Raw genomic sequence first — 56,241 nt, forward strand, 5'->3', positions numbered from 1 at the left:
TGCATCGCGGAGATCCAGCTCCGCAAAGCCCCCGTTGTGTAGCGGCCTAGCACGCCGCCCTCTCAAGGCGGTAGCGCCGGTTCGAATCCGGTCGGGGGTACGCAGTAGTTTAAATTGCAATGGTCTATGGTGTAATTGGCAACACTACGGTTTCTGGTACCGTCATTCTTGGTTCGAGTCCAGGTAGACCAGCTCGGACCTGCGGCGTTGTAAATTAAACGCGTGCAGGATCGCTAGGGCCCCCGTTGTGTAGCGGCCTAGCACGCCGCCCTCTCAAGGCGGTAGCGCCGGTTCGAATCCGGTCGGGGGTACAGGTTGAAGGCTCTTCGCTCAGGCGGAGGGCCTTCGCTGCGTCCCGGGTTCATTCGAGACCGTATCTCCGCGTCGACTCCTCCTCCTGGGCCAGCCGGTGCAGTGCCCGGAGCATCGGCTCGACGAGCACCGCGCCCAGCACCGCGACCTCGGCCTTCTCGGCCTCCGACCCATGCGACTCCATGAACGCCATGTCCAGCTCGGCCACCTGACGCATCAACCGCGCGTACGGCACGAGCATTTCGGGGCTCCAGTCGTAGCCGAGCCGGCGCAGCGCGGCCGCCGCCACCACCAGGGAGCGGAACGAGGGGGAGACGCTCGTCATGGCCTGGGCGTGGGACCACCCCAGCGTCCTGAGCAACTCCTCCATCGCGGCCCGTGCGCCCCGCATGAACTCGTCGTCCGCGTCCGGCTCCGGCACCTGCGGCAGCGCCCAGACCGCCGCGCCCAGGCGCATCGCGCGGGGCAGGGAGTCGTCGTCGACGTGTCCCAGCACCTCCCTGACCGTGGCCACCGGCACCTTGCCGACCTGGATCATCGCCCGCACCAGCCGCAGTCGGCGCAGATGGTCCTCGTCGTAGTCGGCCGTCGTGGCGTTGATCTGGCGGCCCGGCGGCAACAGCCCTTCGCGCAGGTAGTACTTGATCGTCGCGGCGGACACACCGCTGCGCTCGCTGAGTTGGGCCAGTCGCATCTCTTGTGCCCCCTCTCGGATACCGGCACTATCCAACCAGTCGCCATCGGATAGTGCAGCTCGCCAACGAGGGGGTCCCATGCTCGGGATGAAGGTCACCGCAGGCCGCACCACCGCGTCCACGCAGGGAGACGTGGTCGTCCTGCTGATCGGCATGCGCATCAACCACTTCTGGGCCGTGCACCACTGGGGGCCGGTCCTCCTGGCCATGCCGCGGATGCTGCGGGAGTTGCAGCGGGCGCCGGAGCGGGGACTGCTCTCGCACGTCCTGCTGACGGCCTCACCGCGGACGTACTACGTCGTCCAGTACTGGGAGTCGAAGGAGAAGCTGTACGCGTACGCGCACTCGCCTGAGATGTTCCACCACCGGGCGTGGGCGATGATCAACCGCAAGGAGAAGGCGGGGAAGGCGCGTCAGCACGTGGGCCTGTGGCACGAGGCGTACGTGGTGCCGGAGGGGTCGTACGAGTCGATCTACGCGGACATGCCGGCGTTCGGACTGGCGGCCGCGCACGGGCAGGTTCCGGTGGAGCGCAGGGGGCGGTCCGCGAAGGAGCGGTTCGCCCACAAGTCCGGGAGTGTGACTCCCTAGGGGCGCGGGGAACTGCTCGACCAGCCGCGACGGCGGGTCGGACGGCTGACGGCCGGTGGGGGTTGGGCGCGCAGTTCCCCGCGCCCCTGGGTGGGGCATCTTCCCGTCGGTACAAGACCTGCCGCGGCGTTGAGGCCGGTCTCGTTCCGAGGGAGTCCTCCTCAGCCCGTGCGGCGCAGTGCCTCGGAGAGGCGGGCGGCGGCGTCGATGACCGCCTGGGCGTGCATGCGGCCCGGGTGACGGGTCAGGCGCTCGATCGGGCCGGAGACCGAGACGGCGGCCACCACGCGGTTGGACGGGCCGCGTACCGGTGCGGAGACGGAGGCGACGCCCGGCTCGCGCTCGCCGATGGACTGGGCCCAGCCGCGCCGCCGTACGCCCGAGAGGGCGGTGGCCGTGAAGCGGGCGCCCTGGAGGCCGCGGTGCAGGCGCTCCGGCTCCTCCCAGGCCATCAGGATCTGTGCCGAGGAGCCCGCCTTCATGGTGAGCGTCGAGCCGACCGGCACCGTGTCTCTGAGGCCCGACAGGCGCTCGGCCGCGGCGACGCAGATGCGCATGTCGCCCTGGCGGCGGTAGAGCTGCGCGCTCTCGCCGGTGATGTCCCGCAGATGCGTGAGCACCGGGCCGGCCGTCGCGAGGAGGCGGTCCTCGCCGGCGGCCGCGGCCAGCTCGGCGAGGCGCGGGCCGAGAATGAAACGGCCCTGCATGTCGCGTGCCACCATGCGGTGGTGTTCCAGAGCCACGGCCAGCCGGTGGGCCGTGGGTCGTGCCAGTCCGGTGGCCGCGACCAGTCCTGCGAGGGTGGCGGGTCCGGACTCCAGAGCGCTCAGCACAAGGGCTGCCTTGTCCAGAACGCCGACGCCGCTACTGTTGTCCATGAAACGATACTCACGTCTCACTCTGTGAAACGCAAGTTCCTTTTTTCGTGAGACGCGCAACCCTTGTAGGCACAGCGGCCCGCAGACCAACGGGCCTGGCGGCGGGTGCCCGGGAACAGGGGCCATGGGCGTCGCCTCCACAAGAGCTTCTAGTTGGGTCGGCGCAGCTCTGGCCGACCGGAGGGAAAGCGATGGGTAGGACACTCGCGGAGAAGGTCTGGGACGACCACGTCGTCCGGCGCGCCGAGGGCGAGCCCGACCTCCTCTTCATCGATCTGCACCTGCTGCACGAGGTGACCAGCCCGCAGGCCTTCGACGGACTGCGCAAGAGCGGTCGCCAGGTGCGGCGTCTCGACCTGACCATCGCCACCGAGGACCACAACACCCCGACCCTCGACATCGACAAGCCCATCGCCGACCCGGTCTCCCGGGTCCAGCTGGAGACGCTGCGCAAGAACTGCGCCGACTTCGGCGTGCGGCTGCACCCGCTGGGCGACGTCGAGCAGGGTGTCGTGCACGTCGTCGGCCCGCAGCTGGGTCTGACCCAGCCCGGTATGACGGTCGTGTGCGGTGACTCCCACACCTCCACGCACGGCGCCTTCGGCGGCCTGGCCTTCGGCATCGGCACCTCCCAGGTGGAGCACGTGCTGGCCACCCAGACACTGCCGCTGGTCCGCCCGAAGACCATGGCCATCACGGTCGACGGCGAACTGCCCGACGGCGTCACCGCCAAGGACCTGATCCTCGCGATCATCGCCAGGATCGGCACCGGCGGCGGCCAGGGCTACGTCCTGGAGTACCGCGGCTCCGCCATCGAGAAGCTCTCGATGGAAGCCCGCATGACCATCTGCAACATGTCGATCGAGGCCGGCGCCCGCGCGGGCATGATCGCCCCCGACCAGACCACCTTCGACTACCTCGAGGGCCGCCCGCACGCACCCAAGGGCGAGGACTGGGACGCGGCCGTCGCGTACTGGAAGACCTTGAAGACGGACGAGGACGCCGAGTTCGACGCCGAGGTCGTCATCAAGGCCGACGAGCTGGCGCCGTTCGTCACCTGGGGCACCAACCCGGGCCAGGGAGCGCCGCTTTCGGCGAACGTCCCCGACCCTGCTTCGTACGAAGACGCTTCGGAGCGCCACGCCGCCGAAAAGGCCCTGGAATACATGGGGTTGGAGGCCGGCCAGCCGCTCACCTCCATCAAGGTCGACACCGTCTTCGTAGGTTCGTGCACCAACGGCCGTATCGAGGACCTGCGCGCCGCCGCCGAGCTCGTCAAGGGCCGCAAAGTCGCCGACGGCGTACGGATGCTGGTCGTCCCGGGCTCCGCGCGGGTCGGTCTGCAGGCCGTCTCCGAGGGCCTGGACGTCGTCTTCAAGGAGGCCGGCGCCGAATGGCGGCACGCGGGCTGCTCGATGTGCCTGGGCATGAACCCCGACCAGCTGGCCCCCGGTGAGCGCTCCGCGTCCACCTCCAACCGCAACTTCGAGGGCCGGCAGGGCAAGGGCGGTCGTACGCACCTGGTGTCGCCGCAGGTCGCCGCCGCGACCGCCGTGCTGGGCCATCTGGCCTCGCCCGCCGACCTGTCCGACGCCCCTGTCGCCGCTGGAGTCCGATAGCCATGGAAGCATTCACCACGCACACCGGCCGAGCCGTCCCGCTGCGCCGTTCCAACGTCGACACCGACCAGATCATCCCTGCTCACTGGCTCAAGAAGGTGACCCGGGACGGTTTCGAGGACGGGCTGTTCGAGGCCTGGCGCAAGGACGGGAAATTCATCCTCAACCAGCCCGAGCGCAAGGGCGCCACGGTCCTGGTCGCCGGCCCCGACTTCGGCACCGGCTCCTCCCGTGAGCACGCGGTGTGGGCGCTGCAGAACTACGGCTTCAAGGCCGTGATCTCCTCCCGCTTCGCCGACATCTTCCGCGGCAACTCGCTCAAGAACGGCCTGCTCACGGTGGTTCTCGAGCAGAAGATCGTGGACGCGCTGCAGGAGCTCACGGAGAAGGACCCCACGGCCGAGATCACGGTCGACCTCGAGGCCCGCGAGGTGCGCGCCGAGGGCATCACCGCCGCCTTCGAACTCGACGAGAACGCCCGTTGGCGGCTGCTGAACGGCCTGGACGACATCTCCATCACCCTCCAGAACGAGCCCGACATCGCCGCGTACGAGGCCAAGCGGCCCTCCTACAAGCCGCGCACGCTGCAGACGTGACGGCGCCCCTCCTTCGGAGCAACTGAACAGGTCGAGTTTCGGCCACCTCAACACCCCTGCCGTACCCCCGATCAGCCCGATCGGGGGTACGGCCGTGTCTGCCTCCGGACGGCCTCGTACCGCGCGACACGCCCGCTCAACTTCCCACGTTACGGCGGGTGTTGTCGGGGTACGCGTCCCTTGTAGCCGTGACTTCCGGATGTGCCTGGAAGGCCGTTTGAGGCGGCAGTTGCACCCCTAGCAGGCGACAACTCGCCCCAGATGGCACAATCTGTGCATGGAACACGACGGCCAACTCGAGCTCTATGCGGCAGTCGCGGACCAACTGAAGGAAGCGCACGCAAGAGTGCGCGCACTGCAAGTCCCGGAGGGCGTACGGATGGCGCTGACCCGGAAGCTGCTGGTCATTACGGCCGCGGCCAAGCACGACGTCGTCGAAGCGACAAGGCGTCTGGAGGGGTTCATGGCCGACCTCGACGCGGGGCGAATCCCGGAAGAGGAACGCTGAACAAGTCCAGAGCAGTCGAGTTCGTTGCGGCACAAGGGTGATAAGCCCGTTTCGTGTTTGATTTGCGGTATATATCTGCCTAACGTGCGAAAAAGCCTGAACAGTTTCGTTCGGGCGATGTCTCCGAAGGGGAAGACGTGAACAAGGCGCAGCTCGTAGAAGCGATTGCCGACAAGGTGGGTGGCCGCCAGCAGGCCGCCGACGCGGTCGACGCGGTCCTGGACGCCATCGTCCGCGCGACGGTCGCGGGCGACCGGGTCTCGGTCACCGGCTTCGGTTCGTTCGAGAAGGTCGACCGGCCGGCCCGTTACGCCCGCAACCCCCAGACCGGCGAGCGGGTTCGGGTCAAGAAGACGTCCGTTCCCCGCTTCCGCGCGGGCCAGGGCTTCAAGGACCTGGTGAGCGGCACGAAGAAGCTCCCGAAGAACGACGTCGCGGTCAAGAAGGCGCCCAAGGGCAGCCTGACCGGCGGCGCTTCGGCCACGGTCAAGAAGGCGGCCGCGAAGAAGGCCACCACCGCCAGGAGCGCCGCGGCCAAGAAGACCACGGCCACCGCCAAGAAGACGACGGCCAAGAAGACCACGGCCACGGCCAAGAAGACGACGGCGAAGAAGGCCCCCGCCAAGAAGGCGACCGGCACCGCCGCCAAGACCACGGCCGCGAACAAGAGCGCCGCCAAGAAGACGACGGCCAAGAGCGCCCCGGCGAAGAAGGCGACCGCCAAGAAGGCGCCCGCCAAGAAGTCCGCGGCTCGCACCACCACCGCCAAGAAGGCCACGGCCCGCAAGAGGTAAGGGCACAGGGGCACTCACGCGCCGGGCCGGACTCCGCATCGGAGTCCGGCCCGCGGCGTGTGCAAGGGGGTCTCAGAAGGTCTGGAGGGTCACCAGGGTGACCTTGTCCCCGGTCATCTCGATCCGCACGCGCTGTCCGGGACGCAGCAGCCTCAGACCGCCCGCGTCGAACGCCGGCGCGTCGAAGGGCACGGGGGTGCCGTCGTCGAGAAGCACCTGCCCACTGCGGCTTTCGGGGTCGTACGTGTACGCGGTCGCCTGCATGGCCGCAGCCTACTGCCCGGGAATCAGCAACCGCGCCGCGGCGGCGGCCGTCCGGGGGCCCACCCCGAGCGCGAGCGCGGCCCGCAGGTCCTCGCCGGTGTCCACGTCCTGTCGTACGGAATCGACCTCGGTGAGGGGGAGTTCCGCCGCTCCCGAGGCCCGGTGTCGTGCCCGTGAATCGGGGCCGAAGGCGGGACGCAATTCCGCGTCGCCCCGGGCCGCCAGCAGAGTGGTGCCGATTGCCGCGGCGTCCGCGAGGAAAGCGCGCGGGAATTGTGCGGCGGCGTCCAGAACCCGGGCCAATTCCAGGGGGCGTAGCGCCGGAAGATCGGCGTTCAGGGCCGCGAGGGCGCTTTCGGGACGCGTCGAGCGGACGACGGCCGCCGCGTGCGCGAGGGCCGCGTTCAGGCCCCCTCGGGGCTCGTCGGAGACGATGCGGGCGCCCAGGGCCGCGAGTTCCCGGCCGGCGAGGGCGTCGTCCGTGACGACCGCCACATCCCCGACCGCCGGGCAGGCCAGCGCGGCCGCCACGGTGTCCTGGGCAAAGGCGAGGGCCAGACCCGGGCGCACCCCGTCGTCGGCGGTGTCCGAGAGCCTGCTCTTGGCCCGCGCCAGGGGTTTGAGGGGGATGACCAACGTCCACTGCACCAGCGTTCCGTCCTTCTCTTCTCGCCGCCATTGTCACTCAGTCGTCACGCGCCCCATCTGGCGGTGTCGGTGGCGGGGCGTACGGTGTTCTCGACAGACAGACGGCCCGGGGCGACACTTGTGCGGCCCCCCAGGCCCTAGAGGAAGGTGTCCGCGTGTCCCGCCGCAGAATCGGCTTCTGGTACCGCCTGGCAGCGGTGATCGCCAAACCGCCGCTCATGGTTCTGCTCAAGCGGGACTGGCGTGGAATGGAGCACATTCCGGCTGACGGCGGATTTATCACCGCGGTCAACCACAATTCGCACATCGATCCCCTCGCGTACGCGCACTTCCAGTACAACACCGGCCGCGTTCCGCGATTCCTCGCGAAGAGCGGTCTTTTCAACAAGGGATTCGTCGGCGTCATGATGCGCGGCACGGGGCAGATTCCCGTCTACCGCGAGACCACCGACGCGCTCAGCGCCTTCCGGGCCGCCATCGAGGCCGTGGAACGCGGCGAATGCGTCGCGTTCTACCCCGAGGGCACCATCACCCGGGACCCCGCCCAGTGGCCCATGGTCGGCAAGACCGGCGCCGCGCGCGTGGCCCTGCAGACCAAGTGCCCGGTGGTCCCGGTCGCCCAGTGGGGCGCCAACGAACTGCTGCCGCCGTACGCCAAGAAGCTGCACGTCCTGCCGCGCAAGACCTCGCACGTCCTCGCGGGGCCGCCCGTGGACCTGTCGCCGTTCTACGGCAAGGAGATGACCCCGGACCTCCTGAAGGAGGCCACCGAGGTCATCATGGCCGCCGTCACCGCCCAGCTGGAGTTGATCCGCGGCGAGAAGGCGCCCGAGGCGGCGTACGACCCGCGCCGTGAGCGGATCGAGCAGCGCCGCCGGACCCGGGCGCAGAACGGTCACGAGGGGGAGAAGAGCAAGTGAGCACACCCGTCAAGGCGGCGGTTCTCAGCGCCGGTTCATGGGGTACGGCCTTCGGTGTCGTGCTCGCCGACGCGGGCTGCGAGGTCACCCTCTGGGCACGCCGTCCGGAGGTCGCCGATGCCATCAACTCCGGCCGGACGAACCCCGACTACTTCCCCGGGGTGGAGCTCCCGCAGGGGATCAGGGCGACCACGGATCCCGCCGAGGCCGCCGCCGGCGCCGACTTCACGATCCTGTCGATTCCCTCGCAGACCCTGCGCGCCAACCTCGCCGAGTGGACCCCGCTGCTCGCGCCCGACACCGTCCTCGTCTCCCTCATGAAGGGCGTCGAGCTCGGCTCCGCCATGCGGATGAGCGAGGTGATCGAGGACGTCGCGAAGGTCGGCGCCGACCGCATCGCCGTGGTCACCGGACCCAACCTCGCGCGGGAGATCGCCGCCCGGATGCCGGCCGCCGCCGTGGTCGCCTGCACCGACGAGGCGGTGGCCCGGCGCCTGCAGGCCGTCTGCCACACGCCGTACTTCCGCCCCTACACCAACACGGACGTGGTGGGCTGCGAACTGGGCGGCGCCGTGAAGAACGTCATCGGTCTCGCCGTCGGCATCGCGGACGGCATGGGACTCGGCGACAACGCCAAGGGCTCGCTCATCACACGCGGTCTCGCGGAGACGACCCGGCTCGGACTCGCCATGGGCGCCGACCCGCTGACGTTCTCCGGACTCGCCGGCCTCGGCGACCTGGTGGCGACCTGCTCCTCGCCGCTGTCGCGCAACCACACCTTCGGCACCAACCTCGGCAAGGGCATGACCCTGCAGGAGACCATCGCGGTCACCCGGCAGACCGCGGAGGGCGTCAAGTCCTGCGAGTCCGTGCTGGATCTCGCCCGCAGGCACGGCGTCGACATGCCGATCACCGAGACGGTCGTCGGGATCGTGCACGAGGGCAAGTCCCCGGTGGTCGCCGTCAAGGAGCTGATGTCGCGCAGCGCGAAGCCCGAGCGACACTGAGCCACGAGGCCGCTTTTTGCCTCGTTCGCCGCAGGGGTGGGCGCTGTATCAGGGCACTACCAACGGGTACTCTCAACGCGATATGAGCACCGAGAACCTCCCCCAGAGCCCTGAGCAGCCGCCTCGCAAGCCGCGCGTGGCCGTCGTGTTCGGCGGGCGCAGCTCCGAACACGGGATCTCCGTGGTCACCGCCGGCGCCGTCCTGCGGGCCATCGACCGGACCAGGTACGACGTCCTGCCGATCGGCATCACCAAGGACGGCCGCTGGGCGCTCACCGCCGACGAACCGGAACGCATGGCGATCACCGAGCGCCGTACGCCGAGCGTCGAGGAGCTCGCCGAGTCGGGCGAGGGCGGTGTGGTGCTCCCCGTGGACCCCGCGAACCGCGAAGTCGTCTACAGCGAGCCCGGATCGGTGCCCAAGGCGCTCGGTGAGGTCGACGTCGTCTTCCCCGTCCTGCACGGCCCCTACGGCGAGGACGGCACCCTCCAGGGCCTCCTGGAGCTCTCCGGCGTCCCGTACGTCGGCTCGGGCGTGCTCGCCTCGGCCGTCGGGCAGGACAAGGAGTACATGAAGCGGGTGTTCACCTCCTTCGGGCTCAAGGTCGGCCCGTACGTGGTGATCCGGCCCCGCGAGTGGGAGCGGGACGAGTCCGCGGCCCGCAAGAAGATCGTCGACTTCGCGGGCGAGCACGGCTGGCCGCTCTTCGTGAAGCCCGCCCGCGCGGGTTCGTCGATCGGCATCACCAAGGTCGACGACCTCTCCGGCCTCGACGAGGCGATCGCCGAGGCGCAGAGCCACGACCCGAAGATCCTGGTCGAGGCGGCGCTGCGGGGCCGCGAGATCGAGTGCGGTGTCCTGGAGTTCGAGGACGGCCCGCGCGCGTCGGTCCCGGCCGAGATCCCCCCGCCGCAGGAGCACGCGTACTACGACTTCGAGGCGAAGTACATCGACTCGACCCCGGGCATCGTGCCGGCGCCGCTCACGCCCGAGGAGACGGCCGAGGTGCAGCAGCTCGCGGTCGACGCCTTCGAGGCGGCCTCCTGCGAGGGCCTGGTCCGCGCGGACTTCTTCCTCACCGAGGACGGCGAGTTCGTGATCAACGAGATCAACACGCTCCCCGGCTTCACGCCGATCTCGATGTACCCGCAGATGTGGGAGAAGAGCGGGATCGGCTACCCCGAGCTGGTGGACCGGCTGATCCAGGCGGCACTGCGCAGGCGGACGGGGCTGCGGTAGCCGGTGTAGGCGGCTAGTCGGCGATCCCTTCGGGGATCGCCTTCTTTATGCCGGGCGCCAGGTCCACCAGCGGCGCCATGCCGTTCTTTGTGCGGTCCTCGGGGATCGTCACCTCGACGTATGCCTTGCGCAGGGTCGTGGTGAACCGGAACGACCCGTTGTCCTGCTTCTGCAGCAGCCAGCCGACCCCGTCGACCTCGACCCCGTCGGCCTCCGGATCGTCCATCTTCGAGGGCCGCTGGACACCGCACCGCAGTATGATCGCCGGGTCACCCCAGCCCGCGGTCAGCGTGGACGCGGGCTCGGGATCCCGACGGTCCTGGTCGTCGACCTTGGACGGCAGTACCCGGTCCAGCTCTCGGCACAGCTTCGTGACGCCCGCCCCCGGCGAGGGAACCGCCGCCGACGCGCTGTCGTCTGCGGAGGAGCAGCCCGCGACCGTGATCAGCAGGGCGAGCGCGGACAAGCCGAGAGGCCGGTGAGGGAAGAAGTTCACCGGCCAAGGGTAGACGGGGGCTACAGATGGACGACCGGGCAGGTCAGGGTACGCGTGATGCCGTCCACCTGCTGGACCTTGGCGACCACCATCCGGCCCAGGTCGTCCACGGTGTCGGCCTGTGCGCGGACGATCACGTCATACGGTCCTGTCACGTCCTCGGCCTGGATGACTCCAGGAATCTTGCCGATCGTCTCGGCGACGGTCGACGCCTTGCCGACATCTGTCTGGATCAGGATGTACGCCTGTACCACGGAACCTCCAGGGCGGCCACGAGGATCATGTGGGGAAAAGGAACGCCACGGTATCGCGTCGCCGCTCGTCGCGGGGAGACCCGCGGGGACGCGGACACCGGTGCCGGGGTGCGGACAGGACAGAAGTTCACGGTCCCCTCGACCGTATCGAGGACACTGATGACGCGCGACCGGGCACGGCACGGCACAGAAGGGGCGTAAGGGCAATGAAGGGCACTGTTGGTGAGCTCGGCGAGTTCGGGCTCATCAGGGAGCTCACCTCCCGTCTCACCACCACCCCGGCGGTCCGGGTGGGTCCCGGCGACGACGCCGCGGTGGTCGCCGCGCCCGACCGCAGGGTCGTGGCGAGCACCGACATCCTTCTGGAGGGCCGGCACTTCCGCCGCGACTGGTCCACGGCCTACGACGTCGGCCGCAAGGCGGCCGCGCAGAACCTCGCGGACATCGCCGCCATGGGCGCCGTGCCGACCGCGCTGCTGCTCGGCCTGGTCGTGCCCGCCGAACTCCCCGTGACCTGGCCCTCGGAGCTCATGGACGGGCTGCGCGACGAGTGCCAGGTCGCGGGCGCGTCGGTGGTCGGCGGGGACGTCGTACGAGGGGACACGATCATGGTCTCCATCACCGCCCTCGGTGATCTGCGGGGCCAGGAGCCGGTGACCCGGGGCGGCGCCCAGCCCGGCGACCTGGTGGCGGTGACCGGCTGGCTGGGCTGGTCGGCCGCCGGGTACGCGGTGCTCGCCCGCGGCTTCCGCTCACCGCGCGCGTTCGTCGAGGCACACCGGCGCCCCGAGCCGCCGTACCACGCGGGCCCGGCCGCCGCCGCGCTCGGCGCGACCGCGATGTGCGACGTGAGCGACGGACTGATCGCCGACCTGGGACACATCGCCGAGGCCAGCAAGGTCCGCATCGACGTCCGCTCCGGCGCGATCGACATCCCGACCCAGATGCACGACATCGGGCAGGCCGTCGGTGTCGACCCCATCCAGTGGGTGCTGACCGGGGGAGAGGACCACGCGATCGTGGCGACCTTCCCGCAGGACGTGAAACTGCCCGCCCGCTGGAAGGTCATCGGCGAGGTCCTCAACCCCTCGGCGCTGCCCCAGGTGACGGTCGACGGGGCGCCCTGGACCAGCAAGGGCGGCTGGGACCACTTCGGCGGGGACATCGAGTCGTGAAGCCCCTGGTGCTCACGGTGGCGGGCTCCGACTCCGGCGGGGGCGCCGGAATCCAGGCCGACCTGAAGACCATGCTCGCGCTCGGCGTGCACGGCATGAGTGTCGTCACGGCCGTCACCGCGCAGAACTCCCTCGGCGTACAGGGCGCCTGGGAGCTGCCGGTCGAGGCGGTGCGGGCCCAGTACCGCAGTGTCGTGGACGACATCGGTGTCCAGGCCGTCAAGACCGGGATGCTCGCCTCGGCCGAACTCGTCGAGGCGGTGGCCGAGTTGATCGGCGCCACCGACGCCCCGGCGGTGATCGACCCGGTCGGTGTCTCCAAGCACGGCGACTCGCTGCTGGCCTCGTCCGCCCTGGACTCCGTCCGGCGGCGGCTGCTCCCGGTGGCCACCGTCGCCACCCCGAACCTCGACGAGGTGACCCAGCTCACCGGCGTCCGGGTCGAGTCGGAGTCCCATCTGCGAGACGCCGCCGACGCCGTCCTGTCGTACGGGCCGAAGTGGGTGCTCATCAAGGGCGGACATCTGACCGGCGACGCCGTCGACCTGCTCACCGACGGCTCCGCGGAGCACTGGCTGCGCGCGCCCCGCCACGACAACCGGCACACCCACGGCACCGGCTGCACCCTGGCCTCCGCGATCGCCGCGCAGCTCGCGAAGGGACAGTCCGTGCCGGAGGCAGTGACGGCCGCCAAGGAGTACGTCACCGGCGCGATCGCCGCCGGGTTCGCGCTCGGCGGCGGGATCGGTCCTGTGGATCACGGATGGCGGTTCCGTCGGCCGGCGGGCGCGTAGTCCGCGGGCACGTAGTACACGGGCAGGTAGTACATGGGCAGGTAGTACACGGGCACGGCAAAAAGCCGGCCCACCTCTCGGTGGACCGGCTCAGTGCAGCGAACCAGCAGTGGCCGCGCGCTTAGCTGTGCCTCAGCGCGAGACCTTGCCGGCCTTGATGCACGAGGTGCAAGCGTTGACGCGCTTCGGCGTCCCGCCGACCACGGTACGGACGCGCTGGATGTTCGGGTTCCAGCGACGGGACGTACGGCGGTGCGAGTGCGAGATGTTGTTGCCGAAGCCCGGCCCCTTGCCGCAGACGTCGCAGTTGGCAGCCACGGGTCACTCCAAAGACTTCAGATGCACTTACGGTCGGATCCCGGCAAGCCGGGATCGAAGATCGTAGGATCAGGGATCTGAGTGGCACTGCCAGGGGGAATGGCCCGATCAGATCGGGCAACCGGAGCAGCATACAACGACTGCGCCAGTAGAACGAAACTACCATGGCTGACCAGGCACCCACTCCCGGCCCTCTTCCGGTGGACACCCGCCCGGGGTCTACGCTGCGTCCAGTCCAGCAGCCCGAGGAGGCGCAGGTGGCGCAGGTGCCGCAGACATTCTTCGATGCTCTCGCGGTGCGCACCTGGTGCGGTCTCGCGCTGCGGGCGCTGGGCCGGGCGCGCGAGGAGATCGACGCGATCAACGTCTACCCGGTCGCCGACGGGGACACCGGCACCAACCTCTATCTGACGGCGGAGTCGGCGGCCGCGGCCGTGGAGGCCGTCTTCGAGGCCCACGACGCCCATGGCCAGGGGAAACCGTCGCTCGCCGACGCCGCGCGCGCGATGGCGCACGGAGCCCTCATAGGCGCCCGCGGCAACTCGGGCACGATCCTCGCCCAGCTGCTGCGGGGCATGGCCCAGGTGCTCGCCGCCGACGGTGAGACGACTCACACGGACGGCGAGGGACTCGGGCTCGCCCTGCGGCACGCCGCCGACTCCGCCCGCCAGGCCGTCGCCCACCCCGTCGAGGGCACGGTCCTCACGGTCGCCTCGGCCGCCGCCGACGCGGCCGGGGCAGCGGAGGGCGACTGCGGGACGGTCGCCCGGGCCGCCTACGACGGGGCGCGCGCCGCCCTCGCCGCGACACCCGGCCAGCTGGCCGTCCTGGAGCGGGCCGGAGTGGTGGACGCCGGCGGGCGGGGGCTGGTGGCGGTGCTCGGGGCGCTGGTGGAGACGTTCACGGGGGAGGCGCCCAGGGCGGTGCCGGTGGCGAGCGGAGCGTCCCCGGAGGTCCCCACAGACTCCTCCCCGGCCTCCCCCGAAGAGTGCGACGACCCCCCGCACACCGCGGGCCCCGCCTTCGAGGTGATCTACCTCCTGGAGGCCGACGACACCGCCGTCGCACGGCTGCGGGAGCGGCTCGACGCGCTCGGGGACTCCCTCGTGGTGGTCGGCGGCGACGGACTGTGGAACGTCCATGTGCACGTCGACGACGCGGGCGCCGCCCTGGAGGCGGGCGTCGAGGCCGGGCGGCCGTACCGGATCCGCATCACGCACTTCGGCCTCGGTGACGTGCACACCACCGGCGCCGAGCGGCCGCCCCGCGAGCGCGCCCAGCGGGCCGTCGTCGCCGTCGTGCCCGGTGCGGGCCTGGCCGGGCTGTACGCCGAGGCCGGCGCGACCACCGTGCTCGCCCGCCCCGGGGAGCCGCCCGCGAGCGGGGAGCTCGTGGAGGCGGTACGACGGGCCCACGCGCGCGAGGTCGTGCTGCTGCCCAATGACGCCGAGCTGCGCCACACCGCCGCCGCCGCGGCCGAGCAGGCCCGCACGGAGGGCATCCGGGTCGCGCTGATCCCGACCCGCTCCGCGGTCCAGGGCATCGCGGCGCTCGCCGTGCACGAACCGGAGCGCCGGTTCGACGAGGACGTCGTCCAGATGACCTCGGCGGCCGGCGCGACCCGGTACGCCGAGGTCACCGTCGCCGAACGCCAGTCCTGGACCATGGCCGGCATCTGCCAGGCCGGTGACGTCCTCGGGCTCATCGACGGGGACGTGGCGGTGATCGGCTCGGACGTCACCGTCACCGCCGAGGCCGTCCTGGACCGCATGCTCTCGGCCGGCGGCGAGCTGGTCACCCTCGTCGTGGGCGACGAGGCCCCCGAGGCCGTCGCCGACCGCCTGGAGGCGCGCGTACGGGAGTCGTACCTCGCCGTGGACACCGTGGTGTACCGGGGCGGGCGGCAGGGGGCCCTGCTGCTCATCGGGGTCGAGTAGAACCCATGGGCAATCAGTTGTTCTGCCCCTCCATGAGCTCCAGCAGTTGCCCCGCCTCGGCCCGCCGCGCCTGTGCCGTCCCGTCGGCCCCGTCGGCCCCGTCCGCGTCGTCGTAGGAGTCGCCGTAGGAGTCGAGCACGGCACGCGCGCGTGCCGCCGCCTCCGTCGGCCGGCCCAGGTCGATCGCCAGCCAGCCCGCCGCGAGTTCGGCACCGGTCCGGGCGTCCAGGGCGTCGTCCCCGAGCGAGGCGAACACGACCACCGCCTCCACCACCTGGGCCAGCGCCTCCTCCAGCACCGCCCGGATCGAGTCGTCCTCGGCGTCCTCGGACACGCAGCGAGCGATGAGGTCCCCGAACTGCCGGTGCGTGTGCCCGAGTTCGCCGACCAGCCGCTGCCGCGCCGCCTCGTCGGCCTCCGCGTCACCCAGTGCGTCCTCGCACTCCCGGACCGCGTCCGCCATCAACTGCCGTGCCGCCTGCGCCCCGTCCTCAGCGCGCAGCGCGAGCCAGGCGCGGGCCCGCAGGGAGCGGACGAGGCCGTGCACGTTGCCGAGCTCCCGCCACAGCGAGCCCGCGCGCGCGTACGCCCGGTCGGCCTCGGCGGGCAGCCCCGCGGCCCCGAGCGACTCGGCGGCGAGATGGGCGAGGGTGGCGTGGTCGTGCTGCTCGGGCCAGTGCCGGGCGATCTCGGCGGCCTGGAGACGCCGTTCGGCCGCCTCCCGGTGCTCGCCCAGCTCGCTCAGACAGTCGCCGAGCCACCACTGCGTCTGGACGACCGCTCCCTCGCCGTGGCTCTCGGCGCTCAGGTCGGGCAGCGCCGACTCCAGCACCTCCGCGGCCTCGGCCCACCGGCCGAGACGCACCAGGAGCCCGCCCAGCTGGTGCCGGGCCAGGGCGCCCAGCGTCGGCCCCTCCCCGGCCTCGTCGGCCCAGTGAGCGGCCTCCAGGGCATGGTCGGCGGCCTCCTCGGCGAGCCCCCGGCCGCCGACGACCTCGGCGAGCTGGAGACGCAGCTGGGCCCGCCCGACCGCCTCCAGGTGCGGTCCGCCGTGCTCCAGCGCCGCCCGCAGCGCTCGTTCCGTCCCGCCCAGGTCGCCCAGGTGGTGCAGGAGCCCGGCCAGCCTGGCCTCGTACTCCACCGCGAACCACGGCAGTCCCGCCTCCACGAACCCCGCCGCGGCCCACCCGAACAGCTCCGCCGCCCCCTGCACGTCCCCGGTCCGCACGGCCAGCTCCGCCAGCATCGCCTGCGCCTCGGCGACCCGCGCGGCGAGCCGCACGTCGTCCCCGGTCCGGCCCTCGACGAGGGCGAGCACCTCCCGTACGGCCGACTCGGCGTCGGTCAGGAACGCCTCGTCGTCGCCCTCGTGCACCCGCCGCATCAGGATCCGCGCCCGGGACATCAGCACCGACGCCGTCTGCCGTACGCCGGTGCCGTCCCCGGAGTAGAGCGCGAGGATCTCGTCGTACGGCCCGGCGACCGCCGCGAGCGCCTCGTCCACCTCGCCCTCCAGCGCGCGCACGTACGCGGCACGCGCGTGTGCGGCCAGCGCCTCGCCCGGGTCGCCCGCCTCCGCGTACAACTCGGCGGCTCGCTCGAACAGTTCGAGGCCCGCGGGGCCCAGGTCCATGGCCTCGTGGTCGGCGATCTCGGCCCGGTCGCGCGGGTCCAGCTCGATGCCCTCGGCGGCCCGTGCGACCGCCGCCCACGCCTCGACGGCGTTCGGCTGGAGGGTGTCCGACAGCCGGCGGGCCTCGGCGACCAGTGCGGGCAGATCGGGCTCCTGGGCGGTCGTGGGGGCCGGAGACGTCACCACGGGAACGGTGACCGTCCGTACTCCCAGCGGGAGCCGTTCCACCAGCGGGCGCTGCGCCATACGCGCGCGTGCCCGCTCGCTGACGTGAGCCGTGCCGTTGCGCTCGTCGAAGCGGGCGGCCAGCGCGAGGGCCTCCTCGCGCGCGTGGGCGGCGAGTTCGGCGGCGGTCCAGGACCGGCCCGCGGGCCCCGGCACCGGCCGGTCGCCCGGACCGAGCTCGACGAGACGGTCCATGAGCAGCGCCACCACGGCCATGAAGTCCAGCCTGCTGCGCGGATGGCCGTCGTCCGTGAAGTACGCGGGACGCTCCGCGAGCAGCTCCAGAGCCCGTGCCTCGTTGCCGCTGAGCGCGCAGAACTCGACATGGTCCGCGTAGGCGCCGCGCATGCTCTCCATGGACCGCACGAGCCGGAAGCCCCGCAGGTGGTTGGCGCGCGCCTCGTCGAGGCGGCCCAGGCGCAGCAACGGCGTGAGGGAGGAGGCGAGGGCCGCGTGCGGCTCGTGGGCGCAGCTGAACTCGCCCTCCAGGACCGGCGCCCACAGGTCGAGCGCCTCCTCGTCCCGCCCGCGCTGCGCCTGCCACCAGCCCTGCTCGTGCAGCTCGCAGGCGTGGCAGTCGGCCATGCTGTCCCGGTCGGCGGCCAGCCACGCGGCGTACGCGCGCCCCGCCCGCTCCAGGTCCCCGACGTGCGCGGCCACGCTGTACTCGGCGCTGCGCACGGCCCGTTCGGAGTGCCCGGCCAGCCGGTAGCGGTGCTCCATCTCGCCGAGCCACTTCTCGACGGCGGCGAGCGGGATGTGCGGCTGGTCGAGCATGCCGGCCGTCATCCACTTGAAGACCCAGTGCAGCGAGTGCGTCTCGTACGCGTCGAAGTCCTCGGGGCGCTCGTCCCACATGCGCAGCAGCCGCGCGAAGGGGACGAACATCTTGGCCTTCTCGGAGCTGTAGTTGTAGACCTTCAGCTGGTGTCCGAGCGCCTCGACGACCGCGAGCGGGATGTTCAGCTTCTCGGCCTCGGCGAGCAGCTGTTCCGCGCGCGCGTTGCGGGCGGGCCCCTCCGGCTCCTCGGCGTTCTCCGCCATCGCCCGGCGCAGCGCGTCGAAGGCCGTGACCCCGTGGTTGCCGTCGATCCCGTCGACCCCGCTCATCAGCGGCCCTCCTCGCCGTTCGTGGCCCACTCCAGCAGGCCCATGAAGGCCCGGTTCAGCAGCGCCGAGTCCGCGGGCCTGAGCGGCCGCTGGGCCATCAGCAGCGCCTGCCCGTACAGGGACTCGGTGGCGGTGCCGATCAGTTCCGGATCGCCCAGCGAACCGATCCGCCGTACCAGCGGGTTGAGATGGTTCACCACCAGACGCGCGCGTGGGGCGCTGCCGCGCAGCGAGCCGAGGATGCCGGCCCACAGGTCGTCGGCGCGGTCCTCGGCCTCCGCCCGTGCCTGCTCGTGCCGGGCGCCCCGGTCGTCCAGGTGCAGCGCGGGCACGGACAGCGGCCGGAACGCGCGCAGGACCACGTCGCAGCCCAGTGGATCGAGCCTGGCCCGCGCGGCCGCCAGGAAGCCGGACAGCGCCAGCTCCTCCGCCGGATCGACCAGGTCCATGTGGGCGGTGACGGTGTCCGCGTCCAGCTCCGCGACGACCGTCCCCGGCCGCACCGAGGGCAGCGCCTCGACCAGGTCGCTGTCGTACGTGTAGCCGCCGTTGACCACCCCGACGCCCTGCGCGGAGGCGATCGGCGCCACCTGCCGGTACTCCTCGACGGTCCGCGTGAAGTGCACCACCGCGTGCCGCCGCGCGAACTCCTCCAGCGACAGCCGCCCGTCGGTCGTCTCGAACGGCAGCCAGGGCAGCATCGTGCGCAGCATGTCCGTGTCGTGCCGCGCGAGCGACTTCACGCCCAGGTGGTGCACGGACAGGAAGGCCGCGAGCCGTTCCGGATCCCCGGCCGCCAGACCGGTCAGCCAGGACCGGATCCGCTCACCGAGCGCCTCCCGGACCGCGGCCAGCGTCTCGTCCTCGTACAGCGACTCGCGCGAGGCCGTGGGCCGCAGGCTGTCGGTGTCCAGGACGCAGCGCACGAAGAACGCCCAGTCCGGCAGCAGCTGTTCGGCCCGCTCGGTCAGCAGCATGCCCTTGAGATGCACGCGATGCGTCGCCCGCTGGGCGGGACTGACCGCCGAGGGAAGGACGTACGCCACGCCCCGGATCCCGGCCAGCGGAACGTTCAGCTCGATCGAGTCCAGCGGGGTGAAACCGAACAGCTCGTGACAGTGCCGGGCCAGGGCCACCCTGCGGGTGGCGGGGGAGGGGTAGGGCCGGTCCCAGGGCGCGGGCAGATCGGTGACCGCCTCGTCGCCGACCCGGACGTCGTACGGCAGCAGGGAGCCGAAGTCCCGGGCGAGCCGCAGGACCCGCTCGGGCGTGAGCCACTCGCCGGCACCCGCCCGCGCCACCAGGTGCACGGTGGTCCCCGGCTCCGGACGGGCGTCGTGGGGCAGCGTCCGTACCCGGTACGAACCGTCGTCGCTCGCCGTCCACTCCACGGGCGGCGCGTCCGGCGTCCGGGCGCTGCGGCTGACCACCCGGATCCGCTCGGCCACCACGAAACAGGCGAGCAGACCGATGCCGAACTGCCCGAGGAATTCGGAGCGCACCTCCTGGAGGCCCTCGGCCCGCTTGGAGCTGCGTCCGATGGTGGCCAGCAGGTCGTGCACGTCCGCCTCGGTGAGCCCGATCCCGGAGTCCTCGACCCGCAGGGCGCCGTTCTCGGCGTGCAACCGCACCCGGGCCGGGGCGTCCGGCTGTTCGGCCCGCCGGGCCGTGATCGCGTCCACCGCGTTCTGGAGCAGTTCGCGCAGATAGACCTTGGGGCTGGAGTAGAGGTGATGGGAGAGGAGGTCCACCAGACCGCGCAGGTCGACCTGGAACGTATGAGGTTGCGGAGGTACCTGGGGTGTCTGCGATGACTGTGAGGTCTGGGAATCCATCGTCGCAGCGCCGGTGGGGGGAAACGTGCACGCGGCGCGGGGTCGGGCGGTCCCGGGTGGGGCGGGATCCGCGGATGGCCGGAGCGCGCCATCCTAAGTCCCCAACCAGCCGTCTGACCAGGGGTTTCCCGGTACGTATACGGCAATGTCAGTGGTGTGGTGTGCAATGGATCTCGTGCCCGCACTGGAAGAACCGTTGAAGAAGGTGCTCGGCCCCGCCACCGCGAAGGTGATGGCCGAGCATCTCGGCCTGCACTCCGTCGGCGACCTCCTGCACCACTACCCGCGCAGATACGAGGAGCGGGGGCAGCTGACCCACCTCGCCGACCTGCCCATGGACGAGCACGTCACCGTGGTCGCCCAGGTCGCCGACGCCCGTCTGCACACCTTCGCCTCGGCCAGGGCACCGCGCGGCAAGGGGCAGCGGCTGGAGGTCACCATCACGGACGGCAGCGGCCGCCTCCAACTGGTCTTCTTCGGCAACGGCGTCCACAAGCCCCACAAGGAACTCCTGCCGGGCACCCGCGCGCTGTTCGCCGGCAAGGTCTCCCTGTTCAACCGCCGCCTCCAACTGGCCCATCCGGCATACGAGTTGCTGCGCGGAGCCGACGACGAGGCAGCGGAGACGGTGGAGAGCTGGGCGGGCGCCCTGATCCCCCTCTACCCCGCCACCGCCAAACTGGAGTCCTGGAAGATCGGCAAGGCGATCCAGACGGTCCTGCCGAGCGCCCAGGAGGCGATCGACCCCCTCCCGGAGTCCCTCCGCGAGGGCCGGGGTCTGGTCCCCCTCCCGGAGGCCCTCCTCAAGATCCACCGTCCGCACACCAAGGCCGACATCGCCGACGCCCAGGCCCGCCTCAAGTGGGACGAGGCCTTCGTCCTCCAGGTCGCCCTCGCCCGCCGCCGCCATGCGGACGCCCAACTCCCCGCGGTGCCGAGGAAACCCGCTCCGGACGGCCTCCTCGCGGCTTTCGACGACCGCCTCCCCTTCACCCTCACGGACGGCCAGCAGAAGGTCTCCAAGGAGATCTTCGACGACCTCGCCACGGACCATCCGATGCACCGGCTGCTGCAGGGCGAGGTGGGATCGGGCAAGACACTGGTGGCCCTGCGCGCCATGCTCGCCGTCGTCGACGCGGGCGGACAGGCCGCCATGCTGGCCCCCACCGAGGTGCTCGCCCAGCAGCACCACCGCTCGGTCGTGGAGATGATGGGCGAGCTTGCCGAGGGCGGAATGCTGGGCGGCTCCGAGCACGGCACCAAGGTCGTGCTGCTCACCGGTTCGATGGGCACGGCCGCGCGCCGGCAGGCGATGCTGGATCTGGTCACCGGAGAGGCCGGGATCGTGATCGGCACGCACGCGCTGATCGAGGACAAGGTGCAGTTCCAGGACCTGGGCCTGGTCGTGGTCGACGAACAGCACCGGTTCGGCGTCGAGCAGCGGGACGCCCTGCGCGGCAAGGGAAAGCAGCCGCCCCACCTCCTCGTCATGACGGCCACCCCCATTCCGCGCACGGTCGCCATGACGGTCTTCGGCGACCTGGAGACCTCCGTCCTGGACCAGCTCCCGGCCGGCCGCTCCCCGATCGCCAGCCATGTGGTGCCGGCCGCGGACAAGCCCCACTTCCTCACCCGCGCCTGGGAACGCGTCCGCGAGGAGGTGGAGAACGGCCACCAGGCCTACGTCGTCTGCCCCCGCATCGGCGACGAGGAGGACGACCCCAAGAAGGCCGCCCAGCAGAAGTCCCACCAGAAGTCCCAGCAGTCCCCGGAGGACGAGGCCGAGAAGCGCCCGCCGCTCGCCGTCCTGGACATCGCCGACCAGCTCGCCAAGGGCCCCTTGAGCGGCCTGCGCGTCGAGGTGCTGCACGGCCGTATGCACCCCGACGACAAGGACGCGGTCATGCGCCGCTTCGCCGCCGGCGAGACCCACGTCCTGGTCGCCACCACGGTCATCGAGGTCGGCGTCAACGTCCCCAACGCCACGGCGATGGTCATCATGGACGCCGACCGCTTCGGCGTCTCCCAGCTCCACCAGCTGCGCGGCCGGGTGGGCCGGGGCTCGGCGCCCGGGCTGTGCCTGCTGGTCTCGGAGATGCCCGAGGCGAGCCCGGCCCGCCAGCGGCTGAACGCGGTGGCGTCGACGCTGGACGGCTTCGAACTCTCCCGCATCGACCTGGAACAGCGCCGCGAGGGCGATGTCCTCGGCCAGGCCCAGTCCGGCGCCCGGACCTCGCTGCGGGTCCTCGCCGTGATCGAGGACGAGGAGATCATCGCGGAGGCGAGGCAGGAGGCGACGGCGGTGGTGGAGGCGGATCCGGAGCTGATCACGCTTCCCGGCCTGCGCACAGCCCTGGACGCGCTTCTGGACGAGGAGAGGGAGCAGTACCTGGAAATGGGCTGAGAAACTGGACCCGTAACCACCCCCGAACAAGGACCGAAGATGACGCGCGTGATCGCGGGCAGAGCCGGCGGACGCCGCCTGGCCGTCCCGCCGGGCAACGGAACCCGGCCCACCTCCGACCGGGCGCGCGAAGGTCTCTTCTCCACCTGGCAGTCCCTCCTCGGCGGCCCCCTGGGAGGTGAACGGGTCCTGGACCTCTACGCCGGATCGGGCGCGGTCGGCCTGGAAGCCCTCTCCCGCGGCGCGAGCCACACCCTCCTGGTCGAGGCCGACGCGAGAGCCGCCCGCACCATCCGCGAGAACGTCAGGAACCTCGGCCTGCCCGGGGCCGAGGTCCGCGCGGGCAAGGCCGAACAGATCATCCAGGCAGCGGCGCCGGCGCAGCCGTACGACCTCGTCTTCCTGGACCCGCCGTACCGAGTCACGGATCACGATCTTCGCGAGATTCTGCTCACACTCCGCACGGAACACTGGCTCGCGCCGGAGGCCCTCGTCACCGTGGAGCGCAGCACCAGAGGCGGAGAGTTCCACTGGCCGCCCGGATTCGACGCGGTCAAGGCCCGTCGCTACGGCGAGGGAACGTTTTGGTACGGTCGCGCCGCCTCTACGTGCGAAGACGCACGATGACCGGACCGGAGAGCGAGGGATCTCAAGTGCGCCGCGCCGTCTGTCCCGGGTCGTTCGACCCGATCACCAACGGACACCTCGACATCATCTCCCGCGCCTCCAGACTGTACGACGAGGTCTATGTCGCGGTGATGATCAACAAGTCCAAGAAGGGCCTGTTCGAGATCGACGAACGGATCGACCTGATCCGCGAGGTCACCGCCGAGTACGGCAACGTGATCGTCGAGGCCTTCCACGGCCTGCTCGTCGACTACTGCAAGGAGCGCGACATCCCGGCCATCGTCAAGGGCCTGCGCGCGGTCAGCGACTTCGACTACGAGCTCCAGATGGCCCAGATGAACAACGGCCTGAGCGGTGTCGAGACCCTTTTCGTGCCGACCAACCCCACCTACAGCTTCCTGTCCTCCTCGCTCGTCAAGGAGGTCGCGACCTGGGGCGGAGACGTCTCCCACCTGGTCCCCCCAAGGGTCCTGGAAGCCCTGAACGAGCGCCTCCGCAAGGGCTGATGGGGCTACAGTCGTCCCGTCCGTCTCCAACACGGCTGTAGAGAGTGGCGAGCACAGGTGGACGTGCAGAAGAAGCTCGACGAGATCGTCTCCACGGTCTCCGGCGCCCGGTCGATGCCCATGTCGGCCTCGGTGATCGTCAACCGCGCCGACCTGCTCGCGATGCTCGAAGAGCTGCGCCAGGCCCTGCCGGGCTCCCTCGCGCAGGCCCAGGAGCTGATCGGCGACCGTGACCAGCTGGTCGAGCAGGCCCGCCAGGAGGCCGAGCGCATCATCTCCACGGCACACGCCGAGCGCGGCTCCCTGATCTCCGACACCGAGATCGCCCGCCGCTCCCAGGCCGAGGCCGACCGGATCCTCGACGAGGCCCGAAGGGAGGCCGAGGAGGTCCGCGCCGAGGCCGACGACTACGTCGACTCCAAGCTCGCCAACTTCGAGGTCGTCCTCACCAAGACCCTCGGCTCGGTCGGCCGCGGCCGCGAGAGGCTCCTCGGCACCGGCCCGGGTCTCGACGAGCACGGCTACGAGGACGAGGACGCCCCCGAGCGCAGCCACGACCCCGAGACGCTGCGCAAGGACGCCGACTCCTACGTCGACGCCAAGCTCGGCGCCTTCGAGGCGGTCCTGGCCAAGACCCTGGAGGCCGTCGGCCGCGGCCGCCAGAAGCTGCACGGCCGCATCGCCACCGACGACCTCGGCGCCCTCGCCGACAACACCGCCACCGTCCAGCACTCCAGCGACGCCGACTACCTGGCCGACCTCACCGCCCTCGCCGAGCAGGACGCCCAGGCCCAGGCACAGGCAGGGCAGCCCGAGTACGCCCAGCAGCCGGCGTACGGCTACCAGCAGCAGCCCGACGCCTACGCCGGCTACCAGCAGCAGCCCGATCCCTACGCCCAGCAGGACCAGTACGGCTACCAGCAGACCGACCCCTACGCCTACCAGGGGTACGACCAGCAGCAGTACGACCCGAACCAGGCCCAGCAGGCCCAGCAGGCCCAGCAGGCCCACCAGCCGCAGCAGACCCAGCAGAGCTACGCCCTCGACGAGACCAGCCTCTTCGACACCGGCATGATCACGCCGGAGCAGTTGAGGGCGTACGAACAGGGTCGCGGTCAGTAAGGGGCTACCGGAGACCACCGGATTGGGCCGTGAGCGAAAGGTCCAGTATCCTGGCTCTTCGGTCGCGTGTACGTCCGCGATCAACGCTGCCCGGGAACACCGAAGGGCGGCGTCCCCCCGAGTTTCAAGATCGAAAGCAGGAATGGCCCTGAACGCCCGCCTCGACCACCGCAACCCTCTCGTGTTCGACACACACGAGCTGGGCCGGCGTCCTGGCGCGCTGCAGCGCCTGACCCGTGAGATCGACGCTCCCAAGGACCTCGGTATCCAGGGAGTGATCGGAGTGCCGGAAGGCGCCCCGGTCGAGCTCGAACTCCGCCTGGAGTCGGTCATGGAAGGGGTGCTTGTCACAGGCACCGCCCGTGCACAGGCCAAGGGGGAGTGCGTAAGGTGTCTGGAGCCGCTCGAGCTGGCGCTCGAAGCGGACTTCCAGGAGATGTTCTCGTACCCTGACGCCGACGACCGGGGCCGCGTGAAAGCGGAACCGGCCGACGACGCCGAGGAAGACGAGGACAGGCTCTTCATCGAGGACGGCCTGTTCGACCTCGAACCCGTGCTGCGTGATGCGGTGGTGCTCGCACTGCCGATGCAGCCGGTGTGCCAGGACGACTGCCTGGGCCTGTGCTCCGAATGCGGAGAGCGGCTCACGGACGACCCGGACCACCACCATGACGCCGTCGACATCCGTTGGGCGGCACTGCAGGGACTCGCCGGTTCACTCGAAGACGGCGAGAAGGACGAGATGAGCGGCGCCGAACCTGGCGTCGACGAGAAGCAGGAGAAGTAGCCGTGGCTGTTCCGAAGCGGAAGATGTCGCGCAGCAACACGCGCCACCGCCGGTCGCAGTGGAAGGCTGCGGTCCCCACCCTGGTTGCGTGCGAGCGCTGCCACGAGCCCAAGCTGCAGCACATCGCGTGCCCCGCTTGCGGCACCTACAACAAGCGCCAGGTCCTCGAGGTCTGAGCGGCTGGTGAGAGGCACTGTGTCCACGCCGAAGAAGAACGCGGGCGACAACCAGGCCTCGTCCCACACGCTGTTGGAAGGGCGGCTCGGGTACAAGCTCGAGTCCGCCCTTCTGGTGCGTGCGCTGACCCACCGGTCCTACGCGTACGAGAACGGCGGTCTGCCGACCAACGAGCGTCTGGAGTTCCTCGGGGACTCCGTACTCGGCCTCGTGGTCACGGACACGCTGTACACGACCCACCCCGACCTGCCCGAAGGCCAACTGGCCAAGTTGCGGGCCGCGGTGGTCAACTCGCGCGCACTGGCGGAGGTCGGCCGCGGGCTCGACCTGGGTTCCTTCATCCGGCTCGGCCGTGGTGAAGAGGGCACAGGCGGCCGGGACAAGGCGTCCATCCTCGCCGACACCCTGGAAGCGGTGATCGGCGCGGTCTATCTCGACCAGGGTCTGGATGCGGCGAGCGAGCTCGTCCATCGGCTTTTCGACCCGCTGATCGAGAAGTCCTCCAACCTCGGTGCCGGCCTGGACTGGAAGACCAGTCTCCAGGAGCTCACCGCGACCGAAGGGCTCGGCGTGCCCGAGTACCTGGTCACGGAGACCGGCCCCGATCACGAGAAGACCTTCACTGCTGCCGCCCGCGTCGGAGGCGTCTCGTACGGCACCGGCACCGGCCGCAGCAAGAAGGAGGCGGAGCAGCAGGCCGCGGAGTCCGCCTGGAGGTCCATCCGGGCCGCAGCGGACGAGCGCGCCGAGGCGGCGGCCGCAAAGGCCGTTGAGATCGTCGAGGCCGTCGAGGCCATTGAGGTCGTCGAAGCCGCCGAGGACGACGACGAAGGTCCGTCGTCCGTCTCCGCCTGACGCCTGGAAGCACCAGCGCGTCCGGAAGAACAGCGCAGCCGAGCGCCTGCCCCCGAACACCGGGGCGGGCGCTCGGCTCATACACCGGTCCGTGACGGGGGAGTCCCATGCCCGAGTTGCCCGAGGTCGAGGTCGTACGGCGCGGCCTCGAGCGGTGGGTCGCCCACCGTACGGTCGCCGAGGCCGAGGTGCTGCACCCGCGCGCGGTCCGCCGTCACCTCGCCGGCGCCGAGGACTTCGCGCACCGGCTCAAGGGCCACCGCGTCGGCATCCCGAGCCGCCGCGGGAAGTACCTCTGGCTGCCCCTGGAGGACACCGGCCAGTCGGTCCTGGCCCATCTCGGGATGAGCGGCCAGCTGCTGGTCCAGCCGCATGCCGCGCCCGACGAGAAGCACCTGAGGATCCGGGTGAGGTTCGCCGACGAGGTGGACACCGAAATGCGCTTCGTCGACCAACGCACCTTCGGCGGGCTGTCGTTGCACGACAACACCCCCGACGGCCTGCCCGACGTCATCGCGCACATCGCGCGCGACCCCCTCGACCCGCTCTTCGACGACGACGCCTTCCACCAGGCCCTGCGCCGCAAGCGCAGCACCATCAAACGGGCCCTGCTGGACCAGTCGTTGATCAGCGGAGTCGGCAACATCTACGCGGACGAGGCGCTGTGGCGCTCCCGCATCCACTACGAGCGCCCCACCGGCACCTTCACGCGCCCCCGCACCGCGGAACTCCTGGGCCACGTCCGGGACGTGATGAACGCGGCCCTCGCGGTCGGCGGCACCAGCTTCGACAGCCTGTACGTCAACGTCAACGGCGAGTCCGGGTACTTCGACCGGTCCCTCGACGCGTACGGCCGTGAGGGGCTGCCCTGCAAGCGGTGCGGTACGCCGATGCGCCGGCGGCCGTGGATGAACCGGTCCAGCTACTTCTGCCCGAGGTGTCAGCGGGCGCCGCGCGTCACGTCGTAGCGCTCACGAGCGGCCAGGACGTCGTCCATGCGGCCCTCGACGAAGTGGATGAGGCCCAGCAGGCGCTCGGCGAGCTCGTGGCCCAGCGGGGTGAGCTCGTAGTCGACGCGGGGCGGGTTGGTGGGCTGGGCCTCGCGGTGCACCAGGCCGTCTCGCTCCAGCGCCTGGAGCGTCTGGGAGAGCATCTTCTCGCTCACGCCGTCGACCCGGCGGCGCAGCTCGTTGAAGCGCAGCGAGCCCTCGTGCAGGGCGCCGAGGGTGAGTGCGCCCCAGCGGCCCGTCACGTGCTCCAGGGTGCCGCGCGAGGGGCAGGCCTTGGCGAACACGTCGTACGGGAGGTCCCGCGCCTCCGGGGGCTGCTGCGTGGTGTCCATATCACGAGCGTACTGGAAGGGAGCGCTAACCAACAGGTCGCACTAACGAAAAGTTAGTGCGACCGTCGTCGCACGGGTCTCTAGTACCCGAAGTCCTGGGTCCACCAGGGGCCGCCCGCGCCGAACTGCACGCCCACGCCCAGCGTCTTGAAGTCGCAGTTCAGGATGTTCGCCTTGTGGCCGGGGCTGTTCATCCACGCTTCCATGACCGAGGCCGCGTCGGCCTGGCCCCGGGCGATGTTCTCGCCGCCGAGGCTGGTGATCCCGGCCTTCGCGGCGCGGTCCCACGGGGTGGCGCCGCTCGGGTCGGTGTGGTCGAAGAAGCCCTGGTCGGCCATGGCCTTGCTGAAGGTCTCGGCGAGATCGGTGAGCGCGCTGTTGGCGGCGACGGGGCTGCAGCCCACCTTCTCGCGCTCGACGTTGACGAGCCTGAGCACCTCGGCCTCGGCTGCGGCCTCCGTGGAGACCTCCACCGGCGCGGTGGTCTCCTGCTTCGCGGGCTCCCGCTCCTGCTGCGAAGGAGTCGTCTCCGGCTCCTTGGTCGGCGTGGCCGCCGGCTTCTTCGCCGGCTTCTTCGTCGGCTTCTTGCTCGGGGCGGGCGTCGAGGTCGAGGGGGCCGGCGAGGGCGAGGAGGCGCGCTCGGCGTCCCGGCTCGTCGACGAGCCGTCCTCGCGGCTGTCGTCGCTGCCGGCACTGCCGGAGGTGCCGCCCTGCTCGGCGGGCGAGTTGGTCGGCGAGCTCGCCGCCTGCACGTCCCCGCCGGTGGTGCCGCCGCCGATCTTGTAGTTGTCCAGGCCCGGCACCACGCCCGCGGCGACCGCGACCGTGCCGATCGCGACGGCGGCCGAGACCCCGAGCAGACCGGTCTTGACCGGCGTCACGAGGTTCTTCTTGCGGCGGCGGTGCGAGCCGCTGCGACGCGGACCGTCGGCGGGCGTGTAGCCCTCGCCCCGGTACAGCGCGTACTCCTCCTCCGACGCGAACAGGTAGGCGTCACTGCGCGCGTAGGGGTCGGCGTCCTCGTGGCCCGGGTAGGTGGCGGTGCCCACCGAGGCGAAGTTGTACGAGTCCTGCGGGTCGTGGCCACTCCCGTAGGAGGTGTATGTCGGTGTGACCCCCGTGGCGCGGCCCGTGGCGGCGCGGCCGGCGGCGGAGCGTCGGTGGCGTCCCATGTCCTTGCCTTCCTCGTCTGTTCTTGCGGTCGACGCGTCCCCCCGGCCAACCAAGTCACAAAACCCACACGATCGAGTGAGTTTCGTATGAGATTCATTGGCAGCGGACAGTACCGCATGGCGCCAGTTGAAGGAGTGCCGGGAGAGACATTGGCCGGTTAGGTTGCACCCATGAGCGAGGATGTACGACTGGTCGCCTGGGTGCGCGGACGCGTCCAAGGTGTGGGTTTCCGCTGGTTCACGCGGGCCAAGGCTCTGGAGATCGGCGGCCTGAGTGGTTTTGCTCTCAATCTGGACGACGGACGCGTCCAGGTGGTCGCGGAGGGCCCGCGCAAGGGCTGCCAGGGACTCCTCGACTGGCTCCTCGGCGACGACACGCCCGGCCGTGTCGACGGTGTCACCGAGATCTGGGACACACCCCGCGGGGGTTACGACGGCTTCGCCATCCGCTGAGCGGTTTCTGTAAAACGGCCCAGGCGGCAGCGCCGGGACATGCCACCGGCACCTGCCGGAAGCAGAAAGGCGCTGGTGGTTGCCAAGAAGCCCCTGCCGTGGCAAGCTCCGCAGCCAAGAATGATCGTCACGCCCCCGGGGTCCCGAGGGAGCCGCAGCGCCGCCGTTCCCAGGCCGCGCCGGAGCGGGTTGCCACCAATACGGGGCGTGATCGTGTTGACCGTCAAACTTTTTGGTGAGACGCTGAAAGCACCCCGCGCACCTTAGCTGTTTGGCATGGAACAACAGCAGCACGAACTCAAAAGTGTCAAGCACCGCGGGTGCGAATCCCTCACGACCCACACCGCATCGGTCGGTCACTCAGTGTGGAGGACCATCCATCATGGCAAAGGCGCTTCTCGGTTACGTCGGCGGCTCGGACCCTCGACTCCTCGCCGAGATGCGACGGCTCCAGCAGCGCGTCCAGGACCTGGAATCCGAACTCGTACGGATCCAGGCCGAGAATGACGAGCTCGCGGCTGCCGCTTCTCACGACAGGATCATGGAGAGCATCGACGCACACCAGGCGGAGCCTGCGCTCACCTGATCGCTGCATCGCTCCACGACAGCTCACGCAGTGGTCCGGTCAGCCCGTATCAACCGCTCAGTTGTCAGAGTTTGCAAGGGACGCTTCGGCGTCCCTTCTTTCTTGCCCCCGTGCACCCTTTCACTCTCTTAACGTTTGGTGTGCCCTCCACGTTCAACGGTGAAACCGCGGGCAACAGCGCGTTCATGGAGTGAGACACCCCCGGAAGGTAGAGTCCAGCGCCGTGCACCTCAAGGCCCTGACCCTCCGAGGGTTCAAGTCGTTCGCATCGGCGACCACGCTCCGGTTCGAGCCGGGCATCACGTGCGTCGTCGGACCGAACGGCTCGGGCAAGTCCAATGTCGTGGACGCGCTCAGCTGGGTCATGGGCGAACAGGGCGCCAAGTCGCTGCGCGGCGGCAAGATGGAGGACGTCATCTTCGCCGGGACCACCGGGCGCCCGCCGCTGGGCCGCGCCGAGGTGTCCCTGACCATCGACAACTCCGACGGCGCCCTGCCCATCGAGTACGCCGAGGTCACCATCACGCGGATCATGTTCCGCAACGGCGGCAGCGAGTACCAGATCAACGGCGACACCTGCCGCCTCCTTGACATCCAGGAACTCCTGTCCGACTCCGGCATCGGCCGCGAGATGCACGTGATCGTCGGCCAGGGCCAGCTCGACTCCGTCCTGCACGCGGATCCCACGGGCCGCCGCGCCTTCATCGAGGAGGCCGCGGGCGTCCTCAAGCACCGCAAGCGCAAGGAGAAGGCGCTGCGCAAGCTGGACGCGATGCAGGCCAACCTCGCGCGCGTGCAGGACCTCACCGACGAACTCCGGCGCCAGCTCAAGCCGCTCGGCAGACAGGCCGCGGTCGCCCGCCGGGCCGCCGTCATCCAGGCCGACCTGCGGGACGCCCGCCTCCGGCTGCTCGCCGACGATCTCGTACGACTGCGGCAGGCGCTGCAGGCCGAGGTCGCGGACGAGGCCGCGCTGAAGGAGCGCAAGGAGGCCGCCGAGCGGGAGCTGAAGAAGGCCCTCCAGCGCGAGGCCCTGCTGGAGGACGAGGTACGGCAGCTCGCGCCCCGGCTCCAGCGCGCCCAGCAGACCTGGTACGAGCTCTCCCAGCTCGCCGAGCGGGTGCGCGGCACGATCTCCCTGGCCGACGCGCGCGTGAAGAGCGCCACGTCGGCGCCGCCCGAGGAACGGCGGGGCCGTGACCCCGAGGACATGGAGCGCGAGGCCGCCCGTGTCCGCGAGCAGGAGGCCGAGCTGGAGGCTGCCCTGGAGGCGGCCGAGCACGCTCTGGAGGACACGGTCGCGCACCGCGCCGAGCTGGAGCGCGAGCTCGCCCAGGAGGAACGGCGTCTGAAGGACGTGGCCCGGGCCATCGCCGACCGGCGCGAGGGCCTCGCCCGGCTCAGCGGCCAGGTCAACGCGGCCCGTTCCCGCGCCGCCTCCGCCCAGGCCGAGATCGACCGCCTGGCCGCCGCCCGGGACGAGGCGCGGGAGCGGGCCGTGGCCGCGCAGGAGGAGTACGAGGCGCTGAAGGCCGAGGTCGACGGCCTCGACGCGGGCGACGCGGAGCTGGCGGAGCAGCATGAAGCGGCGAAGCAGCAACTGGCGGAGGCGGAGGCCGCACTGACGGCTGCCCGCGAGGCGGTCACGGCGGCGGAACGCAGACGAGCGGCGACACAGGCCAGGCACGAGGCCCTGGCGATGGGGTTGCGGAGGAAGGACGGGACGGGGGCGCTGCTGGGCGCGAAAGACCGTCTGACCGGCTTGCTGGGCCCGGCGGCCGAGCTCCTGACGGTGACCCCGGGCCACGAGGTCGCGCTGGCGGCCGCGTTCGGCGTGGCGGCGGACGCGCTGGCGGTGACATCGCCTTCGGCGGCGGCGGACGCGATCCGCCTGCTGAGGAAGCAGGATGCGGGACGAGCGTCCCTCCTCCTGGCAGGCGGCGCCGAAGACGCGCCCCTCAGGGGCGCGGGGCTGCATCAATCCGCGGCTCCGCCGCGGGGCGCGACCAGCCACGGCGGCCCCGCGGACAACACCCATCAGCACGCGGCGGATCTCGTCCGTGCCCCGCAGGACCTCATGCCGGCCGTCAGACGTCTGCTCCACGGCATCGTCGTCGTCGGCACCCTCGAAGACGCCGAGGACCTCGTCTACGCCAACCCCCACCTCACCGCCGTCACCGCCGAAGGCGACCTCCTCGGCGCGCACTTCGCGCACGGCGGCTCCGCGGGCGCTCCCAGCCTCCTCGAAGTACAGGCATCCGTCGACCAGGCCGCCGCCGAACTCGAGGAGCTGGCCGTGCAGTGCGAGGAACTCGCCGGGGCCCAGCACACGGCGGTGGAGCACCGCAAGCAGTGCGCGGCCCGGGTGGAGGAGCTCGGGGAGCGCCGCCGCGCCGCCGACCGGGAGAAGTCGGCCGTGGCCCAGCAGCTGGGCCGGCTGTCCGGCCAGGCGAGGGGCGCCGCCGGTGAGGCGGAACGCTCCACCGCGGCGGCCGCCCGGGCGCAGGACGCGCTGGAGAAGGCCCTCGAAGAGGTCGAGGAACTCGCCGAACGCCTCGCCGTGGCCGAGGAGATGCCGGTCGAGGAGGAACCCGACACCTCCGTACGGGACCGTCTCGCCGCCGACGGCGCCAACGCCCGCCAGACCGAGATGGAGGCCCGCCTCCAGGTCCGTACCCACGAAGAGCGGGTCAAGGGGCTCGCCGGACGGGCCGACTCCCTCGACCGGGCCGCCCGCGCGGAACGGGACGCACGCGCGCGTGCCGAACAGCGGCGGGCCAGGCTGCGGCACGAGGCCGCCGTGGCCGAGGCTGTCGCCGCCGGCGCGCGCCAGCTGCTCGCCCACGTCGAGGTGTCCCTCGCTCGCGCGGACGCGGAGCGGACCGCCGCCGAGGCCGCCAAGGCGCTCAGGGAACGGGAGTTGACCGCCGCACGCAACACCGGCCGTGACCTCAAGGCCGAGCTCGACAAGCTGACCGACTCCGTCCACCGGGGCGAGGTGCTCGGCGCCGAGAAGCGGATGCGGATCGAGCAGCTGGAGACCAAGGCGCTGGAGGAGCTGGGGGTCGAGCCGGCCGGTCTGATCGAGGAGTACGGCCCCCACCAGCTCGTACCGCCCTCCCCGCCCGCCGAGGGCGAGGAGCTGCCCGAGGACCCGGAGCATCCGCGCAACCAGCCGAAGCAGTTCCACCGGGCCGAGCAGGAGAAGCGGCTCAGGGCGGCCGAGCGGGCGTACCAGCAGCTCGGCAAGGTCAATCCGCTCGCCCTTGAGGAGTTCGCGGCGCTGGAGGAGCGGCACAAGTTCCTCAGTGAGCAGCTGGAGGACCTGAAGAAGACCCGCGCCGACCTGCTGCAGGTGGTGAAGGAGGTCGACGAGCGCGTCGAGCAGGTCTTCACCGAGGCCTACCGGGACACCGCACGGCAGTTCGAGGGCGTCTTCAGCCGGCTCTTCCCGGGCGGCGAGGGGCGGCTGATCCTGACCGACCCCGACAACATGCTCACCACCGGCGTGGACGTCGAGGCGCGGCCGCCGGGCAAGAAGGTCAAGCGGCTCAGCCTGCTCTCCGGTGGCGAGCGGTCCCTCACGGCCGTAGCGTTGCTGGTGTCGATCTTCAAGGCGCGGCCCAGCCCGTTCTACGTCATGGACGAGGTCGAGGCCGCCCTCGACGACACCAACCTCCAGCGGCTGATCCGCATCATGCAGGAGCTGCAGGAGGCCTCGCAGCTCATCGTGATCACGCACCAGAAGCGGACGATGGAGGTCGCCGACGCGCTGTACGGCGTCTCCATGCAGGGCGACGGTGTCTCGAAGGTGATCAGTCAGCGGCTGCGGTAGCCCGTTCGGGTACCCCGTTTTCATTCGTTCATGCCTTGAACGCGAACACCTTCTCTGTGCCTGTTTTCTCACACGCCTCCAGTAGTTGATTTCGGAACTTGAAGGCATAGGGTCTTCATCGTTGTTCTTGCCTTCAGGCAGCGTTGCCGATGGCCTTAGGAGTTGAGCGTGACCAGCACAGCGCAGGCGCAGAAGTCAGGAGCCGGAACGGCTCATCCCGATCATCTCGGGCACGTCATCTTCATCGCGGCGGCGGCCGCGATGGGCGGATTCCTCTTCGGTTACGACAGCTCCGTGATCAACGGCGCGGTCGAGGCCATCCGGGGCCGCTACGACGTCGGCTCCGCGGCCCTGGCGCAGGTCATCGCCATCGCCCTGATCGGCTGCGCGATCGGCGCGGCGACCGCGGGACGCATCGCGGACCGCATCGGCCGTATCCGGTGCATGCAGATCTCGGCCGTCCTGTTCACGGTCAGCGCCGTCGGTTCGGCACTGCCCTTCGCGCTGTACGACCTGGCGTTCTGGCGGGTCGTCGGCGGCTTCGCCATCGGCATGGCCTCGGTCATCGGCCCCGCCTACATCGCCGAGGTGGCCCCGCCCGCCTACCGCGGCCGGCTCGGCTCCTTCCAGCAGGCCGCGATCGTCATCGGCATCGCCGTCTCCCAGCTGGTCAACTGGGGCCTGCTGAACGCGGCCGGCGGCGACCAGCGCGGCAAGCTGATGGGCCTGGAGGCCTGGCAGGTCATGCTCGGCGTGATGGTGATCCCGGCCGTCCTCTACGGCCTGCTCTCCTTCGCCATCCCCGAGTCCCCGCGTTTTCTGATCTCCGTCGGCAAGCGCGAGCGCGCCAAGGAGATCCTCGCGGAGGTCGAGGGCGACAAGATCGACCTGGACGCGCGCGTCGCCGAGATCGAGCACGCCATGAAGAGCGAGCACAAGTCGAGCTTCAAGGACCTGCTCGGCGGCTCCTTCTTCTTCAAGCCGATCGTCTGGGTCGGCATCGGCCTCTCGGTCTTCCAGCAGTTCGTCGGCATCAACGTCGCGTTCTACTACTCCTCGACACTGTGGCAGTCGGTCGGCGTCGACCCGACGGACTCGTTCCTCTACTCCTTCACGACGTCGATCATCAACATCGTCGGCACCGTGATCGCGATGATCTTCGTGGACCGCGTCGGCCGCCGCCCGCTCGCCCTGATCGGGTCGGTCGGCATGGTGATCGGTCTCGCCCTTGAGGCCTGGGCGTTCTCCTTCGACCTGGTCGACGGCAAGCTGCCGGCCGCGCAGGGCTGGACCGCCCTGATCGCCGCCCACGTGTTCGTCCTCTTCTTCGCCCTGTCCTGGGGTGTGGTCGTCTGGGTCTTCCTCGGCGAGATGTTCCCGAACCGGATCCGCGCCGCGGCGCTCGGCGTGGCCGCGTCCGCGCAGTGGATCGCCAACTGGGCCATCACCGCGAGCTTCCCGTCGCTGGCCGACTGGAACCTCTCCGCGACCTACGTGATCTACACGGTCTTCGCCGCGCTCTCCATCCCGTTCGTCCTCAAGTTCGTCAAGGAGACGAAGGGCAAGGCCCTGGAGGAGATGGGCTGACGGCCCCCTCGAACCCGGGGAGAGGGGCCAACACCCCGCTGCCCTTCTCCCCGAACCGTCCGCCGCCCCCGGCCCGGCAACCGCCTGGACCGAGGGCGGCGGTGTCGTGTGCGGGGGCTGGCGCTCGGTGCTGAGGGCGACGGGGTGGAGATGAGCGCGCAGCAGGGCGATCACCCGCAGGAACTCGTGCACCGCCCCGGCCCCCACCTCCAGATCTCCATTGGTCAGCACGGGGGAAGAAGCGGGCGCCGAGCGAGCGCACCGGGTCCCCCATCCCCGCAGCGTCGGGTGCTCCCCGTGCCCGAGGACACGCCTCGTGGGCCCAGTGGATCACTGGCTCCCCCAACCGGGCCGTCGGTTGTCGCCGCAGTTCAAGCGCCCAGTGCCGGAAGCACCCGCTCCGCGAACAACCGCAGGCTCCGCCAGCCCTCCTCCACCGGCATCCCGCCCGCCAGCGGATGCAGGACCAGGTTGTCGAGGTCCTGCTCCACGCACTCCTCGGGCGTGAGGATCCGGTACACACCCTCCGCGCGCAGTTCGTCCACCGACGTGGCCGCCGAGCGCACCGCCGAGCGGATGTCGCCGGACTGCCAGGAGGCGTACGTCCGGGCCTCGTGCAGGAAGTGCTCTCCGTGACGTGCCCACACCTCGTCCGGGTCCTCGGCGATGTGCAGCAACGGCGTCTCGGCCGTCGGCATCATGGTCCAGCCCTCGGTGCCGTACTCGACGAGCCGTTCCTTGTAGTACGCCTCCAGCTCCGGCAGGTGCGCGCTGGGGAAGAAGGGCAGGCCGAGGCGAGCGGCACGGCGGGCGGCGGCCTTGGAGGAGCCGCCGACCAGGAGCAGGGGGTGCGGGTCGGTGAAGGGGCGCGGGGTGACCCGTACCGTACGGCCCCGGTACTCGAACTCCTCGCCGGTCCAGGCCTTCAGCAGAGTCTCCAGCAGCTCGTCCTGCAGGCGGCCCCGCCGCCTCCACTCCACGTCGAACAGGGCGTACTCCTCCGGGCGGTACCCGATCCCGGCGACCGTCACCAGCCGGCCGCCGCTCAGCAGATCCAGTACGGCGATCTCCTCGGCCAGGCGGAGCGGGTCGTGCAGCGGACCGATCACGGCGGAGACGGTGACCGCGATCCTGCGCGTCGCGCCGAAGACCGCGCCCGCGAAGGCGAACGGCGACGGCAGCCAGTTGTTGTCGACGCCGTGGTGCTCCTCGGTCTGCACGGTGGTGACCCCGTGCTCGTCGGCGTACGCGGCCATGTCCAGGGCGGCCCGGTAGCGGGCGCTGAGGGAGGCGGGCGTCGCACCGGGCTCGACGAGGTTGAAACGGACGACCGTGACGGGCACGGGAGATCCCCCTTCACCGGACGGATGGTGCGGGGACGGTAGCTGACGATGCGTCAGATTGCCATGGAGCCGCCCGTACACGGGCGGCAGGGAGCTGCCGAGTCGCGGTCCGGAGGAGGCGTCGGCTCGTCCGGTGGTCCGCTCCGCCGAGGCCGTACGCGCCGGTCGTGGGGCCCGGCGAGCCGGGCCGTCGTACGACGTCCTGCGCGGCGTGTCCGCGTCGAGGACGCGGGCCCGGGCCCAGAAGGCCACCGGGAGCGGCGAGCGGGATCACGGCGTCGACCGGGACCCGCCCCAAGCCGTGGGCACCCGTCTCCGCGTTGGAGCTGGGTCCGGCCGGGACCCATGGCCGATACTGGGTGGGTTATGGAAACCGTCATCCTTGCTGTAGTCATCGCCGTGGTCGTGCTCGGTGTCCTCGGCGGGCTCGTCGTCGGCAGCCGGCGCAAGAAGCCGCTGCCCCCGCCGCCTCCCGCCGCGCCCGACATCACCGCCCCTCCGGCCGAGCCGCACGTCGGCGACGAGGCCGAGACGCCGCGCGACGAACCGCGCCGGACCATTGAGGAGGTCGATCTCCCGGGCGGCTCGGCGCCGCCCGTCATCGAAGAGCTCCCCCCGACCGAGATCGAGGTCCCGGAGCCCACCGCCGGACGTCTGGTCCGGCTGCGCTCCCGGCTCTCCCGCTCGCAGAACGTGCTCGGCAAGGGGCTGCTCACGCTCCTGTCGCGCGAGCACCTCGACGACGACACCTGGGAGGAGATCGAGGACATCCTCCTCACCGCCGACGTCGGTGTGGCCCCCACCCAGGAACTGGTCGACGGGCTGCGCGAGCGGGTGAAGGTGCTGGGCACCCGGACCCCCGACGAACTGCGCGCCCTGTTGCGCGACGAGCTGCTCAAGCTGGTCGGCACCGAGGTCGACCGCACGGTGAGGACCGAGCCCGAGGAGCGCAAGCCGGGCATCGTGATGGTCGTCGGGGTCAACGGCACCGGCAAGACCACCACCACCGGCAAGCTCGCGCGCGTGCTCGTGGCCGACGGGCGCAGTGTCGTCCTGGGTGCCGCCGACACCTTCCGGGCCGCCGCCGCCGACCAGCTCCAGACCTGGGGCGAGCGGGTGGGCGCCCACACCGTGCGCGGGCCCGAGGGCGGCGACCCCGCCTCCGTCGCCTTCGATGCGGTGAAGGAGGGCAAGCAGATGGGGGTCGACGTGGTCCTCATCGACACCGCGGGCCGCCTCCACACCAAGACCGGCCTCATGGACGAGCTCGGCAAGGTCAAGCGGGTCGTGGAGAAGCACGCTCCGGTCGACGAGGTGCTGCTGGTCCTCGACGCCACCACCGGGCAGAACGGCCTGGTGCAGGCCCGTGTCTTCGCCGAGGTCGTCGACATCACCGGCATCGTCCTGACCAAGCTCGACGGCACGGCCAAGGGCGGCATCGTGGTCGCGGTCCAGCGCGAACTGGGCGTGCCGGTCAAGCTGATCGGCCTCGGAGAGGGCGCCGACGACCTGGCGCCGTTCGAGCCGGAAGCGTTCGTGGACGCGCTGCTCGGCGAGTGAGGAACCGTACGCGCGAAGAAGCGCCCGCCCCCGAGGTGCAGTCGGGAGCGGGCGCTTCGCTGTGCACGCCGTACGTCCTGCTTCGTACGCCCTATGCCCGTGACCGGTGTGCCACGTACGCCAGGGTGCCCAGCAGTAGTCGGGCCGCCGGGGGTTTCGTCGCTGTGTCCAGGGAGGGCGGCCGCAGCCACTGCACCGGCCCGAGGCCGCCCCGGTCCGACGGCGGTGCCGTGATGTACGAGCCGGGACCCAGGCCGCGCAGGTCCAGGGAGGCGGTGTCGTCCCAGCCCATGCGGTAGAGGAGTGCGGCCAGCTCGGACGCGGCGCCCGGGGCGACGAGGAACTGGGCGCGGCCCTCGGGGGTCGCGGTCACCGGGCCGAGGGGCAGGCCCATGCGCTCCAGGCGGACCAGGGCGCGGCGCCCGGCCGGCTCGGCGACCTCGATGACGTCGAAGGCGCGGCCGACCGGCAGCATCACCGAGGCGCCGGGGAACTCGGACCACGCCTTGGTCACCTCGTCGAGCGTGGCCCCGGCCGGGACCGGGGGAGCGAAGCCGAGGGGGTGGGCGCCGGGGTGACGGCAGTCCGCGCGGCCGCAGGAGCAGGCGCCGGCCGAAGCGCGCGCGCCGGGAACGACGTCCCAGCCCCAGAGTCCGGTGAACTCGGCGACGGCGGTGCACTCCGAGGAGCGGCCGCGCCTGCGCGTACCGGAACGGATCTCCCGCATGCCGCCGATCGTGAAGCCCATGCCCCCTCCAACGGGTTCAGCGCGCCGGTGGTTACGAGGCGGACGCGTCCGGTCACTCTCCGTTTCCCCTTCCGGGCGACGGTGGTGCCCGGAAGCGCCCAGGGTGGTGTGTCGGGGCATGTGCGCCCCGCAGTGCACCGCTCCGCCCATCCCGCTCGGTCTATGTCAAGTGAATCGTGGGGAGGCGACCGTGAGTTCATTCGAAGGGGTGGCGAATGGTGGCGTTTCCGGGATCGCCATGGCTGGACGCGTGATCGTAGGATTACTGTGAGTGCACGAGTCCTGGGGGCACATGCACTCGTGGGTATGCCGGAGGCAAGTCGGTTCCCCGTTCGAAGGCTGACAACTGCCGGACGAACGGCCGTATTTACCGGCATTCTGATAGGGCTTGGCGCACTCGGCGACAAGTGGTCTCAGGGATGGGGGCGTTCCAGTGGGCGGCAACAGCGGAAGCGGGACGGGCGCCGGGAGTGCAGCGCACAGCTCCTCCCCGGCCGACAAGCGCCCCAACGAGCTGCTCACCTCCTGGTTCGTGCGCAGCGGCTGGTCGAAGGGCGAGCTGGCCCGCCAGGTCAACCGCAGGGCCCGCCAGTTGGGGGCCAACCACATCTCCACCGACACCTCGCGGGTGCGCCGCTGGCTGGACGGCGAGAACCCCCGCGAACCCATCCCCAAGATCCTCTCCGAGCTGTTCTCCGAGCGGTTCGGATGCGTCGTCTCCGTCGAGGACCTCGGACTGCGCGCCGCCCGCCAGTCCCCGTCCACGACCGGGGTCGACCTGCCGTGGACGGGCCCGCAGACCGTGGCTCTGCTCAGCGAGTTCTCGCGCAGCGACCTCATGCTGGCGCGGCGCGGCTTCCTCGGGAGCTCGCTGGCCCTGTCCGCGGGCCCGTCCCTCATCGAGCCCATGCAGCGCTGGCTGGTCCCCGGCCCCGCCGCCACCCCGCACCGGGAGCCCGACCCCGCCGCCTCCCGCCGGGTCGGCCGGCTCTCCAGGCCGGAGCTCGACCTCCTCGAGTCGACGACCGTGATGTTCCGCCAGTGGGACGCCCAGTGCGGCGGCGGACTGCGCCGCAAGGCGGTCGTGGGCCAGCTGCACGAGGTGACGGACCTCCTCCAGGAGCCCCAGCCCGAGACCACCACCCGCAAGCTGTTCAAGGTCGCCGCCGAGCTGGCCGAACTCGCGGGCTGGATGTCGTACGACGTGGGGCTCCAGCCCACCGCCCAGAAGTACTTCGTCCTCGCCCTGCACGCCGCCAAGGAGGCCGGTGACAAGCCGCTCGGCTCCTATGTCCTGTCCAGCATGAGCCGCCAGATGATCCACCTCGGGCGGCCCGAGGACGCCCTGGAGCTGATCCACCTCGCGCAGTACGGCAGCCGGGACTGCGCGAGCCCGCGCACCCAGTCCATGCTGTATGCGATGGAGGCCCGCGCCTACGCCAACATGGGCCAGCCCGGCAAGTGCAAGCGGGCGGTCCGGATGGCCGAGGACACCTTCGCCGACGCCGACGAGTGGGACGAGCCGGACCCCGACTGGATCCGCTTCTTCTCCGAGGCCGAGCTGTACGGCGAGAACTCCCACTCCTACCGCGACCTGGCCTACGTCGCCGGTCGCAGCCCCACCTACGCCTCCCTGGCCGAGCCCCTCATGCAGCGGGCGGTGGAGCTCTTCTCCGACGACGGCGAGCACCAGCGGTCGTACGCACTCAATCTCGTCGGCATGGCCACGGTGCACCTGCTGCGGCGGGAGCCCGAACAGAGCACCGTACTGGTGGAACAGGCCATGCACATCGCCAAGAAGGTCCGCTCCGAGCGCGTCAACACTCGTATTCGAAAGACGGTCGACACGGCCGTACGCGATTTCGGTGATCTCGCCGAGGTCGTGGACCTCACCGACAAGCTCGCCGTGGAACTCCCGGAGACCGCGGAAGCCGTCTGAATCCCTTGAACCCCGGCCGCGGCCGGCCCTCCCGAACTGCCCGACTCGGCTCCCCCATGCCAGGTCATCGGAAGGCCGACCGCGGCCGGTTTTGCGCCTTCTCCGAAGGTTGCGCCACGATAACGATCGACGCGGCCCATATCTGCCAGTTCATCGACGCGTAACACACGAGGCGTCTTCGTCACGGCGGCGAAACAACGAGGGGCTTCCACCGAAACCGCGCTGCGCCAATCTCATGGCGCATAACCGGCCCACCCCTCAATCCGCTCTGGCTTCGCCCGCACGGGGCCGTACCTACGACGAGGAGACGCCGATGGCACCAGCCATCACGCTCGCCGCAGACAAGCTGTCTGTGGCCAACACAGGCTTCATGTTGATCTGTTCCGCTCTGGTGCTGATCATGACGCCGGGTCTCGCCTTCTTCTACGGAGGCATGGTCCGCGTCAAGAGCACTCTCAACATGCTGATGATGAGCTTCATCAGCATGGGTATCGTCACCATCCTGTGGGTGGTCTACGGCTTCTCCATGGCGTTCGGTACGGACCACGGCTCGCTCATCGGCTGGGAATCCGACTTCTTCGGCTGGACCGGTATCGACAAGGGCGACATCTGGTCCGGGTACACGATCCCGGTTCTCGCCTTCGCCGTCTTCCAGATGATGTTCGCGATCATCACGCCTGCCCTGATAAGCGGTGCGCTCGCCGACCGCGTGAAGTTCTCCGCCTGGGCGCTCTTCGTCGCGCTGTGGGCGACGGTCGTGTACTTCCCGGTCGCCCACTGGGTCTGGGGCACCGGCGGCTGGGCCTTCGAGCTCGGTGTGATCGACTTCGCCGGTGGTACCGCGGTCCACATCAACGCGGGTGCCGCGGCACTCGGCGTGATCCTGGTCATCGGCAAGCGCGTCGGCTTCAAGCGTGACCCGATGCGCCCGCACAGCCTTCCGCTGGTCATGCTCGGCGCGGGTCTGCTGTGGTTCGGCTGGTTCGGCTTCAACGCCGGGTCCTGGCTCGGCAACGACGACGGCGTCGGCTCCCTGATGTTCGTCAACACGCAGATCGCCACCGCGGCCGCCATGCTCGCCTGGCTCATCTACGAGAAGATCCGCCACGGCGCGTTCACCACGCTGGGCGCCGCCTCCGGCGCGGTCGCCGGTCTGGTCGCCATCACCCCCTCCGGTGGTGCGATCACCCCGATCGGCGCGATCTGCATCGGCGCCATCGCCGGTGTCGCCTGCGCCGCGGCCGTCGGCCTGAAGTACCGCTTCAACTACGACGACTCCCTGGACGTCGTCGGTGTCCACATGGTCGGCGGCATCATCGGCTCCCTGCTGATCGGCTTCTTCGCCAGCGGCAAGGGCCAGTCCGACGTCAAGGGCCTGTTCTACGGCGGCAACGCGGACCAGCTCTGGAAGCAGTGCGCCGGTGTCTTCGCGGTCCTCGCCTACTCCCTGATCGCCTCCGCGATCCTCGCCTTCCTGCTCGACAAGACGATCGGCATGCGGGTCGACGAGGACGAGGAGGTCTCGGGCATCGACCAGGCCGAGCACGCCGAGACCGCATACGACTTCAGCGGCGCCGGCGGTGGTTACGACCGCAGCGCCGTGCCGACCCCGCCCGCCTCTGAGTCCAAGAAGGTGGACGCATGAAGCTCATCACCGCCGTCGTCAAGCCGCACCGGCTCGACGAGATCAAGGAAGCCCTCCAGGCCTTCGGGGTCCACGGCCTGACGGTCACCGAGGCGAGCGGCTACGGTCGTCAGCGGGGCCACACCGAGGTCTACCGCGGTGCCGAGTACACCGTCGACCTGGTCCCGAAGATCCGCATCGAGGTCCTCGCGGAGGACGACGACGCCGAACAGCTGATCGACGTCATCGTCAAGGCGGCCCGCACCGGCAAGATCGGTGACGGCAAGGTCTGGTCCCTGCCGGTCGAGACCGCCGTACGGGTCCGGACGGGCGAGCGCGGCCCGGACGCGCTCTGACCGAAGAACAGAACAGGAGCTACTGGGTGACGAGCACGAACGTGCACAAGGACGTAGAGGACTCAGGACCCAGTGGCTATGCGGCGGCCCGGCTGCGCCTCCTCCAGGAGGAGGCGCGGTCAGGGCCGCCGCGCCGTTCCGCCCTCTCGAAACTGACGGACGACTGGCTCTCGGGGCTGTTCACTGCGGGCGCCGAGCAGCTGCGCGGGGTCTCCCTGATCGCCGTCGGCGGCTACGGCCGTGGCGAGCTGTCGCCCCGCAGTGACCTGGACCTGGTCCTGCTGCACGACGGCGGTGACTCGGGCGCGGTCGCCGCGCTCGCCGACCGCATCTGGTACCCCGTGTGGGACCTCGGGCTCGCCCTCGACCACTCCGTGCGCACGCCCGCAGAGGCCCGCAAGACGGCCGCGGAGGATCTGAAGGTCCAGCTAGGCCTCCTGGATGCCCGCCACATCGCCGGTGACCTGGGGCTGACGGCGGGACTGCGGACGGCCGTCCTCGCGGACTGGCGCAACCAGGCCCCCAAGCGCCTGCCCGAGCTCCAGGAGCTGTGCGCCGAGCGCGCCGAGCGCCAGGGGGAACTCCAGTACCTGCTGGAGCCCGACCTCAAAGAGGCGCGCGGCGGTCTGCGTGACGCCACCGCCCTGCGCGCCGTCGCCGCCTCCTGGCTGGCCGACGCCCCGCGCGAGGGCCTCGACGACGCCCGGCGCCGGCTGCTCGACGTCCGGGACGCCCTGCACCTGACGACGGGCCGCGCGACCGACCGGCTCGCGCTCCAGGAGCAGGACCAGGTCGCCGCCGAACTCGGCCTGCTCGACGCCGACACCCTGCTGCGGCAGGTCTACGAGGCCGCCCGGGTCATCTCGTACGCCAGTGACGTCACCTGGCGCGAGGTGGGGCGCGTGCTCAGGTCGCGTGCCGTACGGCCACGCCTGCGCGCCATGCTCGGGGGCGGCAAGCCGGTGGCCGAGAGGTCGCCGCTCGCGGAGGGCGTCGTCGAGCAGGACGGCGAGGTGGTGCTCGCCCGCGCCGCACGCCCCGACCGGGACCCCGTGCTCCCGCTGCGTGCCGCGGCCGCCGCCGCACAGGCCGGACTCCCGCTCTCCCTGCACGCCGTGCGGCGCATGGCGGCCGGAGTACGCCCCCTGCCCACGCCGTGGCCCGCCGAGGCGCGCGAACAGCTCGTGACCCTGCTCGGCTCGGGCCAGCCCACCATCGACGTCTGGGAGGCTCTGGAGGCCGAGGGTCTGATCACCCAGATGCTGCCCGACTGGGAGCGGGTGCGCTGCCGCCCGCAACGCAACGCCGTGCACATCTGGACCGTCGACCGGCACCTGATCGAGACGGCGGTCCGCGCCTCGGAGTTCACCCGGCGCGTCCACCGCCCCGACTTGCTGCTCGTCGCCGCTCTGCTGCACGACATCGGCAAGGGCTGGCCCGGCGACCACTCGGTGGCCGGCGAGATCATCGCCAAGGACGTCGCCGCGCGCATCGGCTTCGACCGCGACGACGTCGCCGTACTCGCCACTCTCGTACGGCACCACCTGCTGCTCGTGGACACCGCCACCCGGCGTGACCTGGAGGACCCGGCCACCGTGCGCTCGGTCGCCGAGGCGGTCGGCTCGCAGGGCACCCTGGAGCTGCTGCACGCGCTGACCGAGGCCGACGCCCTGGCCACCGGGCCGGCCGCCTGGTCGTCCTGGCGGGGCTCGCTCGTCGCCGACCTCGTCAAGAGGGTGGCCGCGGTGCTCGCCGGGGACGAGCCCGACGAGCCCGAGGCGGCCGCGCCCACCGCCGAGCAGGAGCGGCTCGCCATCGAGGCGATCGCGACGGGCGGCCCGGTGCTGTCCCTGCGCGCGCAGACCGAGGCGCCCGTTCTCCCGGAGGACCAGCCGGCCGGGGATCCCGAGCCGCTCGGCGTGGAGCTCGTGATCGCCGTACCGGACCAGCCGGGCGTGCTGCCCGCGGTCGCCGGAGTGCTGGCCGTGCACCGGCTGACCGTCCGCACCGCGGAGCTGAGCACCCAGGACCTGCCCGACGGCGTCGAGGGTGCCGTGCTGCTGCTGAACTGGCGGGTCGCCGCCCAGTACGGCTCGCTGCCCCAGGCGGCCCGGCTGCGCGCCGATCTCGTACGGGCCCTGGACGGCTCGCTGGACGTCGCCGGGCGCCTCGCCGAGCGGGACGCCGCCTATCCGAGGCGCCGGGGTGTCGTCGCGCCCGCCGCCCGCGTGACGGTCGCTCCGGCGGCCTCCCGGCACGCCACGGTGATCGAGGTGCGTGCCCAGGACGCCCCGGGACTGCTGTTCCGCATCGGACGCGCCCTGGAGGACGCCGGGGTGCGGATGCGCAGCGCGCACGTGTCGACGCTGGGCGCCAACGCGGTGGACGCCTTCTACGTCACCGACGGCAAGGGCGCCCCGCTCGGGGCCGGAGAAGCGGCTTCCGTGGCCCGGAAGCTGGAGGAGACCCTGCGGGGCTGACCGGGGGATCCCGGCAACGTGTGTCGCCGGGATACCCTGGAGGGCGATTCCCAGCTGCCACCGACCCCGAGGACCGCGAGCGCCGTGTTCGATACTCTTTCCGATCGCCTCTCAGCGACTTTCAAGAACCTGCGCGGCAAGGGACGGCTCTCCGAGGCGGACATCGACGCCACCGCGCGCGAGATCCGTATCGCGCTCCTCGAGGCGGACGTGGCCCTGCCGGTCGTCCGGACGTTCATCAAGAACGTCAAGGAGCGTGCCCTCGGTGCCGACGTCTCCCGGGCGCTGAACCCCGCCCAGCAGGTCCTGAAGATCGTGAACGAGGAGCTCGTCACGATCCTGGGCGGCGAGACCCGGCGGTTGCGGTTCGCCAAGAACCCGCCCACCGTGATCATGCTGGCCGGTCTCCAGGGTGCCGGTAAGACCACCCTCGCGGGCAAGCTCGGCCACTGGCTGAAGGAGCAGGGCCACTCGCCGCTGCTCGTCGCCGCCGACCTCCAGCGCCCCAACGCCGTCAACCAGCTGAGCGTCGTCGCCGAGCGCGCCGGTGTCGCGGTCTACGCCCCCGAGCCGGGCAACGGCGTCGGTGACCCGGTCAAGGTCGCCAAGGACTCCATCGACTTCGCGAAGTCCAAGGTCCACGACATCGTGATCGTGGACACCGCCGGCCGTCTCGGTATCGACGCCGAGCTGATGCAGCAGGCCGCGGACATCCGCGACGCGGTCTCGCCGGACGAGATCCTCTTCGTCGTCGACGCGATGATCGGCCAGGACGCGGTCAACACCGCCGAGTCCTTCCGCGACGGCGTCGGCTTCGACGGCGTGGTGCTCTCCAAGCTCGACGGTGACGCCCGCGGTGGTGCGGCCCTGTCGATCCGGCAGATCACCGGCAAGCCGATCATGTTCGCGTCGAACGGCGAGAAGCTCGAGGACTTCGACGCCTTCCACCCTGACCGGATGGCCTCCCGCATCCTCGACATGGGTGACCTGCTCACCCTGATCGAGCAGGCGGAGAAGACGTTCAGTCAGGAGGAGGCCGAGAAGATGGCCTCCAAGCTGGCGTCCAAGAAGGGCCAGGACTTCACCCTGGACGACTTCCTGGCCCAGATGGAACAGGTCCGGAAGATGGGCAGCATCTCCAAGCTGCTCGGCATGCTCCCCGGCATGGGCCAGATCAAGGACCAGATCAACAACCTCGACGAGCGGGACGTCGACCGCACGGCCGCCATCATCAAGTCGATGACCCCGGCCGAGCGCGCCGACGCCACGATCATCAACGGCTCGCGCCGCGCCCGTATCGCCAAGGGCTCCGGCGTCGAGGTCAGCGCGGTCAAGAACCTCGTCGAGCGGTTCTTCGAGGCCCGCAAGATGATGTCCCGCATGGCTCAGGGCGGCGGGATGCCGGGCATGCCGGGCGTCCCGGGCATGGGCGGTGGCCCCGGCCGCGCCAAGAAGCAGCAGAAGAAGGCCAAGGGCAAGCAGCGCTCCGGCAACCCGATGAAGCGCAAGCAGCAGGAGGCCGAGGAGGCCGCCCGCAAGGCCGCCGGCGCCCAGGGCGGGGGCGCCTTCGGTGTCCCCGGCCAGCAGGTCCCGCAGGACTTCGAGCTGCCGGACGAGTTCAAGAAGTTCATGGGCTGAGCCGACCTCTGCGAGTGCGGGGGGCGTTTGTCGTGACGTCCGACATGGCCGCCCCCGCCCCCGCCCCCGCTCAAGCAACGAGACCGACGGCTAGGGCACGCGGGCGACCAGGTAGCGGAAGACGTTCGGCATCCATACCGTGCCGTCCCGGCGCCGGTACGGATGCAGGGCTTCCGTGACCTCCTTGTCCACCTGGGCCGGGTCGGTCGCCCGGATGGCCGCGTCGAAGAGGCCGGTCGACAGCAGGCCCTTGAGCGCGCTGGCGAGGTCGGCGTAGCCGAAGGGGCAGGACACCCGCCCCGAGCCGTCGGGCCGCAGGCCGGCCCGCTGGGCGACCTCCTCCAGGTCGTCCCGCCGGGCCGGGCGCCAAGTGCCCGTGCCGCGCAGCGATTCCGTCAGTTTGGTGGCCACCCGCAGCACGGACGACGTGGCGCACCGCTCCGGCGGACCCCAGCCGACGAGTGCCACGGGCGCTCCCCGCTCGGCGAGCGGTTTCGCCGAGGCAAGAAGGTCACTGAGTCCCTCCGAGTCGCCCGCGAGACCTCCGATCGGCTCTAAGGCGGTCACGAGGGTGTACGGGGCGGTCCCGTCGGTGGTGTCCCCGGGCGCTCCCTCGACGAGTCTGATGGCGGCACGCGCGTGCGTGCCCCGGGCCTCCGGCAGCAGCCGCTCCCGCGCGAGCGCCAGCCGTTCGGGAGATGACGGCTCGACACCGGCGACCGCGGCGCCCTTGGAGGCCGCCATCAGCAGGGCGAGCCCGCTGCCGCAGCCCAGGCCCAACAGCCGCGTCGCGGGGCCCACTTCCAGTCGCTCGTAGACGGCCTCGTACAGCGGAACCAGCATCCGCTCCTGGATCTCGGACCAGTCACGCGCGCGTGCACCTGGGTCCGCACGGAAGGTGTGTCCCGCCGAGGGCAGGTGCTGCCGCACGAGCGTAGGTGTCATGGATAAGCGCCCCAATCCGCCGAGAGTTGACTCTGTGCCCGATTCCGTGGCCCCCGTGACGTGCGCTCGCACTTCCCCCGTATGCCAGGTAACTCCGCACTCGACCGCTCGTCCAGAGGCAGAAGGGCCCTGTTGCCGGTTGGCATGTGCCGGGGAAAAGAATTCACCTCCCGGCAACGTGCGCCCGTAACATCGCGCCATGGCGAAGGCACCTGTTCTCACACCCCGGGCGGACGACTTCCCGCGCTGGTACCAGGATCTGGTCGGCAAGGCCGAACTGGCCGACAACGGTCCGGTGCGCGGCACCATGGTCATCCGACCGTACGGGTACGGGCTGTGGGAGCGGATGCAGGCCGAGATGGACGCCCGGATCAAGGCCACGGGCACCCAGAACGCGTACTTCCCGCTGCTGATCCCGCAGTCGTACCTCACCCGTGAGGCCGACCACGTCGAGGGCTTCGCGCCCGAGCTCGCGGTCGTCACCCACGGCGGCGGCAAGGAGCTGGAGGAGCCCGCGGTCGTCCGCCCCACCTCCGAGATGATCATCAACGACTACTTCTCGAAGTGGGTGCAGAGCTACCGCGACCTGCCCCTGCTGATCAACCAGTGGGCCAACGCGGTGCGTTGGGAACTCAGGCCCCGGGTCTTCCTGCGGACGACGGAGTTCCTGTGGCAGGAGGGCCACACCGCGCACGCCACCGAGGAGGACGCGCGCGTGTTCGCCTCGCGCATCCATCGGCAGGTCTACGAGGACTTCATGACCAATGTCCTCGCCATGGACGTGGTCGCCGGCCGCAAGACTGTCAAGGAGCGCTTCGCCGGCGCCGTCAACACCCTCACGCTCGAAGGCATGATGGGCGACGGCAAGGCACTCCAGATGGCCACCAGCCACGAGCTGGGCCAGAACTTCGCCAAGGCCTTCAACACCTCGTACCTGTCGAAGGACGGCACCCAGGAACTCGTCTGGCAGACCTCCTGGGGCTCCACCACCCGCATGATCGGTGCCCTGGTGATGATGCACGGCGACGACAACGGCCTGCGTGTCCCGCCCCGGCTCGCGCAGACCCAGGTCGTCGTCCTCGCCATCAAGGGCGACGAGCCGCTTCTGGCCAAGGTCCGCGAGATCGGCGACCGGCTGAAGGCGGCGGGCATCCGCGTCCACGTCGACGACCGCACCGACACCCCCTTCGGCCGCCGCGCGGTCGACTGGGAGCTCAAGGGCGTGCCGGTCCGCGTCGAGGTCGGGCCCCGTGACCTGGAGAGCGGCACCGCGATGGTGGTCCGCCGGATCCCGGGAGGCAAGGGGGTCGTAGCCCTCGACGATCTCGTACGACTGCTCCCGGCCGCCCTCGAACAGGACCAGGCGCTGCTGCTGGCGCAGTCCCGCGAGCGCCGCGAGTCCCGGACGGCCGACGTGTCGACGTTCGGCGAAGCCGTCGAGGCCGCCGTCGCCGGCGGCTGGGCGCGGATCCCGTGGGCCACTCTCGGCGAAGAGGGCGAGGCCAGGCTGGCCGAGCACGCGGTGACCGTACGCTGTCTGGTCGCGGAGGACGGGTCGGTGCCGGGAACCGACGACGCCCCCGGTAACGTCGCAGTTGTCGCGCGCGCTTACTGAGGCAGCGCCCTTCCGGTGCGAGAGCGACCGAAACGCCTCTTGCGCACCCGCGGATCACACCCGCACCGGCGCGTGGACACGATCTACGCGCCGGTGCGTACCTCACACTACGCACCACCTTGTGGCGAGCTGTGAGGCTTCTCCGCAGATCAGCGCACCCGCCCTCGTCTCCACGCATCAGTCGCAACTGACGGGTACGTGCAAATTATTTGGGATGCCCCGGAATAGGAACACAGCGGCACTCTGGCTCGTTGTCATTACGTGAGCACGACACAGACACCACCTGTTCTCGCCGCAGAGCTGGCAGAGGCGTGGGCCGACATTCAGCGGTACCACCCCGAGCTGCCTGACCTTGCCGCGCCAGAGTCCCTGATCGGGGAGTCGTCGTCCGCGTGCGGTCACGAGCTCTCCTTCGAGCGACTGCTTCACGAGGCAGTCCACGGCATCGCCGCCGCGCGAGGCATCCGCGACACCTCCCGCGCCGGCCGCTACCACAACCGCAGATTTCTCGCGATCGCCGAGGAGATGGGCCTGGACCACCCCGAGGAGCCGCATCCGAGCAGCGGCTTCTCCCTGGTCACGCTCACCCCCGAGGCAAAGCGCCGTTACCGCCCGACCATCGAGCGGCTCCAGCGCGCCCTCAAGGCCCACACGGCGGCGACCTCCGCCGACACCGCCCGCTCCTTCCGGGGTCCGGCGGCGCGTCACGGCTCCTCCGGAGGCGGGGTCCGGGTCAAGGCGGTCTGCGACTGCGGCCGCAATGTGAGGGTCGTCCCCTCCGTCCTGGCCCAGGCGCCGATCGTCTGCGGGGGCTGCGGGAAGCCGTTCCGCATTCCCGACATCGTGGGCGCGGCGGCGAGCTGAGACCCGGCTGCTCGTGGCAGCCGCGGTCCTGCCCGGGGGGCACCCGGAGTGCCGGGTGCCCTTCCGGCATGCTCGTGCGCGGCCTCGGTCCGAAGCGAGCCCCACGGTGTGGCACAATGGCTAGCTGTACTCGACAGCCGCACAGGAACCCTCTCGCCTCCGGCTGACGCGTCCATCGGGCACTCGGGTACCGCAACCCCACGCGGCCGTCTCGCCGTGCCCAACCACGTCAATTCCAGGAGAACCCACTCCCGTGGCAGTCAAGATCAAGCTGAAGCGTCTGGGCAAGATCCGTTCGCCTCACTACCGCATCGTCGTCGCCGACTCCCGCACCCGTCGTGACGGCCGTGCGATCGAGGAGATCGGCCTGTACCACCCGGTGCAGAACCCCTCGCGCATCGAGGTCGACTCGGAGCGCGCGCAGTACTGGCTGGGTGTCGGCGCGCAGCCGACCGAGCCCGTGCTCGCCATCCTGAAGAAGACCGGCGACTGGCAGAAGTTCAAGGGCGAGCCCGCCCCGGCTCCGCTGCTCCAGCCGGCCGAGAAGGCCGCGCGTCCCTCGTTCGAGGCCCTCGGTGGCGACGACGAGGGCAAGGGTGAGGCCATCACCCAGAAGAAGAAGGCTGAGAAGAAGGACGAGGCCGCGGCCGAGTCCGGGTCGACCGAGGCCTGAGCATGCTCGAGGAGGCTCTCGAGCACCTCGTGAAGGGCATCGTCGACAACCCTGACGACGTGCAGGTCGCCTCGCGCGACCTGCGCCGCGGGCGCGTGCTGGAGGTCCGGGTCCACCCCGACGACCTCGGCAAGGTGATCGGCCGCAACGGCCGCACCGCACGCGCCCTGCGGACCGTCGTGGGCGCCATCGGCGGCCGCGGTGTCCGCGTCGACCTCGTCGACGTCGACCACGTCCGCTGACGCCAAACGCAGCACCGGCTCGGGCCGGGGAGGGCCATCGGGCCGTCCCCGGCCCGTAGTCGTATGACAGGAGAGCAAGCACAGTGCAGCTGGTAGTCGCACGGATCGGCCGCGCCCACGGCATCAAGGGCGACGTCACCGTCGAGGTACGAACCGACGAGCCCGAACTCAGGCTCGCCCCCGGCGCCGTCCTGGCCACCGATCCGCCGTCCACGGGACCGCTCACCATCGAGGCCGGCCGCGTCCACAGTGGCCGCCTCCTGCTGCGCTTCGAGGGCGTGAAGGACCGCAGCGCCGCCGAGGCCCTCCGCAACACCCTCCTGATCGCCGAGATCGATCCGGAGGAGCTGCCGGAGGAGGAGGACGAGTACTACGACCACCAGCTGATGGACCTCGACGTGGTCACCGCGGACGGCGTCGAGGTCGGCCGGATCACCGAGATCTCGCACCTGCCCTCCCAGGACCTCTTCATCGTCGAGCGGCCCGACGGCAGCGAGGTGCTGATCCCGTTCGTCGAGGAGATCGTCGCCGAGATCGACCTGGCCGAGCAGAAGGCGGTCATCACACCACCGCCCGGGCTGATCGACGACCGCGCCGAGATCGCGTCCTCCCGGGACTCCGAGTACTCCGAGGACTCGCAGGACTCAGAGGACGAGTCCTGATGCGGCTCGACGTCCTCACGATCTTCCCCGCGTACCTCGACCCCCTGAACGTCTCCCTGGTCGGCAAGGCACGCGCGCGTGGGCAGCTGGACGTGCACGTCCACGATCTGCGCGAGTGGACGTACGACCGTCACAACACTGTCGACGACACCCCGTACGGCGGCGGCCCGGGCATGGTCATGAAGACCGACCCGTGGGGAGACGCGCTGGACTCCGTGCTGGCGGACGGCTACGAGACCGGCTCGCACGCGCCCGCCCTCATCGTGCCCACCCCCAGCGGCCGCCCCTTCACCCAGGAACTCGCCGTGGAGCTCTCCGAGCGCCCCTGGCTGATCTTCACGCCGGCGCGCTACGAGGGCATCGACCGCCGGGTGATCGACGAGTACGCCACGAGGATGCCCGTCCACGAGGTGTCCATCGGCGACTACGTCCTCGCCGGCGGCGAGGCGGCCGTGCTCGTGATCACGGAGGCGGTGGCCCGGCTGCTGCCCGGCGTCCTCGGCAACGCCGAGTCGCACCGGGACGACTCCTTCGCGCCCGGCGCCATGGCGAACCTGCTCGAAGGCCCCGTCTACACCAAGCCGCCCCGGTGGCGCGGCCGCGGCATCCCGGACGTCCTGCTCAGCGGGCACCACGGCAAGATCGCCCGGTGGCGCCGCGACGAGGCGCTCAGGCGTACGGCGGCCAACCGGCCCGACCTCATCGAGCGCTGCGACCCGGCGGCCTTCGACAAGAAGGACCGCGAGATGCTCTCCATCCTGGGCTGGGCGCCGGACCCGGCGGGGGAGCCGTACGGCCGATTTTGGCGCAGGCCACAAGCCGTGGAAGAATAGGCCCCTGTTGTGCGTCGTCCGGCGTGCGCCCCTGCCACAGGGGGACACGACGCCCGCCCCGACACGGACAGCCTCCTCCGAAACACTATCTACCGCCGATGACCTGTGGCATGGGCGAAGAAAGCAGACGAAATGTCTCACCTGCTCGACATCGTCGACTCCGCGTCGCTGCGCACCGACATCCCGGCCTTCCGCCCGGGTGACACCGTCAACGTCCACGTCCGCGTCATCGAGGGCAACCGCTCCCGTGTGCAGCAGTTCAAGGGCGTAGTCATCCGTCGCCAGGGCGCCGGTGTCCGCGAGACCTTCACGGTCCGCAAGGTCTCGTTCTCCGTCGGCGTCGAGCGCACCTTCCCGGTGCACACCCCGATCGTCGAGAAGATCGAGCTCGTCACCCGCGGTGACGTGCGTCGCGCGAAGCTGTACTACCTGCGCGAGCTCCGCGGCAAGGCCGCGAAGATCAAGGAGAAGCGCGACAACTGAGCGCCTCCCGGTCGTCACAGCGGGGCCGGATAGCATCTGGCTGCGATGGACACCGAAGCACAGCCGACGGAGCGCGACCGCTCCTCCCGCCCCGGACCAGGGGCCGCGGAGGGACGGTCGCGTTTCGCGTTGGTGTCGAGAATCACCCAGTGGCTGCCCGGCGGCCGGATCTCCCTGGTCCTGCTGCTCTGCCTGGTCCTTCTTTTGCTGATCAGTACGTTCGTGATCAGACCTTTCCAGATTCCCAGCGGATCCATGGAAAACGGATTGAGGATCGGGGACCGCGTTCTCGTAAATAGGTTCGCGTACCGTTTCGGTGCCGAGCCGCAGCGGGGAGATGTAGTCGTGTTCGACGGAACCGGGTATTTCGGGGACGGGGACTACATCAAGCGCGTTGTGGGCGTGGGGGGAGACCACGTGGTCTGCTGCGACACGAAGGGGAGGCTCGAGGTGAACGGCCGGTCGGTCGACGAGTCGGGCTTCCTGTACCCCGGCAACAGCCCCTCCTCGGTGCCCTTCGAGGTCGAGGTGCCCGCCGGTACCCTGTTCGTGCTCGGTGACCACCGCAGCGTCTCCAGCGACTCCCGGGACCATCTGGGCTCACCGGGCGGCGGCATGATCCCCGTCGGCGATGTCCTGGGGCGGGCCGACTGGATCATCTGGCCCGCCGGTCACGCCACCCGCCTGCACCGTTCCGACGCCTACGCGCGCGTGCCCGCGGCGGAGGGCGCGCATGGGTAACCGTGGCAAACCGCGTGGTGTGTCGAGCACCGCCGCCGACAATCTGCTGCCCACCGGCGTCCGGCGTTCCGCCAGTCCCACGGGCGGCCGCTCCCGCGCGGAGCGACGCAAGCTCCAGCGCAAGGTGAAGCGGCGCAGAAGGCGCGGCGCGGTCAAGGAGATACCGCTCCTGGTCGGCGTGGCCGTCCTGATAGCCCTGGTTCTGAAGACGTTTCTCGTGCAGGCGTTCGTGATCCCGTCCGGCTCGATGGAGCAGACGATCCGCATCGGTGACCGGGTCCTGGTCGACAAGCTCACCCCGTGGTTCGGCTCCGAGCCGAAGCGCGGGGACGTCGTCGTCTTCAAGGACCCGGGCGGCTGGCTGGCGGGCGAGCAGACCACCGCGAAGAAAGACGACCCCGTCGTAGTCAAGCAGGTCAAGGAGGGGCTCACCTTCATCGGCCTGCTGCCGTCCGACAACGAGAAGGACCTGATCAAGCGGGTCGTCGGAGTCGGCGGCGACCGGGTGAAGTGCTGTGACACCGAGGGACGGGTCACCGTCAACGGCGTTCCGCTGAGCGAGACGGACTACCTGTATCCCGGTAACGCCCCGTCCACCCAGCAGTTCGACATCACCGTCCCCAAGGGGCGGCTGTGGGTGATGGGTGACCACCGCGCCAACTCCGCGGACTCCCGCGCGCACCAGGACACCGACTACGGCGGCACCGTGTCGCTCGACTCGGTGGTGGGACGGGCCAGGATCATCGCGTGGCCTTTCGGCCACTGGACCACGCTGGACGAACCGAAAACTTACTCTTCCATTGCCGACTCGGTGTCCGGGGCGACCGCAGCCTCCCAGCCGTCGCTTAGGGTTGCACCCGACGATCCGAACGAAGCGATCCAACTCCCGAGCCCTGCGGAACTCCCGCTCGTTATGGGAGTGGTGGGCCTGCGCCGTACTTGGCGCCGGCGGCGGCACAGAGTAAGGAGTTGGCGTGGGGGATGTTGCGGTTGGCGCACGATCCGGGCACGACGGCGAGGAGCACCGCGGACGCCCCGTGGAAGCAGCCGACCCGGCCGCGGAGAGCGCCGTACCCTTCGGGAATGACCCGGCCGCGGGCGGCGAGGGGCCGCCGGTGGACGAGCCCCCCGGGACCGGCGGCGGTGGGACGGGCGGTTCCACGCCCGGGGCGAAGAAGCAGCGCTCCTTCTGGAAGGAGCTGCCCATCCTGATCGGCATCGCGCTCGTACTGGCGCTGCTGATCAAGACGTTCCTGGTGCAGGCCTTCTCGATCCCGTCCGACTCGATGCAGAACACCCTCCAGCAGGGCGACCGGGTGCTGGTCGACAAGCTCACCCCGTGGTTCGGCTCCGATCCCGAGCGCGGCGAGGTCGTGGTCTTCCACGACCCGGACAACTGGCTGGCGGGCGAGCCGGTGGCGAACCCGAACGCCGTACAGACGTTCCTGTCCTGGATCGGCCTGATGCCCTCCGCGACGGAGAAGGACCTCATCAAGCGCGTCATCGGCGTGGGCGGTGACACGGTCTCCTGCCAGGGCACCGGCCCGCTCAAGGTCAACGGCAAGGCGCTGAACGAGACGTCGTACGTCTACGCCGGCAACACGCCGTGCAGCCAGGACGACCAGGGCGGCCAGTTCAGCGTGAAGGTCCCCAAGGGCTACATCTGGGTGATGGGCGACCACCGGCAGAACTCCCGTGACTCGCGCTACAACCAGTCGGACAAGCACCACGGCATGGTCCCGGTCGACGATGTCGTGGGCCGCGCCATCGTGAAGGCCTGGCCGATCAACCGCTGGGGCACGCTGCCCAAGCCGGACACCTTCGACCAGGCGGGCATCAACGACCGGTCGTCCGCCTCGGCCGCCCTCAGTGTGGCTCCCCAGGGGATCGCGCTCGTCGGTGTGGTGCCGGTGGCGCTGTGGCGTCGCAGGAAGGCCGCCGTCGAGCGGACCCGCTGAGCCCTGCCCGGCCGACCGGGATGCCACGGGCCTGCCACAGCCCTGCCACGGGCCTGGTGAAAGCTTTGCGGAGCTTGTCGCTCCGTCCGGGCAGGAGGGGCTGACCCGCTCAGGTACCGCCGGGTAGGGTGCGGATCCATGGGTGGCGAGAGCACTACACGTACGGCCCCGCACAGCGGGCGCACCAGCACGGGCCCGGTGGGCAGCCGGACCGGACAGCGACTGTCCGGACTGG

54 protein-coding genes and 3 tRNA genes (1 of these 57 only partly in view) are annotated in these 56,241 nt (G+C 70.7%); 43 read left to right on the plus strand and 14 right to left on the minus strand.

The genetic code is table 11. From position 1 onward, the window contains the following. The first annotated feature begins 27 nt into the window (after positions 1-27). The 3 genes from ACFVYN_RS23965 to ACFVYN_RS23975 all read left to right on the plus strand — a co-directional run bounded on the left by ACFVYN_RS23965 (position 28) and on the right by ACFVYN_RS23975 (position 311). A tRNA-Glu gene (locus tag ACFVYN_RS23965) sits at positions 28-100 on the plus strand. A gap of 20 nt (positions 101-120) precedes the next feature. Further along, positions 121-192 (plus strand) — tRNA-Gln (locus ACFVYN_RS23970). 46 nt (positions 193-238) lie between these two features. Beyond that, positions 239-311 (plus strand) — tRNA-Glu (locus ACFVYN_RS23975). 50 nt (positions 312-361) lie between these two features. Here ACFVYN_RS23975 and ACFVYN_RS23980 read toward each other — a convergent pair. Then, positions 362-1,006, minus strand: coding sequence for a MerR family transcriptional regulator (locus ACFVYN_RS23980; protein ID WP_390001675.1), 645 nt, complete (start codon positions 1,004-1,006; stop codon positions 362-364). 79 nt (positions 1,007-1,085) lie between these two features. Between ACFVYN_RS23980 and ACFVYN_RS23985 the strand changes: the two genes are divergently transcribed. Further along, positions 1,086-1,598, plus strand: coding sequence for a DUF4188 domain-containing protein (locus tag ACFVYN_RS23985; protein ID WP_390001677.1), 513 nt, complete (start codon positions 1,086-1,088; stop codon positions 1,596-1,598). A 161-nt stretch (positions 1,599-1,759) separates the two neighbouring features. Here ACFVYN_RS23985 and ndgR read toward each other — a convergent pair whose 3' ends face one another. Beyond that, positions 1,760-2,476 (minus strand): IclR family transcriptional regulator NdgR, encoded by a 717-nt coding sequence (gene ndgR, locus ACFVYN_RS23990; protein WP_007384919.1) that lies wholly within the window; start codon positions 2,474-2,476, stop codon positions 1,760-1,762. Positions 2,477-2,667: 191 nt separating this feature from the next. Between ndgR and leuC the strand changes: the two genes are divergently transcribed. From leuC to ACFVYN_RS24010, 4 genes are all read left to right on the plus strand, one after another. Beyond that, positions 2,668-4,095, plus strand: a complete 1,428-nt coding sequence (gene leuC, locus ACFVYN_RS23995; protein WP_390001679.1) for a 3-isopropylmalate dehydratase large subunit — start codon at positions 2,668-2,670, stop codon at positions 4,093-4,095. Between the two features lie 2 nt (positions 4,096-4,097). Beyond that, the gene (gene leuD, locus ACFVYN_RS24000; protein WP_390001681.1) at positions 4,098-4,691 is read left to right on the plus strand and encodes a 3-isopropylmalate dehydratase small subunit; all 594 of its coding nucleotides are present in this window, start codon (positions 4,098-4,100) and stop codon (positions 4,689-4,691) included. 277 nt (positions 4,692-4,968) lie between these two features. Continuing rightward, on the plus strand, positions 4,969-5,199 hold the full coding sequence (locus ACFVYN_RS24005) for a hypothetical protein (RefSeq protein ID WP_007384922.1): 231 nt from the start codon (positions 4,969-4,971) through the stop codon (positions 5,197-5,199). Positions 5,200-5,336: 137 nt separating this feature from the next. Continuing rightward, positions 5,337-5,993 (plus strand): HU family DNA-binding protein, encoded by a 657-nt coding sequence (locus ACFVYN_RS24010; RefSeq protein ID WP_390001683.1) that lies wholly within the window; start codon positions 5,337-5,339, stop codon positions 5,991-5,993. Positions 5,994-6,065: 72 nt separating this feature from the next. Here ACFVYN_RS24010 and ACFVYN_RS24015 read toward each other — a convergent pair whose 3' ends face one another. Both ACFVYN_RS24015 and cofC read right to left on the minus strand, forming a co-directional pair. Further along, positions 6,066-6,257 (minus strand): hypothetical protein, encoded by a 192-nt coding sequence (locus ACFVYN_RS24015; RefSeq protein ID WP_352389395.1) that lies wholly within the window; start codon positions 6,255-6,257, stop codon positions 6,066-6,068. Between the two features lie 9 nt (positions 6,258-6,266). Continuing rightward, entirely contained in the window at positions 6,267-6,905 is a 639-nt protein-coding gene (gene cofC, locus ACFVYN_RS24020) for a 2-phospho-L-lactate guanylyltransferase (protein WP_390001685.1), read from the minus strand. Between the two features lie 155 nt (positions 6,906-7,060). On the opposite strand from cofC, the gene ACFVYN_RS24025 reads away from it, so the two are divergent. The 3 genes from ACFVYN_RS24025 to ACFVYN_RS24035 all read left to right on the plus strand — a co-directional run bounded on the left by ACFVYN_RS24025 (position 7,061) and on the right by ACFVYN_RS24035 (position 10,072). Continuing rightward, positions 7,061-7,825 carry a lysophospholipid acyltransferase family protein gene (locus tag ACFVYN_RS24025; protein WP_390001686.1) on the plus strand — a complete coding sequence of 255 codons (765 nt, stop codon included), beginning with the start codon at positions 7,061-7,063 and terminating at the stop codon, positions 7,823-7,825. Beyond that, on the plus strand, positions 7,822-8,832 hold the full coding sequence (locus ACFVYN_RS24030) for an NAD(P)H-dependent glycerol-3-phosphate dehydrogenase (RefSeq protein ID WP_390001688.1): 1,011 nt from the start codon (positions 7,822-7,824) through the stop codon (positions 8,830-8,832). Before ACFVYN_RS24025 ends, ACFVYN_RS24030 begins: the two co-directional genes overlap by 4 nt. 82 nt (positions 8,833-8,914) lie before the next feature. Further along, on the plus strand, positions 8,915-10,072 hold the full coding sequence (locus tag ACFVYN_RS24035; protein ID WP_390001690.1) for a D-alanine--D-alanine ligase family protein: 1,158 nt from the start codon (positions 8,915-8,917) through the stop codon (positions 10,070-10,072). 13 nt (positions 10,073-10,085) lie between these two features. On the opposite strand, the gene ACFVYN_RS24040 is transcribed toward ACFVYN_RS24035, so the two are convergent. Both ACFVYN_RS24040 and ACFVYN_RS24045 read right to left on the minus strand, forming a co-directional pair. Then, on the minus strand, positions 10,086-10,568 hold the full coding sequence (locus ACFVYN_RS24040; RefSeq protein ID WP_390001691.1) for a DUF3515 domain-containing protein: 483 nt from the start codon (positions 10,566-10,568) through the stop codon (positions 10,086-10,088). Positions 10,569-10,588: 20 nt separating this feature from the next. Beyond that, complete coding sequence (locus ACFVYN_RS24045; RefSeq protein ID WP_390001693.1) at positions 10,589-10,822, minus strand: Lrp/AsnC family transcriptional regulator; 234 nt, start codon at positions 10,820-10,822, stop codon at positions 10,589-10,591. Between the two features lie 206 nt (positions 10,823-11,028). Here ACFVYN_RS24045 and ACFVYN_RS24050 point away from each other — a divergent pair, with 206 nt between their 5' ends. Both ACFVYN_RS24050 and thiD read left to right on the plus strand, forming a co-directional pair. Next, positions 11,029-11,997: a thiamine-phosphate kinase gene (locus ACFVYN_RS24050; RefSeq protein ID WP_390001695.1), complete on the plus strand. Its 969-nt coding sequence runs from the start codon at positions 11,029-11,031 to the stop codon at positions 11,995-11,997. After that, positions 11,994-12,791, plus strand: coding sequence for a bifunctional hydroxymethylpyrimidine kinase/phosphomethylpyrimidine kinase (gene thiD / locus ACFVYN_RS24055; RefSeq protein ID WP_390001697.1), 798 nt, complete (start codon positions 11,994-11,996; stop codon positions 12,789-12,791). The genes ACFVYN_RS24050 and thiD overlap by 4 nt, the downstream gene beginning before the upstream one ends. 132 nt (positions 12,792-12,923) lie before the next feature. Here thiD and rpmB read toward each other — a convergent pair whose 3' ends face one another. Next, a complete protein-coding gene (gene rpmB / locus ACFVYN_RS24060; RefSeq protein WP_003993230.1) occupies positions 12,924-13,109 on the minus strand; it encodes a 50S ribosomal protein L28 in 186 nt (61 codons plus the stop codon). A 257-nt stretch (positions 13,110-13,366) separates the two neighbouring features. Here rpmB and ACFVYN_RS24065 point away from each other — a divergent pair, with 257 nt between their 5' ends. Then, positions 13,367-15,046, plus strand: a complete 1,680-nt coding sequence (locus ACFVYN_RS24065; protein WP_390001807.1) for a DAK2 domain-containing protein — start codon at positions 13,367-13,369, stop codon at positions 15,044-15,046. Positions 15,047-15,059: 13 nt separating this feature from the next. On the opposite strand, the gene ACFVYN_RS24070 is transcribed toward ACFVYN_RS24065, so the two are convergent. Both ACFVYN_RS24070 and ACFVYN_RS24075 read right to left on the minus strand, forming a co-directional pair. Further along, a complete protein-coding gene (locus ACFVYN_RS24070) occupies positions 15,060-18,014 on the minus strand; it encodes a tetratricopeptide repeat protein (protein WP_390001699.1) in 2,955 nt (984 codons plus the stop codon). Continuing rightward, complete coding sequence (locus ACFVYN_RS24075) at positions 18,014-19,849, minus strand: HSP90 family protein (protein WP_390001701.1); 1,836 nt, start codon at positions 19,847-19,849, stop codon at positions 18,014-18,016. The genes ACFVYN_RS24070 and ACFVYN_RS24075 overlap by 1 nt, the downstream gene beginning before the upstream one ends. A gap of 166 nt (positions 19,850-20,015) precedes the next feature. On the opposite strand from ACFVYN_RS24075, the gene recG reads away from it, so the two are divergent. The 8 genes from recG (at position 20,016) to mutM (ending at position 27,295) form a co-directional block, all read left to right on the plus strand. Next, the gene (recG, locus tag ACFVYN_RS24080) at positions 20,016-22,253 is read left to right on the plus strand and encodes an ATP-dependent DNA helicase RecG (RefSeq protein WP_390001703.1); all 2,238 of its coding nucleotides are present in this window, start codon (positions 20,016-20,018) and stop codon (positions 22,251-22,253) included. A gap of 39 nt (positions 22,254-22,292) precedes the next feature. Further along, a complete protein-coding gene (gene rsmD / locus ACFVYN_RS24085; protein WP_390001704.1) occupies positions 22,293-22,880 on the plus strand; it encodes a 16S rRNA (guanine(966)-N(2))-methyltransferase RsmD in 588 nt (195 codons plus the stop codon). Between the two features lie 26 nt (positions 22,881-22,906). Beyond that, positions 22,907-23,386: a pantetheine-phosphate adenylyltransferase gene (gene coaD / locus ACFVYN_RS24090; protein WP_020138732.1), complete on the plus strand. Its 480-nt coding sequence runs from the start codon at positions 22,907-22,909 to the stop codon at positions 23,384-23,386. 57 nt (positions 23,387-23,443) lie between these two features. Continuing rightward, on the plus strand, positions 23,444-24,508 hold the full coding sequence (locus ACFVYN_RS24095) for an ATP synthase F0 subunit B (protein ID WP_390001706.1): 1,065 nt from the start codon (positions 23,444-23,446) through the stop codon (positions 24,506-24,508). 142 nt (positions 24,509-24,650) lie between these two features. Next, the gene (locus ACFVYN_RS24100) at positions 24,651-25,295 is read left to right on the plus strand and encodes a YceD family protein (protein WP_390001708.1); all 645 of its coding nucleotides are present in this window, start codon (positions 24,651-24,653) and stop codon (positions 25,293-25,295) included. Between the two features lie 2 nt (positions 25,296-25,297). Next, positions 25,298-25,471 (plus strand): 50S ribosomal protein L32, encoded by a 174-nt coding sequence (gene rpmF, locus ACFVYN_RS24105; protein WP_006139588.1) that lies wholly within the window; start codon positions 25,298-25,300, stop codon positions 25,469-25,471. Between the two features lie 19 nt (positions 25,472-25,490). Then, entirely contained in the window at positions 25,491-26,327 is an 837-nt protein-coding gene (rnc, locus tag ACFVYN_RS24110) for a ribonuclease III (protein WP_390001809.1), read from the plus strand. Positions 26,328-26,434: 107 nt separating this feature from the next. Continuing rightward, positions 26,435-27,295, plus strand: a complete 861-nt coding sequence (mutM, locus tag ACFVYN_RS24115; protein ID WP_390001710.1) for a bifunctional DNA-formamidopyrimidine glycosylase/DNA-(apurinic or apyrimidinic site) lyase — start codon at positions 26,435-26,437, stop codon at positions 27,293-27,295. Here mutM and ACFVYN_RS24120 read toward each other — a convergent pair. Continuing rightward, the gene (locus ACFVYN_RS24120; RefSeq protein ID WP_352389411.1) at positions 27,268-27,669 is read right to left on the minus strand and encodes a helix-turn-helix domain-containing protein; all 402 of its coding nucleotides are present in this window, start codon (positions 27,667-27,669) and stop codon (positions 27,268-27,270) included. The genes mutM and ACFVYN_RS24120 overlap by 28 nt on opposite strands. Before the next feature lie 80 nt (positions 27,670-27,749). After that, positions 27,750-28,841, minus strand: a complete 1,092-nt coding sequence (locus tag ACFVYN_RS24125) for a CAP domain-containing protein (RefSeq protein ID WP_390001712.1) — start codon at positions 28,839-28,841, stop codon at positions 27,750-27,752. A gap of 171 nt (positions 28,842-29,012) precedes the next feature. Between ACFVYN_RS24125 and ACFVYN_RS24130 the strand changes: the two genes are divergently transcribed. From ACFVYN_RS24130 to ACFVYN_RS24145, 4 genes are all read left to right on the plus strand, one after another. Further along, on the plus strand, positions 29,013-29,294 hold the full coding sequence (locus ACFVYN_RS24130; protein ID WP_057616505.1) for an acylphosphatase: 282 nt from the start codon (positions 29,013-29,015) through the stop codon (positions 29,292-29,294). A 382-nt stretch (positions 29,295-29,676) separates the two neighbouring features. Next, positions 29,677-29,880, plus strand: a complete 204-nt coding sequence (locus tag ACFVYN_RS24135) for a hypothetical protein (protein WP_007384948.1) — start codon at positions 29,677-29,679, stop codon at positions 29,878-29,880. A gap of 223 nt (positions 29,881-30,103) precedes the next feature. Further along, complete coding sequence (gene smc, locus ACFVYN_RS24140) at positions 30,104-33,715, plus strand: chromosome segregation protein SMC (RefSeq protein WP_390001714.1); 3,612 nt, start codon at positions 30,104-30,106, stop codon at positions 33,713-33,715. Positions 33,716-33,883: 168 nt separating this feature from the next. Continuing rightward, positions 33,884-35,302, plus strand: coding sequence for a sugar porter family MFS transporter (locus tag ACFVYN_RS24145; protein WP_390001716.1), 1,419 nt, complete (start codon positions 33,884-33,886; stop codon positions 35,300-35,302). Positions 35,303-35,673: 371 nt separating this feature from the next. On the opposite strand, the gene ACFVYN_RS24150 is transcribed toward ACFVYN_RS24145, so the two are convergent. Continuing rightward, the gene (locus tag ACFVYN_RS24150; RefSeq protein WP_390001718.1) at positions 35,674-36,645 is read right to left on the minus strand and encodes an LLM class flavin-dependent oxidoreductase; all 972 of its coding nucleotides are present in this window, start codon (positions 36,643-36,645) and stop codon (positions 35,674-35,676) included. Positions 36,646-37,011: 366 nt separating this feature from the next. Here ACFVYN_RS24150 and ftsY point away from each other — a divergent pair, with 366 nt between their 5' ends. Continuing rightward, positions 37,012-38,205 (plus strand): signal recognition particle-docking protein FtsY, encoded by a 1,194-nt coding sequence (ftsY, locus tag ACFVYN_RS24155; protein ID WP_390001720.1) that lies wholly within the window; start codon positions 37,012-37,014, stop codon positions 38,203-38,205. A gap of 91 nt (positions 38,206-38,296) precedes the next feature. Here the strand turns inward: ftsY and ACFVYN_RS24160 are convergent, their stop codons facing one another. Continuing rightward, on the minus strand, positions 38,297-38,953 hold the full coding sequence (locus tag ACFVYN_RS24160; RefSeq protein ID WP_390001722.1) for a bifunctional DNA primase/polymerase: 657 nt from the start codon (positions 38,951-38,953) through the stop codon (positions 38,297-38,299). A 433-nt stretch (positions 38,954-39,386) separates the two neighbouring features. Between ACFVYN_RS24160 and ACFVYN_RS24165 the strand changes: the two genes are divergently transcribed. From ACFVYN_RS24165 to ffh, 5 genes are all read left to right on the plus strand, one after another. Beyond that, positions 39,387-40,892, plus strand: coding sequence for a hypothetical protein (locus ACFVYN_RS24165; RefSeq protein WP_390001724.1), 1,506 nt, complete (start codon positions 39,387-39,389; stop codon positions 40,890-40,892). A 313-nt stretch (positions 40,893-41,205) separates the two neighbouring features. Continuing rightward, positions 41,206-42,537 carry an ammonium transporter gene (locus ACFVYN_RS24170; protein ID WP_390001726.1) on the plus strand — a complete coding sequence of 444 codons (1,332 nt, stop codon included), beginning with the start codon at positions 41,206-41,208 and terminating at the stop codon, positions 42,535-42,537. Next, complete coding sequence (locus ACFVYN_RS24175; protein ID WP_003997576.1) at positions 42,534-42,872, plus strand: P-II family nitrogen regulator; 339 nt, start codon at positions 42,534-42,536, stop codon at positions 42,870-42,872. Before ACFVYN_RS24170 ends, ACFVYN_RS24175 begins: the two co-directional genes overlap by 4 nt. Positions 42,873-42,898: 26 nt before the next feature. Beyond that, a complete protein-coding gene (locus tag ACFVYN_RS24180) occupies positions 42,899-45,352 on the plus strand; it encodes a [protein-PII] uridylyltransferase (protein WP_390001727.1) in 2,454 nt (817 codons plus the stop codon). Between the two features lie 84 nt (positions 45,353-45,436). Then, complete coding sequence (gene ffh, locus ACFVYN_RS24185) at positions 45,437-46,990, plus strand: signal recognition particle protein (protein ID WP_390001729.1); 1,554 nt, start codon at positions 45,437-45,439, stop codon at positions 46,988-46,990. Between the two features lie 90 nt (positions 46,991-47,080). Here the strand turns inward: ffh and ACFVYN_RS24190 are convergent, their stop codons facing one another. Then, positions 47,081-47,935 (minus strand): SAM-dependent methyltransferase, encoded by an 855-nt coding sequence (locus ACFVYN_RS24190; RefSeq protein WP_390001731.1) that lies wholly within the window; start codon positions 47,933-47,935, stop codon positions 47,081-47,083. Between the two features lie 199 nt (positions 47,936-48,134). Between ACFVYN_RS24190 and proS the strand changes: the two genes are divergently transcribed. The 11 genes from proS to lepB (ACFVYN_RS24245) all read left to right on the plus strand — a co-directional run. Further along, a complete protein-coding gene (gene proS, locus ACFVYN_RS24195; protein ID WP_390001732.1) occupies positions 48,135-49,550 on the plus strand; it encodes a proline--tRNA ligase in 1,416 nt (471 codons plus the stop codon). Between the two features lie 261 nt (positions 49,551-49,811). Continuing rightward, a complete protein-coding gene (locus ACFVYN_RS24200; RefSeq protein ID WP_125189668.1) occupies positions 49,812-50,414 on the plus strand; it encodes a hypothetical protein in 603 nt (200 codons plus the stop codon). Between the two features lie 253 nt (positions 50,415-50,667). Beyond that, entirely contained in the window at positions 50,668-51,087 is a 420-nt protein-coding gene (gene rpsP / locus ACFVYN_RS24205; protein ID WP_352389425.1) for a 30S ribosomal protein S16, read from the plus strand. A 2-nt stretch (positions 51,088-51,089) separates the two neighbouring features. Then, the gene (locus ACFVYN_RS24210; protein WP_005479813.1) at positions 51,090-51,329 is read left to right on the plus strand and encodes an RNA-binding protein; all 240 of its coding nucleotides are present in this window, start codon (positions 51,090-51,092) and stop codon (positions 51,327-51,329) included. Positions 51,330-51,412: 83 nt separating this feature from the next. Continuing rightward, positions 51,413-51,991, plus strand: coding sequence for a ribosome maturation factor RimM (rimM, locus tag ACFVYN_RS24215; RefSeq protein WP_390001734.1), 579 nt, complete (start codon positions 51,413-51,415; stop codon positions 51,989-51,991). After that, a complete protein-coding gene (gene trmD / locus ACFVYN_RS24220) occupies positions 51,991-52,824 on the plus strand; it encodes a tRNA (guanosine(37)-N1)-methyltransferase TrmD (RefSeq protein WP_390001736.1) in 834 nt (277 codons plus the stop codon). Before rimM ends, trmD begins: the two co-directional genes overlap by 1 nt. A 132-nt stretch (positions 52,825-52,956) precedes the next feature. Further along, on the plus strand, positions 52,957-53,307 hold the full coding sequence (gene rplS / locus ACFVYN_RS24225) for a 50S ribosomal protein L19 (protein ID WP_069765421.1): 351 nt from the start codon (positions 52,957-52,959) through the stop codon (positions 53,305-53,307). A 45-nt stretch (positions 53,308-53,352) separates the two neighbouring features. Next, the gene (gene lepB / locus ACFVYN_RS24230; RefSeq protein ID WP_390001737.1) at positions 53,353-54,048 is read left to right on the plus strand and encodes a signal peptidase I; all 696 of its coding nucleotides are present in this window, start codon (positions 53,353-53,355) and stop codon (positions 54,046-54,048) included. Further along, entirely contained in the window at positions 54,041-55,135 is a 1,095-nt protein-coding gene (lepB, locus tag ACFVYN_RS24235; RefSeq protein ID WP_390001738.1) for a signal peptidase I, read from the plus strand. Before lepB (ACFVYN_RS24230) ends, lepB (ACFVYN_RS24235) begins: the two co-directional genes overlap by 8 nt. Continuing rightward, entirely contained in the window at positions 55,023-56,006 is a 984-nt protein-coding gene (gene lepB, locus ACFVYN_RS24240; RefSeq protein WP_390001740.1) for a signal peptidase I, read from the plus strand. The genes lepB (ACFVYN_RS24235) and lepB (ACFVYN_RS24240) overlap by 113 nt, the downstream gene beginning before the upstream one ends. Before the next feature lie 138 nt (positions 56,007-56,144). After that, positions 56,145-56,241 carry the beginning of a signal peptidase I gene (gene lepB / locus ACFVYN_RS24245; RefSeq protein ID WP_390001741.1) on the plus strand. 677 nt of this gene lie beyond the right edge of the window, so only the first 97 of its 774 coding nucleotides appear in the window; it begins with the start codon at positions 56,145-56,147; its stop codon lies off the right edge, out of view.

The sequence above is a fragment of the Streptomyces sp. NPDC058307 genome (genome assembly GCF_042880295.1).
Taxonomy (GTDB): Bacteria; Actinomycetota; Actinomycetes; order Streptomycetales; family Streptomycetaceae; genus Streptomyces.

Coding starts and splice junctions, on each gene's coding strand:
- ACFVYN_RS23980 (WP_390001675.1), bottom strand. CDS start 1,006: ATGCGACTGGCCCAACTCAGCGAGCGCAGCGGTGTGTCCGCCGCGACG.
- ACFVYN_RS23985 (WP_390001677.1), top strand. CDS start 1,086: ATGCTCGGGATGAAGGTCACCGCAGGCCGCACCACCGCGTCCACGCAG.
- ndgR (WP_007384919.1), bottom strand. CDS start 2,476: ATGGACAACAGTAGCGGCGTCGGCGTTCTGGACAAGGCAGCCCTTGTG.
- leuC (WP_390001679.1), top strand. CDS start 2,668: ATGGGTAGGACACTCGCGGAGAAGGTCTGGGACGACCACGTCGTCCGG.
- leuD (WP_390001681.1), top strand. CDS start 4,098: ATGGAAGCATTCACCACGCACACCGGCCGAGCCGTCCCGCTGCGCCGT.
- ACFVYN_RS24005 (WP_007384922.1), top strand. CDS start 4,969: ATGGAACACGACGGCCAACTCGAGCTCTATGCGGCAGTCGCGGACCAA.
- ACFVYN_RS24015 (WP_352389395.1), bottom strand. CDS start 6,257: ATGCAGGCGACCGCGTACACGTACGACCCCGAAAGCCGCAGTGGGCAG.
- ACFVYN_RS24035 (WP_390001690.1), top strand. CDS start 8,915: ATGAGCACCGAGAACCTCCCCCAGAGCCCTGAGCAGCCGCCTCGCAAG.
- ACFVYN_RS24050 (WP_390001695.1), top strand. CDS start 11,029: ATGAAGGGCACTGTTGGTGAGCTCGGCGAGTTCGGGCTCATCAGGGAG.
- ACFVYN_RS24070 (WP_390001699.1), bottom strand. CDS start 18,014: ATGAGCGGGGTCGACGGGATCGACGGCAACCACGGGGTCACGGCCTTC.
- ACFVYN_RS24075 (WP_390001701.1), bottom strand. CDS start 19,849: ATGGATTCCCAGACCTCACAGTCATCGCAGACACCCCAGGTACCTCCG.
- recG (WP_390001703.1), top strand. CDS start 20,016: ATGGATCTCGTGCCCGCACTGGAAGAACCGTTGAAGAAGGTGCTCGGC.
- rsmD (WP_390001704.1), top strand. CDS start 22,293: ATGACGCGCGTGATCGCGGGCAGAGCCGGCGGACGCCGCCTGGCCGTC.
- ACFVYN_RS24100 (WP_390001708.1), top strand. CDS start 24,651: ATGGCCCTGAACGCCCGCCTCGACCACCGCAACCCTCTCGTGTTCGAC.
- mutM (WP_390001710.1), top strand. CDS start 26,435: ATGCCCGAGTTGCCCGAGGTCGAGGTCGTACGGCGCGGCCTCGAGCGG.
- ACFVYN_RS24120 (WP_352389411.1), bottom strand. CDS start 27,669: ATGGACACCACGCAGCAGCCCCCGGAGGCGCGGGACCTCCCGTACGAC.
- ACFVYN_RS24125 (WP_390001712.1), bottom strand. CDS start 28,841: ATGGGACGCCACCGACGCTCCGCCGCCGGCCGCGCCGCCACGGGCCGC.
- ACFVYN_RS24130 (WP_057616505.1), top strand. CDS start 29,013: ATGAGCGAGGATGTACGACTGGTCGCCTGGGTGCGCGGACGCGTCCAA.
- ACFVYN_RS24135 (WP_007384948.1), top strand. CDS start 29,677: ATGGCAAAGGCGCTTCTCGGTTACGTCGGCGGCTCGGACCCTCGACTC.
- ftsY (WP_390001720.1), top strand. CDS start 37,012: ATGGAAACCGTCATCCTTGCTGTAGTCATCGCCGTGGTCGTGCTCGGT.
- ACFVYN_RS24160 (WP_390001722.1), bottom strand. CDS start 38,953: ATGGGCTTCACGATCGGCGGCATGCGGGAGATCCGTTCCGGTACGCGC.
- ACFVYN_RS24170 (WP_390001726.1), top strand. CDS start 41,206: ATGGCACCAGCCATCACGCTCGCCGCAGACAAGCTGTCTGTGGCCAAC.
- ACFVYN_RS24175 (WP_003997576.1), top strand. CDS start 42,534: ATGAAGCTCATCACCGCCGTCGTCAAGCCGCACCGGCTCGACGAGATC.
- ACFVYN_RS24190 (WP_390001731.1), bottom strand. CDS start 47,935: ATGACACCTACGCTCGTGCGGCAGCACCTGCCCTCGGCGGGACACACC.
- proS (WP_390001732.1), top strand. CDS start 48,135: ATGGCGAAGGCACCTGTTCTCACACCCCGGGCGGACGACTTCCCGCGC.
- ACFVYN_RS24210 (WP_005479813.1), top strand. CDS start 51,090: ATGCTCGAGGAGGCTCTCGAGCACCTCGTGAAGGGCATCGTCGACAAC.
- trmD (WP_390001736.1), top strand. CDS start 51,991: ATGCGGCTCGACGTCCTCACGATCTTCCCCGCGTACCTCGACCCCCTG.
- rplS (WP_069765421.1), top strand. CDS start 52,957: ATGTCTCACCTGCTCGACATCGTCGACTCCGCGTCGCTGCGCACCGAC.
- lepB (WP_390001737.1), top strand. CDS start 53,353: ATGGACACCGAAGCACAGCCGACGGAGCGCGACCGCTCCTCCCGCCCC.
- lepB (WP_390001738.1), top strand. CDS start 54,041: ATGGGTAACCGTGGCAAACCGCGTGGTGTGTCGAGCACCGCCGCCGAC.